Genomic DNA, 48,551 nt, shown 5'->3' with positions numbered 1-48,551 from the left:
ATATTCGTGATAGAAGTATCAACAGCATTAAAAGCAGAACCAACATCATTATGAGAATTACCCTGAATTGTGTAAGTAGGAGCCTTACCGTTAAATACATCTGCACCACCACCAAAATATTGTGATGTATTTTGAGAAATTGTTGAGAGATTATTCGTAACAGTGATAACATTCTGATTAGTAGCAAAGAGCTGAGAACCATTTACTGCATCGGTTGAATCTTCAGAAATGTCTCCATTGGCAAGAAATTTAATTTTGCTATTGGCTTTTCCCTCTCCATGCTGTGCCACAAATGCCTGCTCATCATTACTCCACAATAGAGAATCTTTAGAAACACCCTCTATTTTCTGAGTAAATTCATTGGCTACATGTGTTAAGCGACTATTCACATTGTTGATATTGTCATCAAGCCCTATCAAAGCGTCACCAACATTATTATGGTCTTTAGATACTGCTACGCCATCTTCAGAAATGCGCGATAAATGATAGAGCGGACCGAATAAAATACCGTCGCTAAATTCTGCATTCCCACCCAAAATGTTTGCTACATCTCGAGATATTTTTTCAATCTGCCTACCATTGATCGCATCATGCGAATCTTCAGCAATTTTTCCATCTTTAACATTATGGAGGGAAACTGGTGCTGTAGTCTTATCACCACCCAAAGTTATGCTATTATAATTAACGGTATCGTTTTCTTTATCATAAAGAACTGCAGCAGCACTTGTAAGATTAATATCATTAGAAATCTTCTCTATACTTTTATCAAGCTGAGCTTTGTTAACAGCTTCATTACCATTCACAGCTGTCTTTACGCCAGAAATTATCCTATCGTTGCCTGCATTATTTGCAACATTAATTTCTGTACCCCCCGTTGTCACACCAACGGTAATAGTACCTGCATCTCCTTCCTGCTTAACGAGGCTGTTTTTTGTCGCATTCGTAATCTGATTTTGGATATTCGTGATAGAAGTATCAACAGCATTAAAAGCAGAACCAACATCATTATGAGAATTACCCTGAATTGTGTAAGTTGGTGCTTTACCATTAGATACATCTGCACCACCACCAAAATATTGTGATATATTTTGACTTACACCTGCAACGTCGCGATTAACCTGCTCCAACTGAGCAAAATTCACTGCATCATCAGGTTCTTCCCCAGCTGCCACTCCTGTAATCTGCTTATTGCCAGCATCAATGCCATCCACAGTTATTTTAGCCCCATCAGCAAACAAAATGCCATCATCACTGATAGAGCTTCTCCCAGCGGTAACTCGTTCCACTGTAATATTATTAGCTAGATCAAATGTTACATTATTGTTTTCCTCACCTTTTGTAATCTTAAGATTGTCACTTGCAGCCGACAAATCTACAGTATCTTGTACACCAACAGCTTTAGCATTTTTACCCCCAACAGATAGTGTCCAACCTTGGTCTACGTATTTTTGCAATGATTTTAACTGTGCAACATTAACGGCATCAGTGTCGCCACTACCAGCTGCCACTCCTACAATCTGGCGCGTTTTTTCTGATTTAGCATCACCAACACTTACTGCACCTAGTGTACTCGCCCATATCATGTCGTCAGAATCTGAAGGGCCTTTAGTTAAAGAATTATAACCGATAGCGCCCGCAGCAACATCAGCCACAGACTCGCTCCCAAGAGCAACGCCTAAATTTATCGTCGTTTTTGAATAAGCACCAAAAGCTATAGATTCCTCACTGTCCGCCTTAGCACGATGTCCAATAGCAATTGATTCTTCGCCCGTCGCTATTGTACGGCCCTCAGTAGGAATCGGCTTACTACCACTTCTACCTTCACCACCTATTGCGATACTTTTTTTACCTACAGCGTACGCCAAATGACCTACAGCAACAGTAAAGCTATTATCCACCTGCGCGCCATAACCAACAGCAACCGAATCTGGAGCGTTTACTATTATCTTGGCACCAAGAGCAACAATATCACTCTTTCCATGGAGTTTTTCAGCCTTTGTTATATCATTACCAAATATGACATTAGTACCCTCTACGTCACGTTGCAGTCCGGTATCGCGCTGCATTCTAGTCATAGAGTCATTACGCAAAGGATTCAATGCATCAATAATCGCTGTATTCTCACCATTCTGTACACTGATAATCGATTTTTTATATTGCCAGCCTGCATCTAATGTCCTTTCAGATGAATTTTTACCATCTGCCCTCAAAACATTCACAATAGGATCATCATTACTTATAGCAGAAAGGGTTTTGGTTAAAAAATTTACATAGTTATCGGAAGCGTTAACTTTTGGCATCATTGCTACATTCAATGCTGTTAAATAATTTTCCTTATCACCATCATAGTAATCATACGCAGAGATAATGCTTTGCGGATAAACCACGGCAGCATTCTTCACATTTTCAAGAGATGCTTTTGTTAAATCGAAATTTGCTGAAAAAACAGGAGCAGCATTCGATAAAAACAAGGCAACCGCAGTTCCCAACGAAGCTACTTTAAACAATGATGATCGACGATGTGAGCGAGAAAAACTCAAATCACGCAGATTTTGTGTAGTATATAATTTTTTCATAATACCCCCCTTCATAATAATAGATTAAAAACACAAAAAAGGTATGATCTAGAGCTCTAAAGCTTTCCTATTTCCCTTGCGTGTTCCTACTTTTACAGCGTGTTTTAGGACATCAATAAAATTAAGACGTAAGCTTTTGTTTCTGCAGCGACTTTAAAGAGTAATTAGGGGTAGGTTCATGAAAGTCAATTTAAGGAAGGTAAAAAAATACTTAATATTAGAATAGCTTTCGTTTTTTCTATCAAAGGTTGTGTATCGTTTTTTAGCTTTGATCTCTTTGAAAGAGATATAATTTTTGTGCCTATTGATCATCCGCTTAGGCATCAGTTTATTTTTCGTGAATAAGATTTTTTTATTTCATTAGAGGATTTATGAAAGCTTTTTACTAAAATGCACCATTTATATTCTTACTAATGGTAATGTGTCTCGTTGCTGTATCCTATTTTACAAAAATACTCACTGCTACTTGTTCTTTTATTCCCTTCAGTTGTGAAAAATTCACTGCATCAGTATTGCTAGTTCCTTCTGCAACATTTGTTACTTTTTTACTTGCCGCATTAATATTACCGGTGGTTATTTGCAGGCCATCAGTAATTACTAAGCCTGTTGCATCGACTTTTGTTTTCTCTCCTAATGTTATGCTTTTCAATGATATATCATTAGCCAAACCAAATATGAGCTTATTTTCATCGTCCTCATCTCTTTTAACCGTGAAGTTACTTCCTCCAGATGAAAAATTTATTGTACTATCTAGCACCCATATCTTTAGCTTCCTCACCAGAAATAGACAGTTTCCAACCTTTTTTCTTACGACTTCTTCTAAATCCTGCAATTGTCTAAGGTTCATTGCATCGGCAGGTTTGCTACCAGCTGCTACACCTATAATTTGTCGCGTTATGTTCTTACTAGGAACACCAATACTTATTGCAACTTTCATACTTTTCCATTGAGATTCAGTGTTTTTAGCCGGTCCTTGCAGAAGAGACGTATACCCAAAAACGCCATCAGCCCTACCGGACACAGAGTTGTCTCCAATAGCCCCCATCAACCGTCACTTTAGAATAGGAATCTAAAGCGATACTTCCAACCCCATTTGCTTTTGAATAGAAACCCATAGAAATAGCTTCTTGAGCAAATGCATATACACGGGTGACCAAGTGAAATCGAACCATATTCTAAAGTTTTAGAAACAGTTCCCACTACTGTTGAATAATCACTCTTCGCAAGTTGTATAATCATTTTCCCCGTATTCGCTCTTCTTATTATATTCACCACCTATTGCGATCTGCTTTTCTCTAAAGCGTGAGCCATATTGCATACAGCAACGCTCCATTCTTTTTCCGTTTGCGCTCCACTATCTAAAGCAATACTTATGTTTGGAGTACGTTGCATATCTGTAGATCGTTTCATTATAAAGCATACGTTTAAAACTATACGAAAAAAAAGCTAAAACTGTCTCATTTTATAAAGGGTATATTCGTATTTACATTGCGTGAAGCATTTTAACAAATAAAAATAATAGCAATCAATTTTTTGAATCTTTACCACTAAGGTCTTTTATTCTCAACAAAAGTTGTCATAGGCTTTTTATATTCGGATTTTATATAATTACGGGTGTTTTATACATTTAGAATAGCTTTAGAGAGCTCTGGAAAAAAGTAAAAAATTGCCCTTTTCTTAAATAAGAAAAAGGCAAATCAATTTTATGGATTTAGTCGTTTATTAGTTGAGTATCACATTAACTCCTGCACTTATACCCCAGTGACCTCCAGAAGTGGTAATTGACAAGTTGGAACCAATATAACCGTTCTCTGAAGTATAACCTGTACCAAAAGCAAAAGCAGATTGACTACGCCATAAACCACTACCAAATGCGATAGTTAATTTTCCAGGGATATCACTATAGCGTAAACTAGATACCGCTAAACCAACAGCTGCTGCCTGTCTTGCCTCTTTTCGAACATCCTCAACAACATAACTTAATGTCGAAACCTTCATATCCGTATATGAATTAGCCCCACTAACGCCATCTTTTACAAGATGAGAAATTTGCTCATCCGTATACTTATTGGCACTTTCAAGCACAAAATCCATCTTATCTTTTAATTGACCGCCATTAACCGCTTCTTTCGAATCTTTTTTAATCTTTCCATCGGCTACATTGTCTATTAATACTGGAGAACTGTCATCTACACCAACTAATGTAACTTTATTGGTCTTTTTGCCCGTTTTTTTATCTTTATCATATTGTACAGATCCCTCCGTAACTTTATTTTCAATATCCTTTACCTGATCTGTAATCATCTGCTGAGTTTCCCAAAGCTGTCCTCCATTCACTGCTTCTTTTGAATCTCTGTCTACCTTACCATTCGCTACATTGATAATCTTACTTGGACTCTTAACACCCTGAGAATCAACATGAGATGCATCATAGCTTCCTTTTTCTTTATTCCAATTCAGACTATTCGAAGAGGTATCCTTTTCAACTTCTTTTATACGATCGTTGATATTGCTCATGCTGTCATTAACAACATCAAATGCTTCAGAGACACTATTACGCTCCTCTTTATCACCTTTCGTACCATCCTTATTAAAGACCTGAACGTAGAATTTTGGTCCTTGCCAGTTTCCTTCCTTATCATAACCAGATCCTCCACCAAAATATGAGGCAAATGTCTGTTGAAGAGTATAAATCTGACCACCATTAATCGCATCCGTAGAATCTTCTGATATCTTTCCTTTCGCAAGGAACGTGATCTTGCTGTTTTCCTTTTTACCTTCTTCTTCATGCTGTGCTACAAACGCACCTGCATCATCACTCCACAACAACGCATTTTGCTCAATGTTGTCTGAAATCTCATTATGAAGATTCTTGAAAACCTTATTTACACCGGAAAACGCGGCTGCAATGCTATCATAATCTTCCTCTACAAAGCTTCCATCTTCTTGAAAAGTCATTATCTTGAAACCTGGAAGAACCCAGCCATCACCATCATACTTAGCATCACCACCAAAATACTTTGCTAGCGACTGATTCAGATCATAAATCTGCCCGCCATTAACCGCATCACTCGAGCCTGATACTATAGAGCCAGCAGCAAGTGATGTGATCTTGCTTGCTTTTCTGTCATCACCTTCCCCATGCAGAGCGACAAAAGCTTTGTCACCATCGCTCCAAGATAAAGAATCTTGTGCAACTCCCTCTGAGACCTCCTTAATGCGAGCGTTCACATTCTTGATATTCTCATCAAGCCCTTTAAAGGCAGAACCAACATCGCTATGCGATTTATCTGTTACTTCACCACCTTTATCAATACTGGATAAATTATAAGTTGGCCCTTTAAAAGCACCATCCTTAAATTCAGCTTCTCCACCTAAAAACTTAGCTACATCCTCACCGATTTTATTAATCTGACCACCCGTGATGGCATCACGTGAACCCTTAGAAATCTGACCATCGGCAACATTATGAAGTGCTACAGCAGCAGAACCTTTACCTTTTCCTAAAGTCACACTTGCATAATTTATAGTGTTATTATCACCCTCTTTTTTATCATAGTGAATAACAGCCGAGTCATCTGATTGAAGACTGGTAGAAAGCTTCTCTAAACTTTCATCAAGCTGGCCTTTGTTAACAGCGTCATTATTGTTCTTTGCTTCCCCAACACCAGAAATTATCCGATCCCCACCGCTTTCATTTGCAATATTGATTTCTGCGCCACCTACTTTTGCACCAATAGTGAGACGACTCGTTGTCTTATCTTGCTGAACAAAGCTCTCGCTTTCCACTTTAGTAATCACATTATTAACCTGTTCAGTCAATTTATTCTGAACATTCGTGATAGAACTTCCAACACCGGCAAGTGCATCTGCTACATTCTGATAATTCTTGTCAAAAGAAGTACCATCCTCACCAAACTGCTTGATCTTGAAATCCGGTGCTTTCCATTTGCCCTCTTTATCATAACCTGCACCTCCACCAAAATATTTTGATGTATTCGCCATAGCCGTTTCCAGATTTCTCGCTGTGGACGAAAGACTCTCACTGATTTTGCTTAACTGTGAAAAATTAACTGCATCGTTCGCTCCAGTGCCATCAGACACTCCTGTAATCTTTTTACCCCCTGCATCTATCCCAGAAATGATTATTTTCGGTCCACCAGAAATCACTAAGCCTGTTGCATCTAGGGCACTGCTTCCTGCAGTTACTTTATTGACTGCAATATCCTTAGCTAGATCAAATTTTATATTATTATTATCTTTGCCTTTGCTAATTTGAAGATTTGTACTTCCAGCGGAAAAATCTACCGCGCTGTCCATGATAACGGTCGTATCATCCTTACCCCCAACAGAGAGTTTCCAACCACCATTTCTTACGACACTTTCTAAGTCTTTTAACTGTACAACATTTACTGCATCAGTAGGCTCACTACCAGCTGCTACACCTATAATCTGCCGCGTTATGCCCTTACTAGGATTACCAACACTAACAGCACCCTGCGTACTTTTCCATTGCGCTTTAGTGTTTATTGCCGGACCCTGCAGCATAGAAGTATACCCCAAAACACCTGCAGCCCTATCGGATATAGAACCGCTTCCTAGAGCAACACCTCCCGTAACCGTCACATTAGAGCTAGCGCCTATAGCAACTCCCTGCAGCGCCTGCTCCTTTGCGTATGCATTGTATCCCATAGCAATCGCTTCATTTGCATAACTATGTGCTTTACTACCGAAGGCTATTGAAAAATCACCAAATGAAACTGTTCTCTCTTTTTCATCATAACTATCGGTTAGAGAAGAGCCGATTGCAATGCTATTTTTAGTATTTCTACTACTACCAGCTAAAGCAGTTAAGCCGATAGCAATCCCTTGGTCAGCCTTCGTCTGCGCTACCTGCCCGAAAACAATAGCATCATGCGCTTCTCCCTGAGCTCGTTCACCATAAACAAGAGGATTACCCAAATCCTGCTTGCTAGTTATCTGATCTCCCTTTACAACTCTTGGAGTTAAATCTGCTCTTGTTATTTTTTTACTTCCAGCATTCATATCAATTGAACGTATCGAATCGCTGGCTTCTGGCAAAACATTCACTATAGGACTATAATCACTTACACCAGTAAGAGTTTTAGTTAAAAAATTTGCATAGTCTTCAGAATTATTCAAACCAGCAACAGAGAGAATGCTTTGTAGATAAGACACGCCGGCACTTTTTACACCTTCAAGAAACGTGTTTCTAAAATCAGGATTTGCTGAAAAAACAGGTGTAACATTCGATAAGAATGTAGCCGCTGTAGCCAACGAAAGAACTTTAACAAAAGAAAAACGAGAAAATTTTAAATCGCTCCCTGCTAATTTTGTATATAATTTTTTCATAGTGAACTCCCCAATGAAAGAAATAACTATAAACACAAAAAAGACACATTTAAACGCTATACAGTCTTTCAAAGTTGTTTTTTCTAAACGTATTCAAAAAATTTAGTACCTGACTGAAAAGATAAAGAAGTTGTTTTTTAAGATTAATACGTTTTGCTCTTTTACATTTTCTAAGAAAGTAAATTTTTGGTAACTGGTTTTTTAACCTTTAAACTTATTGGTTGTTTTTTGCAAGGGGTAGAGTTAATTTAGCGTATTGTTTTATAACTTCTTCCAGTAAAGTTGAAATACATTTGAATGATAATTTTATCTTAATAGAAAACTTTTTAATAGATTTGTAGAGAGCAAAAGTTTTTTATCTGTAGAGTGCTACAGATTTTTCAGATTTAAAAATTAAAGAAGAAAATAATGAACTTATAATTTATGAAAGAACTCATTATCTTATTTTGAAATAAGAAGTTCATTTTGTTGAAAGTGTATAGGTTTTTTCTGTTTTTTAAACCTGTATTTATTATTATAGCGCTTATCAATTTGTATACATGTATTTTTACATACGTAACAACAATTCACCCCTGCCTCATGAGACAGGGGTGAAAAGGAATTTTTATATATTTTGTTTATTATCAATTCAATGTCATATTGAATCCCGCACCTACACCCCAGTGACCTCCAGAAGTTGTTGCGGATATGTTAGAGCGGTATTTTCCATTTTCTGAGGTGTAACCTGCACCAAAGGCAAATGCAGATTGACTACGCCATAAACCAGTACCAAATCCAACGCTTAATTTTCCAGGTGTATCATTGTAGCGTAAGTTAGACACCGCAAGACCAATAGCCGCTGCTTGTCTAGCCTCTTTTTTCACACTCTCAATACTATAGTTTAAAACATCAAACTTCATATCTGTATATTGCTTAGCCCGATCAACAGCATCATCAATAGCATCAATCACAATATTATTAACCCGTTGATCTGTATACTGCTTGGATTGATCAAGAATAATCTTCATCTGTTCTTGAGTATAATCATGGAGTTGACCACCATTTACAGCCTCTTTCGAACCTTTTTCAATTTTACCATCAGAGACATTATCAATCAGAACAGGTTCACTGGCATCCCCCCCCGCTAATGTGATTTTATTGGTTTTTTTGCCGTTTTCATCTCTATCATAACGAACAGCATCCTCTTCAATGTTGTCAACTCTATTATTGATGTTATCAACTTTGGCATCAATATTGATAACTGTATCACCAATATCAGCAATCGTATTGGAAATGTTATCAACTCTGTTGGTAAGATGCTGAACATCTTTTTCAACACCAGTGATACGTTCATTGGTTTCCCAAAGTTGTCCACCATTAACCGCATCTTTCGAACCTTTTTCAACTTTACCATCGGCTACATTGATAATCTTACTTGGTTGACCATCATGGTTAGCGTCATAGGCTCCTTTCTCCTTATTCCAGTGTAGAACATCTGAATCAACCTTGTTGATGACATCATTAATACGGTTATTTATGTTTACCATACCGCCATTAACACCACCAATCGCCTCAGCAACATTATGGTGCTCTTTCTCAACAGTTGTACCATCAGCATTGACTTGAACAATCTTAAAAGTAGGATCTGTCCATTTGCCATTCTCATATTTGGCACCGCCACCGAAATAATTAGCAAGCTTGTTGCTCATGAGATAAAGTTGGTTCCCTGTAATGGCATCCGTTGAACCTTCGGCAATCTCACCATCCAAAAGATATTTCAATTTGCTCTTTGTTTTCTGCCCATCTTTTTCATGACGTGCAACAAATGCTTCTTCATCATCATCCCACAGTAAAGCATCATTAGAGAAATCTTCAATTTTCTGATTAAACTCATTGGATACATTCGTTAAGCGTTGATTCACATCTTGAACATTTTTATCAAGACCTGTTAAAGCATCACCAACATTGTAAAAATTAGCCTTCCCTACCTTACCGTCAACAATAGCCGATAAAGTATATTTCAGCCCTTCAAAAGCACCGTTAATAAACTTTGCACCACCGCCAAAAAACTTTGCAATATCTGCTGATATTTTATTAACCTGACTACCATTGATTGCATCGTTGGAATTTTCAGAAATGCTACCATCTTTCACGTTACGAAGAGCAACTTGTCCGTTGTTCTTATCGCCGCCCAAAGTTACACTACCGTAATTAACACTATTATCGTCATTCTTATCATAAAGAACCGCAGTAGCAGTTACTGTCTCAATATCTTTCGTAATATCCTTTATGCTTTTATCCAGTTGGTCTTTGTTAACAGCTTCATCGCCCTTCTCTGCTGCCTGCACACCAGAAATCTTACGTGCTACACCAGCATATCCTGCAATATTGATTTCAGTCCCAGCTGTATCCTTACCAATCGTGATAGGAGCAGAAACTCCGTTTTGCTTAACAAGACTATTTTTTACCACATCGGAAATCTTATTATCAATCTTATGGATAGAAACATTCACACCAGTAAATGCCTCTGTAACATTATCATATGTATTTCCATCAATAACGAAAGTAGGTTTTATACCTTCAAGTACATCTGTGCTGCCACCAAAATATTCCGATGTATTTTTAGCAACTTTCGATAATTTATTAGTAACAGTGGTAACTTTTTGGTTAGTAGCAAAAAGCTGAGAACCATTTACTGCTTCCGTTGATGTTTGAGAAAGTTCTCCATCTTTCACACCGGCAAGTGTACGGTCCATACCACTTTTATTTACAAGGCTGATTTCAGTACCACCTGTCGCCTTACCAACGGTAATAAGACCTTCAGAACCTCCTTCTTGTTTCACAAGACTATTTTCTGTTACATTGGTAATCTGATTATAAATATCTGTGATAGAATTATCGACACCCTCAAAAGCATCAGCGACATTATGGTGTTTTTTCTGAGTAATGGTACCATTCGCTTCACGCTGAGAAATTTTGAAAGTAGGCCCCGTCCACTCTCCATCTTCATAACTAGCGCCACCACCAAAATAATTCGCAATCTGATCACCCATCGCATAAAGTTGGGAACCATTTATTGCATCTGTTGAATCTTCTGAAATATCGCCATCTAAAAGATACGTTAGCTTGCTATTTGTTTTTTGTCCATCTGTTCCATGACGCGCAACAAATGCTTGATCCTTTTCACTCCACAGTAAAGCATCTTGAGACAATTTATCAAACTCATTGGTTACATGCTGTATATTTTTATTCACATTTTTAACATTTGCATCGAGCCCTGTCAAAGCTTCGCCAACGTTGTAAAAGGTCTTCTGTTCTACTTTACCATCTGTAGAAACTGTAGATAAGTTATATTGTGGACCTGAAAAAACTCCGTTATTAAATTCTGTACCACCACCGAAAAATTCTGCAATATCCTTAGATATTTTATTAATCTGGCTACCATTTATCGCATCTGTTGACTCTTCTGAAATATCACCATTTAAAAGGTGGGTAATCTTACTATCTGTTTTACGTCCATCTTTTTCATGACGTGCAGCAAATGCTTGTTTACCATCATCCCATAATAAGGCATCTTGAGAGAACTTATCAAATTTATTATCTACATATTTTATATGACTATTCACATTTTTGACATTCGCATCAAGCTTTGTTAAAGCATCACCAACATTTTTAGCTATATACTGAACTACTTCACCATCTGTAGAAACTTTAGATATGTTATATTGTGGACCTACAAAAGCACCATCCTGAAATGCTGCATCTCCACCAAAGAATTGTGCAATATCTCCAGAAATTGTATTAATCTGGCTACCATTTATAGCTTCTTTCGAGGACTTTCCAATGTTACCATCCGCAATACCAGAGATAACTCGATTTTCACTATTAGAATTGGCAACATTGATTTTGGTACCATCTTTTTGCGCACCAATTGTAATGAGCTTCTGCCCTTCATCCCATTTAACAAGACTATTTGCTGTTACATTGTTAATCTGTGTATAAATATCTGTTATAGAATTATCGACATCTTTAAAAGCATCCGTTACATTATGGTGTTCGTTACCCTGAACAGTAAAAGTTGGCTTGAAACCATCAATTACATCTGTCTCACCACCAAAATATTTTGATATATTATCAGCATAATTGAAAAGCTGATGACCATTTATTGCTTCTGTCGAATCGGAACTGACTTTTCCAACTGCAACGCCAGAAATAATTCGATCCTTGCCTTCAGAGTTGGCAACATTTATTCCAATACCTTCTTTTTGCGCACCAATAGTGATAAGCTTTTCGTCTTCTTTCCATTTAACAAGACTATTATCCGCTACTTCTTTTATTTTCTCTTCTACTATCTTTAACTGAGTAAGATTAACTGCATCCGTATCTAAAATGCCTTCTGCCACTCTTCTAATTACTTTATCGCCCGCATCAATACCGCCATATGTTATACTTGGACCATGTCTAATCGCTAAGCCACTATTATTTATAGTAACTTCACTCCCTACTTTTATTTTATTAACTGTGATAAATTCGTTTAAATCAAATGTTACCTCGTTATTATTGCCTCTTACAATTTTGAGATTTTTGTGGTCATCCTTATCTGCAGCAGCTACAAACTTTACTATGCTCTCTGCCCCAACATCTGTAGCATTATCACCATCAACAGAAAGCTTCCAGCCTGTTTTAATTCCTGCTGTAAAATCTTGTAACTGTTTATAATTTACTGCATCAGTATCTTGAGTCCCCTCTGCTACTTTCGTAATCTTTTTACTACCAGCATCAATACCATTCGCTGTTATGCTTGGTCCTCCATCAACAAACTTAAAGCCCTCACCATTCATAATGCTGTTGCCTGTCGTAACACTCGTGAGCTTAATCTGATCATTCAAAGAAAATGTGACTTTGTTATTATCTTTTACAATTTTGATATTTTTGCTTCCATCATCACTCTCACCCGCAACAAGATCTACTGTACTCCCAGCTTTAACATCTGTAGCATTGCTACCATCAACAGAAAGTTGCCAGCCATTTTCTGCAAGTATTTTTACATCTTTCAGCTGTTTATAATTCACCGCATCTGTATCGTCTTCTGCCTTAGCTACTCCTGTAACTTTTTTATCACCAGCATTAATACCATTCGCGGTAATGCTTGGTCCATTACCATCAATAAACTTAAAGCCCTCATTACTCATAGTACTGTTGCCTGTCGTGACAGTCGTTAGCTCAATCTGATCATTTAAAGAAAATGTAACTTTATTGTCGCTATCTTTTTTAATCGTGATATTTTTATTGTTTACCCCCCTAGTCTCACCAGCAATAAGATCTACTGTACTACCAGCTTTAACATCTGTAGCATTATCACCATCAACAGAAAGTTGCCAGCCCGTTTTCATTCCTTCTGTGAATTCTTTCAGTTGCGCAACATTCACTGCATCGGTATCATCTTCTCCTTTTGCCACTCCCGTGATCACTTGCTCTCCAGCATCAATACCATCAATAGTCATGCGTGGCCCCTCATTAATAATAAAGCCATCACCGCTCATAGAGCTTGCTCCTGTAGTGACACTTATCAATTTAAGATTATCACTTAAAGCAAAGTGCATTTTCTGCTTCTTGTTTTCATTGTTTTTTTCAATCGTTAAGTTATCTTGCCCTACTTCACTATTTTTCACTGAAAAATCTACGGTATTGCCTGAATTCACATCTGTAGGATCGGTATCGTTAGCAGAAAGTTTCCAAACTCCTGATGCCAAATCTCTCATAGCTTTCAACTGTGCAACATTCACTGCATCAGTGTCTTTACTCCCAGCTGCAACATTTGTAATCTGTCGCGTTAATTTCTGGTTAGTATTACCAACACTAAAATCACCTGCAGTGCTTTTCCATGCAAGATCACTTTTTGTTGTTGTAGTATTTGTTACAGGATCATACCCTAAAACTTTCCCATCAACACGAGAGACAGATCCCCCACCCACAGCAACGCCATCTATAACATGTACTTGTGCATTTATACCAATTGCAACTGAATGAGCAGTCTCAGCATAAGTATGGGAACCTATAGCAATCGAATTTTTACCTTTAGCTATTACTTTTCTTTCCTGCCCATTTTCTGCAGGTTCTCCGCCACCTATTGCAATAGAACCAAGAGCTTCCGCTTCAGCCTTCGAACCTATGGCAACCGTATAATCATTACTTGCTTTGGTCTTTAATCCTAACGCAACACTATTGTAACCAGACGCAGATGCAAACTTACCAATAGCAACACTATTTATACCGCTCCCTTCTGCATTTGAACCAACCGCAATCGCATCGTCCTGCGTAGCTTTGGAACTCTCACCTATAGAAACACTATTTTTACCAGAAGCGATTGCGAGACCACCAAAAGAAACAGCAGATTCACCGGAGGCTTCTGATCCAACGCCTATAGCAACAGCTGCTTTGCCACTTGCAAGTGCGGAAACACCAAAGGCTTGCGCTCCTCCAGCCTTTGCTGTCGCACCTGCCCCCAAAACGGTTGAATAATTACCCGTCGCTGCAGACCCACACCCCGTTGCAAAAGAATAAACACCATAAGCCTCAGGCATTGCATTAAAGATACCACCAGTGGGTGTTCCCATATAGCCACCCACCGGCTGACCACGACTGTTAATCGTCACACCATCACCAGCCCAAGTAACCTTTTCAGTCGTGGTACCATAAGGATGACGGCCAGAAAACTCCTGATCATTAATAAATCTATTATATTGTTCCTTTGCAGTTATTCGATTAACATCAGGAATTGCCTGCTGTTGTTTACCACCACGCCCAACAACGTTGTCTGCACCACAATAATCATCATCACCTGCAAAAACAATACTGCCATGACTACCATGTAGATACTCAACCTGCGGCATATTAGAGCTTTGAACCGTTTGTCCTGTTATCGCAAGGTTCGCTGCGAAAACAGGAGAAACACTCGATAAGAGTGTCGCCATTACCGTACTAAGAGAGACAACTTTAATTAAATTTGGTGTGGAATATTTTTTTTTCATAAGAACCTCCTCCAACAGAGTTCAACATCATTACAACGCGCGGAAACACTCATGGCAAAACCCTCAGTTTGCGCACTTCAAAAACCAATAAATCAAGACAAAACCCTCCCCCTACGATACCGCTATTTTTACGGCATCGCCCTAAAATCTTTGCAACAACATCGAATCTAGAAAAGTCCCCAACCCTTTTAGCTAGAGGGATTCAAGCTAAAAAATAAATAAAAACACAAAACTTTGAAAATATACCGTTCTCTCCATTCAAAAATACTGCGATTTATCTCTTAACAAAAATAGTTTCACTAAAGAGCAATTCTATTTTTCAAATAAAGCGCATTAAAAGAATGGCAAGAGTGTAAAAATAATTTTTTATAAATTTATAAAAATACTTCTCAATAAAATAGCTGTTCTTATAAGCACAAATTTATGATTTTTTAACTTATAGCATAATGTAATAATGACAATTATCATGATAACATCACTCTTTGCTGCGAAGTAATCTGTTTCAATATATGATGCACACCTTTGAAAGAGTTTTTTTATATCACTACTCGTCATTTTTTATCTGTATTAGAGCAATGTATTGATTTATAATGATAATTTATTATTATTCAGGTTGAATAAAAGACTCAAAAATTGTGAGATTTTTACATTCCAAACTTGGTTATATAGTAGAAAATCAAAAAAGCTCCATTTTTTAAAAGAGCTGTTCGTTCATATCTTATGAAATTTCTAGAGGTGTTTTTTCAGCTTCGATTTTACGTCTTAAATGTAATTTTAAAAGCGGCAAAGTGGCTTCGATTTCTTCTATATCATTGAGGTTTTGAATAAGCTCTTGCAATCTTCCATAAAGCTCTGCTGCTAATTCCGCAACATCTTCAGGAGAAAGTGTTATTTTTGCATCATGATAGGTCGTATAAACTAAATGTCCAAGCTTTTTCATCAGCCCAGCAGGAATCGCCTGCGGTTTAAAACCAGCTGCTTTCGCCTTTGCCACATCTGAAAACATCTCACCATCACCCGTTACAAGCCAGTTTAAATTGACTTTTAATTTCTGTGATAAAACAGCCAAAAATTCTACATTAGGAAAGGTCGTGCCTCTTTCAGCGTGATCATAAATGGCTTTATTAATACCTAAACGGCTTGCTATTTGGTGCCTACTAAATAGCAAACTTTCTCGTATCAAACGTAATCGCTTCGCTTGTTCTGTTTTGGGTTCAATCTCTTTTTTTGCCAAATTACATAATAATACAAATATTGCGTTGACTTAATTCAATATTTGCACTATACCTCTCGTTACTGCCCCTTAAGAAGAGCAGTTATCACATACATAACCCCACAAAAACGGATGTTACAGTATCCATTTAAGCAGGAGCGAAAATTATGACAATTACAAAAAATGCAATCGCCGTGGTATTTTTCTGAGCTGCGCCCCTGTAATATAACCTTGGAAAAACTCAAGCCTATCAGAGGCTATTTTCCAGAGTCAAAAACATTTGGACACAGGCCAATGAAAAAACTAAATGCGCCAATGCCAACTCTATCAGTTTGCATGCCAAGCCAATTCTTGCCAACTGCTTTCTCAAAAGTTGCAGTCATATTCTTTCAAAAGCAAAAAGCCTAATACGATTCTCTTCATTTCATGCTGTGCAATATACCACTGAAATTTTATTACAAAAATATGCTAATGCATTTCCCATAGGTTTTATAAGGTAAAAAGTTTATCAATGTCTAAAAATCAATATAAAATAGGCAAAATAATTGGTATTCTACAAAAAATGAGATTATCACTCGTTATTAAAAAGTTAGACGTTTACAAACCCTGTTTGCTTATTTTATATATTAATGGCACTGATTTAGCTGTAACTGGCAATAGAGATTTCAGGTTTTTTGGTTTATCGTCAGAATACTCTTCCTCTACGCATATTAAAAGCCTTTTGGCAATGTATTTTAAATGCTATAAATTCTATAGTAAACACATTGCCATCCATATTTACAATTGGGCGCTTCAAAATCTTGGAGTAATAAAATCTTTAATAGGCTTTGATTTAAAAGCGCGTATTTTGCAGAAAATTGACAAAACCATGAGGTTCGTATACATGGCAATTTTAAGTGATGATAGTGGAGTGATACTTAAAAAAGCTGCATGGAAACCCGCAACGTTGAGGAATTAAGCATGACCTCTTTATGCGATAAAGAATTATCTGATACACTGGTTGGTCTTTATGACGACTATCAACGCGGTTTCGACATTGGAGAAGAGCTTAAACTGTGCGTGGATTTAGCATTATCTCTTGAATTGGAACTCAGTATTCACCGTTTAAGTGAAACAGATGCTGTTTTAAAAAAAGAGATTGTGCAAACCTTGCATCGTCGTAGAAACACCCATTCCAATGAAGATGAAATTGATACAATTTTTCATATGGATTTTGAAAAACAAAAATAATGCAATACTCTCCTCGTATGATAAGATATTACCTCATCGCTTTACTTTCTGCTACGCTTAGACAAAAAACTTTCAAGAAGATTTAAAGTGTTACGTTTTCGTCTTCTTAACAGCAGTGAGGTGAATTAAAGAAACGCATCAATTCTTTTGGATCATTATCAAAAAGTGAAGGGTATTCTCTAGCATACATCAATTTATGCTTTATTTATTAAGCACCAACTTTCCATTTGCTCACCACCCCTTTAAAAACAAAATGTGAAATGTGCTGCAGCGTAAATATTTATAAAATAGCGTATTTTACCACACTTAAAGCCAATTTATTGTTTTTCATGTTTATAAAACAGTACAATGAGAATTCCAACAAACGCAACAATGCTTTGAAAAAAATATATCGATTGAGGTGATATGCTACTGTTATCGCTTGCCATAATGAGATAGAATCCGAGGATCAAGCATCCAGAGATACCATTAAAACTTGCCTGCAATCTTCCTTGGTATTCAGGATCACAAGAGAGTTGTGATAAAGAAATCGAAAGAGCCCAACTCGAAAGTCCAAATCCAATCATAAAGTAAACAGGAAAAACAACAAAATTGTGTGTATTAACAGATAAAATAGCGAGGCCAATAGCCATAAAAGCTAATAAAATGGCTAATGTTTTCCTTATCGATAAAACTTTACAAAGAAGTGGTGAAAAAAACGCACCTGTCAATACGCCCATAGAATAAAGCACCTCAAATATTGCAAAGGTCCTGTTATCAGCATGTAAAACCTCTTGTATATAAGGAACGAGAATAACAGGAATGGTCATCAAAAGAGTCATAATAATCATCTGGCTTATATAAGGTACAAAAAGAGCCGGATTCTGTTTAAAATAATGAAGGGATGCTGTATAATTTTCCCACCAATTTTGCTGGTTTTGTTTTTTAGATCTTCGGTTTTTAGGTACCTTCATTACAAAATTAAATAAACCAGCAATGATAAAGAATATACCACCTATTAGAAGAGTTCCTTTTGTTCCTGCATAGGATAGTATAAATCCACTTAAGCCCATACCTACGATAGTGCCAAGTTCATAAACCATATCGATGGTTGCATTTGCATTGATGAGCTGTTCCTTCAGCACAATACTTTGAATTAGAGAAATAGCTGATGGCATATAAAAAGGGATAAAAATACCCAAAAGAGCAGATAAGACCATCAATTCAATTTTTATACCAAAATGCCAAAGCATTACCCAGCTTACGATTACCAAACCTCTCACAAGATTTGAAATAATAATCTGCGTTTTACGGTTATATTTATCTGCCAATATGCCAAAAATAGGCGCAAAAATAATGCCAGGCGTCCAAAGAAAAAGCATCATCAACGCTACACCACGGATTGAGCCCGTCTGATTGTAAGCGAGCCACGACAATGTAATATAATTTAGTCCACTTCCAAATGTAGCAAATAAGCCACTCAAAGTAAAATAGAGAAAAGTTCTATTTTCAAATAAAGCAATGCGTTCCTTCAAATTTGAAGTGAACATAAATTATCCTCTAAAATGAATCCCAGTCGATATGCATGATACATCCTGTTTAAAAACAGGCATTCTTACAATTTTCATTTTAGATCATTAAATTTAAGAAAGCAAAATTTCTTTTTTGAGGCTTTTACAATCTTTGTGCTGTTGTATGATTAATTCTTCTATGAAAACAGAACATTTATGGACAAAAACAAATTTAATATTTTATGTGCGTTTTATTCAGAAGCTACACCTTTATACATATGTGAAACAATTTTACGGTATGGAAGCTGCACTCACATCATTGCCCTTATTATTCCGTGCATTAAAATATGCTCGAGTATACTCCTCCATGTCGTTCTTCTATCATCACACTTTGGCTCTAAAAGAATAAACACACTATTATTCTCACGATAAATATTGATAACTTTTCTATTCCTCTTCTCTAAATCTTTTAAAACAAGCCCATTACAGTTAGCTTTCCAAATAAATTTTTTCAATAAAAGAGAGTTTTTCTTCGTATTTTAAGTTTAAACCATCCCTTTTCTGCAACCGTTCCAGTATAGTAATGGGCGGTAAATGAAGATAAAATGTAATATGAGGTCTTAGAATAGATTGATTTAATTTAAAGGCACTTTCAACAGAAAGCTCTCGAGCATAAAAATAAGCAAGACTAGAATAAACATATCGATCGCTAATTAATAAATTTTACGATGACGTTAAGGAAGGTTCAATAATTTCAAGCGTATGTTTGCGTCTATCTGTCGCTGATAAGAGTGCTAAGAGCAACGGATCAATTGCTTTTCCATTATCTAAGTAATCTCTAATTTCTGGATTATTTCTATACCAATAACTGGGTTGAAAAGTTTGTATTATATGTTTTTCTGTTGAGTAATGGCGAGAAATTTCTTTGAAGACCACATGGAATTATAAACTTTTTTATCAAAATACATTTTGTCTATATACTTTCCATAAGTTAAATTGTTTTATGTCTGAAATCTCTTAATGTTTAATAAGGTGTTTTTTTACTCGTCTCTAAACAGAAAAACACAATACTCCCGCATTTTGTATAACTTATTAACTTTATGATAAATGGCGGTATATCGACTTAGTTTTAAGATAAGGTTATATTTTAGACAACTTAAAATGAGATTAAGTATTTGTAAAAAATATATTTTTTGATCACACTCCATAACCTGCCATTTTTTAACGAATTCTAGTAGAGTTTCCGAGGATTACTCCTATAGCGTCGTGTAAGTGTAGAGAAATGAGTTCGATCTCAGTATTTATTGTCCCTAAGAGCTGGTAGTAGATTCCGCTACATAGGAATCTAATGAAATCAACTCTATCTTTTCTCAAACCACTGCCCTCGCTATAAGAATTTGATATCCGATTCCGTCAAAAAGCAGCAGAGCAATTCTTGGAAAACATCGCTGAGATATTGAAATATGCCTAGCAAAAGCTTTTGAATCAAATGTTTCGCTATATTCATAAACTGAAACTAAGAATATTATAATAAGCCCTCAAACAACGACGACGCCAAAATCAGCCGTAATAAAGCCTCCTAAAACTGAACCAATAATACCTTCTCTCTATAAAAAGACTACTATGTAAAGGTTTTAATACAATACCTTAGCGCTAATGCCATAAATGTTTCTGATAGATAACGAAGTTTATTGTCACAACAACATCTAACAACGGTCAATAGAAAAACCTCAACCTTGAGTATAAACAAAATCAACTTGAAAGTGCAAAATATATCTCTAGGACATAGTCCCTTATTGGCAAGCCCCCTGCCAAGAAACACAGTAAAAATACCAGCCTCCATCCTACTCATTCTCCTGAAAATAAGCTATCTCTACCATAAACATCAGCGTTCAATTTTTCCTACCGAAAAAACTTGACATGCACAGCAATACATGTACACGTTTATAGTTTTTGAACATGTATGCTGATTTATAATACTGTGTGTTTTGAAGAGATTCTGAAATGGGGGGGATAATGTGCACAAACAACTGATGTTTCGGTTTTATGGGCTTGTTGTCCTGCTGTATCTTTCTGATATGGTTTTATTTTTAAGTAATCTTTGGAATGCTTATCGCATAACATCCTCATCGGTTTTCCTAGGCGTAACCATGGCTTTAGGCACCCTTATGCCCTATCTTTTGAAAAAAAGCGGACTTGTGCACATTAAAGCCTCACTGCGGTTGATCGATTTATACAAAAGGCGGATCATTATCTATAGCCTTCTTTTATTGATTGCTCTTTTCCATTACGCTGATTCCCCCTTTGGTTTTATCGCTGTCTCTATCTCTATCGGCTATCTCTCTTTGATTACCTTAAGCACACTCGAGACTTATAATACTAAACTAGCACTTAGTGGTTATATTAGCGCCCAAAAGGCTTCCCGAATTATGCAAACAGTGGTGCAAATTGGCGCTTTTTTGGGAGCAGCACTAAGTGGTTATCTCTTAGAAGCGACCAGCCCTCGAGGGGCAGCGGCTGAAATCGGTTATAATGGTTTGATTGTGACACTTTGTGTGTTTGACATCATTATAAGCCTTATAGCCGGATATATTATATTTTGCGATGAATACAACGCTACAGATACCACAGCACTTGCAACAGGTAAGAAGCCAGCACCTACACCGCAAGCGGATGGACTCTCCCGTGAGCTTAAACTTTTATGCGTCTGCATAGGACTTATTGGCTTTCATATTTGCGCTTATAATACGCTAGCAACCATTCTTTTTCAGAGTGTGAAAAATTTTGGCTCTGAATACTATGGGCTTTGCAGTGCGGTTGCGGGCATGGGCGCTTTTTTGGCTGCTTTTATCAAAATCCCTCGTTTTGAATTTATTCTCCCAGCCCTTATGTTGAGCGTAGCTGATCTTATTTTTAGCACCACACAATCGCCCTATTTAGCTGTGGCCTTTTGCTTTTTTATTGGTTTTTCAATGAATACCATGCGAATTAATGCCCGCAAACATACGATTGAAGCCACCAAAACAGAAGCTCAAGCAGAGCTGGTGGGAAGCTATAGCGGCATGCTTTATACTCTCTCCCAATCGGCAGGTTATGTTATCCTTGGTCTTCTTACAAGCTCTGCCCTTATGGGTCCTCAAGCAGCTGTTTATCTTCTGCCCCTTATAGGATTGATAATCTTTATTTATGTTCTTTTCCTTTTATCACAGCGGAACAAAGTATGAGAAAACCTATTCTTATTGTCGACCCTTTCTCCACGGGTGCCCTCTATGGCCCTGCTTTGCAAAAATTAGGCTATGCTTGTTATGGTGTTGTCTCTCAAGCAGCTTCTTTTTCACACTTTATGCTTTCTTATCAGGGAAAGGGCATGGCAGAAACGAAGCTTCATAGTGTAGATGAGATAAAGAAACGCTTTCCTATCGGCACGATAGAGGCTGTAATAGCGGGTGCCGAAAGAGGTATCTATTGTGCAGAGCAATTGGCGGCTTATTATGGTTGTCTTGGGAATAACCCCTTGACTACCGATTGGCGACGGAAAAAAGCAGCGATGCAAAAACGCCTTTGTGAAAATGGTTTATCTTACATCCGATCAAAGATTCTTACAAAAAACGATTGTACTTTCGATGGTTTTGAAAGCCTCTGTGGCTATGTAGTAAAGCCTAACGATTCTGCGGGAAGCGATGGTGTTTTATTTTTCTCTAATCTTGAGGAAGTAGTAATGTGGACCTCTGAAATAGACTGGAAGAAAAAAAATATTTTTGGCGCACCTAACGAGGCCTATTTGCTCCAAGAAAGATTGGAGGGAGAAGAATACATCGTCGATGCCGTTGTAAAGGGAGATGCTATAAAGATATGCGCTTTATCACGATATAAAAAAGGTATTCATAATGGAAGTACTTTTGTTTATGAAACACTTGATGTGCTTGATTCTCAAGATCCCTCTTATGCCCCTCTTATCTCTTATGCAAAACAATGCATTCGCGCGCTGGGGATTGAATATGGACCTGCGCATATGGAAATCATGCAAACAGCTCGTGGTCCAGTGATGATCGAAGTAGGAGCCCGCCTCCACGGAGGAATTGCACCCACCTTGTTCGCGCATTGCTATGAAGATGGTTTACTTGAAAGCTCCGTTAACCTTATTGCAGGCGTGTTTTCGCAAACACCAAGTCGCTTTAAGAAAAAAGGGCGTATTATCTTCCTTATCAACGAGATCGACGGTCATATTATAAAAGATGTTAACGTATGGCGGCAAAAGCTTTATTCCTGGGAAAATGTGGTTCATTTTATGCTCTTTTTTAAAGAAAACGAGCCCCTCCCCCTAACCATCGATTTAAATACCTGCCCAGCTATTATAGCAATTTGGGGACACAGTGATGATGAATTATCAGCTTTGGAGAGGATCATTCGTAGCAATTTCTTATAAAATACAGCAATGGGGAGGAAAACATGGATTCAGAAGCGCAAATAATTGAAAATATAGACAAATATTAAAAATGGAAGCAAGTCATTTTTAAAGAATTCAATGCAACCATGAATAACACAATTAGGCCTTTTCTGCCTATTTGGTGTAAATGGATACTCAAAAAATATGCTTAGATTTGGGTTCTACAACAAGCTAACCTCAAAAAATATGATGGAAGACCTGATAACTTATTGCGATAATTATAAAAGTTTTGGAAAGAACACATCTTTTATTGCATTCGAGGAGCCAGCCCCATACAAAGTATCGAAGTTTATAGAGAAAAATTCTGATCTATGCTTAAAAATTTGCGAGATTTTGACAACCGAGAATGACCTAAGTATATACAAAAAATATGTACAATCGTCTATGGGAGTTCTGCTTTCATAGCGAACCTATATTCATAGTTTGCAATACCCCGTCTTATATAAACAGAATTAAGTAAGTTCTATATTTATGTTAACTTTCCAGCTTAAGTGTTTTTTCTGATCTTCTCTCTACAGAACAAAATGCATTCTCGTTATAGGAAAAAAGCTTGAACCTTTTGATATTATCACAAAATCTCCTTTTTTAGGAAAATATGGCGAACCCCAAAATAGAGAATGGACGCAATATTTTCTGCAAAACAACACTATTGAATCCCTACCTTACTCATATCATTTAATGAAACACGATAATGACTAAGTTTTCTAAAATTAAATTAAATAAAAATATTTATGATATATTAAAAATTATGCTGCCAAAACAAGGCTCTATAAAGATACAAAGGGATTTTCCAAAAAAATACGCGATTGACATATTCACAAGGTCGATGAAATTCTCTTGAATTATAGAGGGAGATATATGATTGTTTTTCTAATTGTGACAGCACACAAATTTCGTGATTTATTTTGCCCATTAGAAAATATTGGTTAGTTGAGTAAGTTTTAAAATACATAGCATTCCGTATAATGTAGTGTGTATGTATAAAACTTCTCAGGATGATCGTGTTAATAGCAATGTTTAAGGGGGCTTTTTTTGGAAAGATTTTACAGCAATTACGAGTATCTCTAGAATGAAAAGCGCTGATTTTTAGAACAGAGAGAAACATTGATTATAACAGTTTATTAGGCTAAACGCAGAATATTTATCCTAATGATTGATGGTTAATTGTAACGGAATAGTTTTTTGATAATCATAAAGAAAAAGGTATAGAGCGTGTTTCTTTTAGTTAAGGAAGAGTATTGCTCATTTTTCTTTCTAAAAGTAAGCAAATTCAAAGATAATTTTTTGTTCTTGTAGTGGTGAGAAAATAATTGTTGAATTCAGTGAAGGGAAGATTCCTATAGATTGTTACAAAGTTTAATAAAAGTTGGAATACTTAAAAATTCTCAGTTCCTATAATGATTTAAGAATACCAGATTAGGATACGGAGAATTCAAGAGCTCAAAACTTTGTGATAATATTGGTTTAGAATTACATCTTGTTCATTCAGACGAGATGAGCTCGTTATTATATGTCACAGAAACATAGAGGTGGAGAATTTTAAAAAAGCTTATTCAGAATCTGACTTAAAGGTTATTGGAACTTTAACAGTAAGATTGGTTTTGTCTCATGTTGCTCAAAAATTAGCAACCAATCTTGTTGTGACTAGACTAAATTTGGAAGATCTGCTCACTGAACATTTTTATAATATTATGAAATGATAAAATATTAATATTTCTTCTTGTACCGTACATGAAGCCGGTGCTATTTGTATTTATTATCCGTTGCACCATTGTCCGAAATATATTTTAAGTGGTTGTCACTTGAAATATGCCTTGGAAAATTATTTGGCAAGAGAGCGTACCTATATGTATTGGAAAGTAATTTCCTATTATTTGTCTCAATCTATGCGTACAACGTTACCAAGTATAGAATTCATGCTGACAGATGACTTGCGAAAAATAAGTGTCTATAACGCATTTAGACTAAAATTTTACGAAAAACTGGAATTTAGTCCCGAACCATATTCGATAATGGAGAAAATCGTAAAATGGCTTGAGTCTCTATTTAAGAGGGAAGAGGCTATTGCGTAATTCTGTTTTTCTTATGATTGTGATTGGTTGTTTGACGAGTTTTTGTGCTAGTGGTGTATTATCTATTGGCCTTTCTTTGTTACAATTCCAAGATACAACGGGAAAAGCGTCTGCTACTTTAAATGTCGTTAATTTAATCGCAATTGGAATTGCTGGTTTATGTTTGGGAAATGTGTTGGCGCACTATCAAGGCTTTATAATTGGGTTTTATAGTCAAATTATTTGCGCTTGTTTATTGTCTTTCTTATTATTTATGAACAATCCGGTGCTTATTTTATTTGTATTTTTTTTACTTTCTCTCTTGATGGGGGCTGATAATCCAAATAACAATAGTGCCTTGAATCTGCTGGTTCCAGCTCCCAAACAAAAAGCTGGAATTTTTGCATTTTATACTAGTTGCTGTCAGTTTTTTGTTATTATATCCCCGTTGCTTATATATTTTATAATTGCGCATTTGGGGCACAAAATAGCCATAGCCTTTATTGTATTTATCTATCTTTTGAATGCCAGCTTATGGTTTCGTATAAAGTCTATACAACACCTAAACAGAGTAAAAGAGCTATTAAAAAAGCCATCTCAAAAGGCTTATGGAGTTGGTTTTAGATGCCTTTGGCGGATTTCTGCGTTGCGGTTTTTAACGATTAATCGTATTTTGAATAATTCTCTCTATACGGGGCCTATTGTTTTATTGCCACTTGCTCTTGCTTCTATAACATCAGATAACATAAAATTTACAGCTATTCAAAATTCTATTTTTGCTTTGTCAGCACTGGGTTTTGTGATCAATGGTCTTATCTCATCTTATTATTTACGGAAATTTCCATCTTTAATTCGTTTTTTTGTATGGGGGGCACCGGCTTTTGCCGTGATCGCAATCTCTTTTGTTTTATATTTAAATTTTACTCAATATTCCCTTTATATTATGGGGTTTTTATTAGGTATTGGGCAATTTTATTTTAGGGTATCGGGAATAACAATTGGACAAGCTATCACACCTAGTGAAAATTTAGCCGAGGTTATTTTAGCAGGCGATGCCAGTGTGCGCATTATAACAGCTTTATTCTCTATTGTGCTTTTATATGCAGGAAAATTTTTTTCATTTTCTATATTATACGTCCTGTGTGTATTTATAGGCTTTTGCGCCCCTTTATTTATTTTGCACGGACTATCTATTTACATACAAAGCTTAGAGATAAAAGAAAGTGCCGCATGAATGATGTTCAATTATTATATTACGTCAGCCTTTTTTTGATTATCGTATAGATAAAAATTTTGTACAAATATTCATGACATTAATTTTAAATGAGCACATTGCGTGAAAAAAGCTGAGGTATTCGTTATCTCTCATGTGGATAAAACGCATTTAGCCCGTTAATCAACAAAATTGCAAATAGCACTATGATCACCATTAATTCTAAAAGCTCTACCAGAAGTTAGTGATAATGGCAAAAATCCTTTAATGATATTTGAAGAGATCGTTTATGCTAGATCAGGTTATCTAAAGATCGAGAGAAGAGGAGCTTAGAAATTATAAAATTGATGAAAATTCAATAGTAATTTCTAAGTGTACATAATGACAGGCATAGATCGGCGCGAACTAGTCAATTTCAAACAATAAAAAATCCTGCAAATGCTGAGCTTTTTAAACTATGTCATATCAAGCATATGAAAGTTCGTTTTAAATTAATGGCGGAGAGAGAGGGATTCGAACCCTCGATATGGTTTCCCATATACACGCGTTCCAGGCGTGCGCCTTCAACCACTCGGCCACCTCTCCAGAAGTTTGCACTATACCCAGAAAGAAATAACGTGCAAGTCTAAACTATACATTCAAAACCCAAAAAACAAATTCATTTATTAAAATAAGAGCTTTTATCTGTTGAATAACAAGCACATCTCTTCTTTTTAAGAAAAAACTTTTTTCGTGGATAGGTTTGTAGAATACAATAATGGGAATAAAAAGATTGTCACCAGTTATAAACTTTCATGCTCATTTACGCACTTTCTGCTTCACAAAAAAATACTTCTCTTAAAATTGGCATACAGTCCATGGTTTTACGCAACCAAATAATTAAATATTTCTCGCTTCACAGCATTGATTACCCTAATAATAAATAGAATAATAACGATATGAACTTCTTATATCCCTAATATTAAAATTGTTTATTCAGATAATAAATTTCATTTCAATAAAATCATTCTCGACCTCCTTCTTGCCTCCAAGGATGAAAATCCTTAATCACTATAACTTTGATTACAAACAACTCTCTCTTGAAATGAGATCTACCAGCTAATCACTTTTATGTTTCAGACAATATATAACATATTGATTTATAATGATGAACCATCGTTTACACATCATAAAAACCTCGAATATCGTAATTTTTTCTCACCATAACCCCTTTCATATTGAATTAATTAAAATCACTTGCTTAATAGGAAGGGATGGTATGTGGGGGGAGAACATTTTAAGAGAGGATAAGTGGCTCTTATGCATTTTCTTAAATAGCACGAATTTTTGCAACATTGAGAGCTGTAAAATAGTGTGACGGTGTCAGTTTTCTCTTTCATAGGATCCATAATAAGCCCTACTCTAAATCCTCTACTCAATTTCACACTTCTATATTTAGCTGATACTAAAGAAAATAAAATTCAGACAAAAAACTTTGCATTTTTAATTTAATATGTATGAATATATCTTATTTTCTGAAATGAAAAAATAGTCTCGTTTTGATCAAATACAAAATCATAAAAATGCAAACCTGTTTTCATTTTTACCATATACTTTTAAATTCAGCTTTACAGTTTTCAAAATATCTAAAGTAATCTCAATTATTTAAAAGAGATTACGTATTACTTCATACTTTTGATTATCGCATTCTTTAAGCGTGATATGGTCTCATCACAAAACAGAATACTCTAAAAATACTATTTTCTTTCTCATCCACACGTTTGTTAAAAAACATCTCTTAAAGCTTGTCACATCTACCTCATACGGTGTCTATGAATGGTATAAAATCTATTGGATAGCATCATCTTTCCTTAAATAAAAAGGAAAAGCCAAGTACCATCACGCTATTTATCGCCTAATGTTACAATATCTATTGCTATTTGAGAGAATGCATAAAAGGAATTTATTCTTTCTTAGAGTGTTTTTATCCATACATTATTCCTCTTTGTAATGTATAAAAGAATAATTTTTATTAATTTAATATAGAGAAATTTAAAACGAGAAAACCCTACAATATTCAGGGTTCTCATTATGTAAAACGATAAATTACCATTACAAATTAATATGCTGCCTATAATCGTCCTAAAGGATAATGTTTTACAGCACTAAAGATCTGATTAGTCTGCAAAATGAGCTCGTTCTTTCCCCTTAATGTTCTTTATCACCTTATATCCTTGCTTAGAGCACGTACAGCTCGTGCAGTTTCACATTGTAATGCTTTTTGTGCTAAAATTTTCATATCTTCAAAACTATGAGTCTGTAAATACGCCTTTACTGGAGAAATATCGCAAGATATCATAGAAAGCTCATTAATTCCCAATCCAGTCAAAATCATTGCACCAAAAGGATCTCCAGCCATACCACCACATACACTAACCCAACACTTATTTTGTGCAGCTCCCTGAATAGTCTGATAAATCATACGCAAAACTGCTGGATCAAGGCTATCAGCTTCAGACACAAGGTACGGATTTTGCCGATCAACAGCCATTGTATACTGTGTTAGGTCATTGGTTCCAATTGAAAAAAAATCAACATGGGCGCTCAATACATCTGCCATAATGGCCGCTGCTGGAACTTCGATCATAATACCAAGTTTTAATTTTGGTGCATCAATATCGTTGCGGATTTCCTCTGCAATCTTTTTTAGAGCAACAATCTCTGAAACAGACATGACCATCGGAAACACAATCCATAGATCTCCACCCTCTTTTGCTGCTCGATATAAAGCACGTAATTGAGGCACCAAAAGATCACGTCGACGTAACAAAAGCCGCGTTCCTCGAACACCTAAAAAAGGATTGTCCTCTTTAGATAAATGTAAATGCGTAACCTGTTTATCTCCACCAATATCAAGTGCACGAATAATTAATGGCTTATCTCCTACAGCTGTAATCATCGCCCGATATATATTAAATTGTAGCTCTTCATCCGGAATATATGGATTCTCTAAAAACAAAAATTCCGTGCGCATAAGTCCAACACCTTCAGCCCCCAAATCAAGCGCAACAGGAACCTGATTTGCGTAGTTGACATTAGCCATGATACGAATTCTTTGACCATCTGTCGTTTGCGCTGGTAATCTACACGCACTTATTTCACTGACACGTTTTTGCGCAACAGTATCAATATGCCTTTGAGCATCTTCAACGTCTTCAAGCGTAGGATCAAGGTAAATAAACCCGTTATCGCCATCAATAATAGCCTGAATATCAGACTGAATTGCTAAAATATCATCACCTGCAGCAACAACCATTGGAATACCAAGAGTACGCGCCAAAATAGCTGTATGAGATAACGGACCTCCCCATGCTGTTGCTAATCCTTTTACCCTTGTACAATCAAGTTGTGCTACATCAGAAGGAGAAAGGTCATTTGTAACCAGAATTACACCATGTGGAATATCATTTAAAAAGAACGATCTATAGGATGGATTGATTTCACCTAAAACACGTCGACCAACATCAACTAAATTAACAGCACGTGCTGCTAACAAAGGATTATCCACCTTAAAAAACATATCTGAAAATTGATGAACCGCTCTATCCCAAGACCAAGCGACACCATGACCTTCCGCTATAAAACGACAAGCTTGAGCTATTAAATTTTCATCTTCAAGCAAAACCATTTGCGCAGAAAAAATCGCAGCAGAATCTGCTCCCATACGCACTGTAATATCAGAAATCACAGATGCCATTTTATGTTTTGTTTTTGTAAGAGCATTTTCAAGACATGCTGCACCAGCTGCAAAATCAATTGGCTGATCTATTATGGAAATATCATTTTGCTTTAAAACAAAAATCTTACCAAATGCTAATCCTGAACTCGCTCCAACACCAGAAATGCCTTTTTGCATAGAGCGTGGATACCAACCATGAAAAGCCTTTGTTTGAGATTCCATTGCTCTCATCAGACATTTTTCGCTAATACTCACTTTTTTTGCAATAGCAATGGCATCATTGAGAAGTTGTGCTCCTTCTGCAGCATCTGTAGAAAAAATCAGAACATCACCGTTTTTTGCTCCTAATTGCAATAAACCAACTAAATTTTTCATTTCAACGGTATATTGACCATGGCGAACTCTGATAGAGCTTTGAGCCTTTTTCGCAAAATCAACCCAAAGAGAAGCTGGTCGTGCATGAAGACCACTTGGATAATCTAAAATCCATTCCTGACACACCGAAAGGTCACCAATAAAAGTTTTTTCTATCTTCATATTTTTGTCAAACAAAGTTGTAACAATTTGCTGTTTGTCCATAGTTGTTGCAAGTACTTCAAGCTGTTTTTTATCAAATAAAAGAGACGTCAATTTTTTACAAATTTCTCTATAGCGATCTGGACACGCTGCAATGGCAATAACCAAATATGCTTTCTTGCCATCCTGCCACTCAACACCAGCAGGAACCTGTATAACAGCAACAGCATCCTTGATAATTAAATCACGATTTTCAGCCATACCATGAGGAATGGCTATACCATTTCCAAGCCAAGTATTGGTTGTTTCTTCACGTGCCAGCATACTTGCCAGATAACATTTATCAACGGCACCAACCTGCACAAGCAATTCAGCAGCAGCATAAATTGCATCATTTTTATGATCAAAAGCAGCTGCAAGTTTTACAGATCTTATAGACAAGATTTCACCATCAGTAAAATCTACATTCATTGCTTCTGCTTTCTCATATCTCATCATGAATTCAAATTGCCTCACATTTGAACACCAATATCTCTGATAAATTCCTTTTCAAAGCTGCATTTCCCAAAATACAAGCTATAAATACCACCACAGCTTTATTTATATTTTACGGAATATAGCTAAGTGAGGTGCTTAAATACCTCAATGTAACCGATAAAACAATTGGATATTATTATCTAGCCAAGTGCTTAAAATCATCATAAGCAAGTCTGCCTCTTACTCTTTTACTTTACAAAGACAAAAAAACCGTTTTTTACAGCACCAATCACCTGAAAAACTATGCTTTCAAAACGTTCTCATTATCCTAAGTTATTCAACATAACTTTCCATTATTCTCCCTACAAGAAAGCATCCTTCCCAATCATCCGTAACTTCAGCTAATATTTTAATTGATTCCTCAAAGTTTATTTAACCTATTATCCCTCTTTATAAATTCATTACATAATTACAAATTGCTCCATGCAATTTATCATCTTTAAAATTCCGTACTGCCCATCTTATGATATCAAACTCTCGATATATAATATTTATATATTTTAAGCTACACCTTTACTTCAATCAATATCGCAAATACACAATGCCCTCTGTCGCACATTTGCAAAGTACGACACCCTCAAGCACCATCACCAACTACTAAAATCAAGAAAAACTCTACAAATAAGATAAATAAAGTAAAAAATGAAAAGCAGTTATTGCCTTAACCCTAGCTTTTATGCTTGTTTATTTTCAACAATACACAATAATAGTGAAATCAGAAAAAATATTCTTGAAGGGCGCTGATTGCACGTTAGTTATTTTTATATCTTTAAACACCGTCCTCCTTAAAAATATAATTTCACTCTCGATTTACCGAAAATTCCTTAATACACGTCACTTTCAAAGTAGTTTTGACTGCCTTCTTATGGATTTTTTTATCCTTATGTCTTTTTAAATGAATAGCCCCACCTATCCACACTACCACCTAAAAACAGTATGACAACTCATCAATACCACAATGCCGATAAAAAGACCCATCTTTATCAAAATGATTACATAAAGAATGCTCTCATTAAATTTCTCATAATTTTCTGAAAACAAACTGCTTCTCTTATAAGAAATTACTCGACACTTCTTTATACATAAAAAGAAAATCTCTCCTCACTATTATTATACAGAAACTTATCAACAAATTCTATCATAATATCAATATGTTCAGAACTAAATACTAACATAACAACGCACAAACTTTTTCCCTCATTGAGAAAAGTAATTTCCCCAATTCTACCTTTTATCTTCTACATTTATTATAGTACCAACGCAAAAAGGGAAAGATGAGATTCATCTTTCCCTTTTAATACTTATAAAACCACAACTACAATTCAATGAAATCCTGTTTATGGCTAGAGAGTGTTACAGATTACTCTGCTGCCTCCACCATAGGAATGACTGAAACATAGGAACGATTACCCGCTTTGCGTTGAAAAGAAACCTTTCCATTTGATAATGCAAAAAGCGTATGGTCTTTTCCAATGCCGACATTGTTTCCAGGATGCCAACGTGTACCACGCTGGCGAATAATAATATTTCCGGCAATAACGGTTTCACCACCAAATTTTTTAACGCCTAGACGTTTCGATTCTGAATCACGACCATTACGCGAGGAACCACCAGCTTTTTTATGTGCCATAGACGCTCTCCTTTAATCTTTCTTACTCTTTGATGCTACAGATACTTTCTTCTGCGACGCAGTCTTTTTTTCAACCGTTTTTTTAGCCGTCTTCTCAACAGAAGCAGAAGCTTTTGTTTCTTTTGGTGTAGTTTCTTCTTTTATAGGTTTCTCAGCAACTTTTTTAGGTTTTGAACCACCCATTAAAATTTCTAAAACACGAAGCCTCGTAAACTCTTGACGATGGCCACGCGTGCGTTTAGAATTTTGACGACGGCGCTTCTTAAATGCGATAACCTTGCGCCCACGTGCCTGTTCTAAAATCTCAGCTGTCACCAATGCATCAGCAACGACAGGGGTACCAATAACCGCATTACCTTCTTGCCCAACCATTAATATGTCATTGAATTCAACTACATCACCCGCATTTCCACTAACTTTTTCAACTTTTACCACTTGATTAGCAACAATGCGGTATTGCTTACCACCAGTTTTAATGACTGCGAACATTTTTTATCCTTCCGTTCACTCCAGCTCTTATTTAATTTCTGCCTTGAAATAAGGGAAAATAGGCTGCTTTTTATCAGTCGTAATAGATCTCAAAGAAGGATAAAACCTTCTTCAACACAAATATGCGCAGATTTCCCCACGCTTATATTTTGTATATATGAAGGAATTTCTATTCTCTGTCAATAAAGTCCCATAAAAAAGAAAAAAAGGTTGTACCAAAAACAATTGAAGGTTATCTACCTCTTATACACTCAAATAATACCGATTTTTGTTTCACTTTATTATGGAGAGATGGCTGAGTGGTTGAAAGCACCGCACTCGAAATGCGGCATAGAGGCAACTCTATCGGGGGTTCAAATCCCTCTCTCTCCGCCACAGTTTATAAAGCGATTGTAGCTTGCCAGCGGGTTTTGTATATTTTGCCACTAGGTTTTGTACCAATTCATTTTTTTTCAAAGAGTTTTAAAGGTGTTCTCAAAGGGTCTTCAAAGACCTCTCAAAGGTCTTTATCGTTTTTGCGAATAAATTCTCATTTTTACAATTTTTGCACTTTTTTGATTTTCTGTTACATAAATCTAATCCAGATAATAAGAGAACGCATAGTAAAATTAAAGAATTATCTCATATTTCTTTCTCATTCTACTTTTGCTTAGTTAGTACAAAAACTACTGTAAAATTATATTTATTTTGCACGTCTTACTTGAATATGTGCTAGCAACCCTAATGTTGAACTATCACGATTATCCGCTTTACTTTCTCCACGAAGAATTGGTAGTAACTCATTTGCTAATTCTTTACCAAGTTCAACACCCCATTGATCAAATGAATTAATATTCATTAAAATCCCTTCAACAAAAGTACGATGTTCATAAAGCGCAATAAGACGACCGAGTGCAAAAGGTGTTAATAAATCCTGAACCAGCGTAATGCTGGGACGGTTTCCTTTAAAACTTCTATGAAGAGCTAAATAACCTGCTTCACGTTCATCAACTCCATTTTTTATCAAGATATGCTGAGCATCTTCAATACTACGCCCCTTCATCAAGGCTTTTGACTGTGCTAAACAGTTTGCTAGCAACATCTCATACATAGAATGTAAATTTTTCTCATGCCCTTTTATAAATAAAATAAATTCTACAGGAATAACATCTGTTCCTTGATGCAGAAGCTGAAAAAAAGCATGTTGACTATTTGTGCCTGAATCACCCCAAACAATTGGACCACTTGAAAAACTTAATGGTTTTCCATCCAGCGAGACTTGCTTACCATTTGATTCCATATCAAGCTGTTGTAAATAAGCTGGAAAATGTATTAAACGCTGCGCATAGGGAATAATAGAGCGTGATGAATAACCACAAATAACACGATGCCAAAACCCTAAAAGAGCAAAACGAATAGGAATATTTTTATGCAAAGGCATGGTTTTAAAATGTTGGTCCATTTGCAAAGCACCATTGAGAAATTGGCGAAAATTTCGACCACCTATTGCAAACATCACAACAAGCCCAATGGCTGACCAAATTGAATAACGCCCTCCAACCCAATTCCAAAATTTAAAAACTCTTGTCGAATCTATGCCAAATTCTGCCACTTTATCAAGCGCACTCGAAACAGCAACAAAATGCGTGCAAATGGCTTCTTCTCCTAAATGTGAACAAATCCACTGACGTGCAACTTGAGCATTTACCATTGTTTCAGCCGTTGTAAAAGTTTTAGAAGCAATGACAAACAGCGTTGTTGCTGGATTCAAAATAGAGAGAGTATCAGAAATATGAGCACTGTCAGCGTTAGAAACAAAATGACAACGTGGACCATCATGATAAGGTTTTAAAGCATATGTAACCATTGCAGGACCAAGATCAGATCCACCAATACCAATGTTTACAATATCACTTATTCTCTCTCCATTGCTTCCCTGATAGCTTCCATCACGTACCTTTTCAGAAAATCTTTCCATGTCTTCAAGAACATCTTGAATATCGCGAATAAGATCATGGCCATCCAACATGAAAATTTCGTCAGCAGGTAAACGTAATGCAATATGAAGAACCGAGCGTTTTTCAGTTGTATTAATCGCTTGACCAGAAAACATTGCATCACGCCGTCCTAACACATCTGCTGCAACAGCTAAATCATCTAAAAGTTGCAATGTTTTAAATGTTACCCCACATTTTGAAAAATCGAAAAGAAGATCATCAAGTCTGAGAGAAAAATGGGAAAAACGCTGTTCATCTGCTAAAAAATGTCGACGAATATCATAGACCCCATCCTTTGCGGCATGGCTCCTTAAAGCATTTAATGCGGCTTCAAAAGCCTTTTCATTTCGAATCGAAAAGCTATCTCCCATAAGCTTATCCTATACAGTTATTGACAATGAAATCTATGCCCAAACAATAACAAAGCAGAAAGCATCTCCTTTATTGCTCCCTATCTTTACTGTTCACATAAAAACTAAGGAATATAAAAGTAAAAAATAAGATTTGAAGATGATATTTTTACAAGAATAAACTTTTAAATCTTTTCCACTCGATACATCATTTAACTTTATTGAGTTCTTTTGTTAATAATATAGCTTCTTCTGCTTTTGGTCTTATAAAACGCCCTAAAAAAAGATAAACAACCGGTGTAACATAAAGCGTAAAAATAGTTGCTAAACCTAAACCACCAACGATAACCCAACCTAAAGCTATACGCGCTTCTGCGCCAGCACCTTTGGCTAAAACCAAAGGAATACCTCCTAAAATGGCACAAATCATTGTCATACAAACCGGACGAAGGCGAATGTTTGCTGCTTCTTCTACAGCTTCACGCACGCTTCTTCCCTGATCACGTAATTGATCTGCAAATTCAACAATAAGAATACCATTTTTTGCCATAACGCCAATTAACAAAATTAATCCAATTTGGCTGTAAATATTCAGACTCACACCACTCAATAGCATAGCAATTACAGCACAACCAATCCCTAATGGGACAGTGGCCATGATAATAAATCCTGAAATAAAGCTTTCAAACTGAGCTGCCAAAATCAATAAAATAATCAAAAAGGCAATGCCAAAAACAATCATAAAACTGGAGGATGTTTCATTAAGCGTTTCAGCTTCCCCTAAGGGAACTATATAGGTCCCTTTCGATAACAAAGGAGAAGCAATTTTCTGTACCGTTTGGTAAGCTTCCCCTAAAGCAATACCTGGAGCAAGATTTGCGCTTAAAATAACAGCACTCATGCGTTTTTCCCGTTTTAATTGGGGAGAGATAGCTTTTTCATGTAAACGTGCAATAACCGATAAAGGAACATATCGATTGTCTTTGGTCTTTAAAAAAATGTTTTCTAAATCACTAGGACTCTTCATAGAATTTTTACGCGACATCAATTTAACATCGTAAGAATGATCATCCACGTTAATGGAACCAATCTTTTTACCATCCAACATTGCTTGTAATGTATCGCCCAAATTGGTGATATCAATCCCTAAATCGGAGGCTTTTTTTCGATTGATTTCAATGAAAAATTGCGGTTGTGTTGCATCAACAGTAAGACGTGGACGAATAAAACGCGGATCATCTTGTAAAGTACTCACCAGCTTATCAGCAATGGGTTGTAATGTTGCATAATCATTGCCAAGAATTGCAAATTGTAATCCTTGCCCAGTTCCTCTCACACCCAGAGAATTTCCCTGCGCAGCAAACACAAAAACTGCGGGAAACTGTTTAACCTTTTCATTAATATCTTTCACGATTTCTTGCTGACTCCGTAAACGTTTATCCCAAGACGAAAGCAATAAAATCAAAAAAGCAGTATTGGGTGAACCACCAGCACCCGCAATAGAGTAACTGTTAGCAATCTCCCCTGCATCACGTAATGGCTGTAGACTTGCTTCAATTTGCTCTACTTGCTCGTTCAAATATTGTGTTGAAATACCTTGTGGTCCATTAATAACCAAAAAGATCACAGCTCTGTCTTCTGCTGGCGTTAATTCCTGTTGTAGCTTCGTATAGCCTCCAACACAAAGACCCGCAAAAATAAGTGAAGCAAAAACAACAGCCCAAGGCTTTTCTAAACACTTATGCAAACTGTAAGTGTATGCCTTATGAAAAAAAGTACCTAATTTATATAAAAAAGCAAAATGATGGGACTCTTCCTCTTTCTCCTCAATATGTTCTTTGAGAAAACGCGAAGCCAACATGGGACAAAGCGTTAAGGCAACAACTGAAGAAAGCAAAATAGAAATTGCCAAAACAAAACCAAATTCTCTAAAAAGACCTCCAACTTGCCCAGGAAGAAAGGAAATAGGAACAAACACAGCCACTAAAGTCAATGTTGTTGCTAAAACAGCAAAAAATACTTCACGTGTTCCTATCACCGCCGCAGCCCTAGACCCTAAACCCATGTTGCGCCACCGAACAATATTCTCAAGAACAACAATAGCATCATCCACAACAAGCCCTGTTGCTAAAACAAGTCCTAAAAATGTGAGAATATTTAATGAAAATCCTACAAGATAAATAGCTGCAATGGTACCAATCAAAGCGACAGGAAGAGATACAGCAGGTATCAGCGTTACACGAATGTCTCTGAGAAAAAGAAAAATGACCAAGATAACACTCAAAATAGCAATAACCAACGCAACTTCAACCTCATGAAGAGCGCTTTTAATAAAAACTGCATCGTCATTAATAACGTCTATATGTACAGAAGAAGGAACAATACTTTTGAGATTATCAACAACGGTTCTCACTCCTTCAGAAATATTAAGAGTGTTGGATTGTGCTTTACGCACAATTCCTAATCCAATACCTGTCTTTCCATTGATACGGAGAATAACCTTTTCTATATCCGGCGATAAAGTGACATGCGCAACATCACCAAGATGTACATGAGGTTTTAAAACAACTTGTTCAAAAGATTCTGGTGTTGTTAAACGTGCAGTAGCACGCACAACTAAATTTTGCGTAGAATTGCGTAATGATCCTACTGGCACATCCGTTGTCATATCAGCAAGAACACGAGAAACATCTGCTACGGTTAATCCATAACTTGCAAGTTTTGCTTGATCTATATCAATCTGAAAAATCTTTGTGCGAGCGCTATCAACCTGTACATCACCAACACCATCAACAGCGGAAATTGCATCAACAATCTGATCGTCTACAATCGTGGTTAAATCATCAACACTCATTGTTGGTGACGTCACAACCAAATACATCATGGCAGCAGCATTGGAATCTGCTTTAATAATCAAAGGCGAATCCGCATCTTTCGGTAAAGTATACGTAATGCGAGACAGGGCATCACGAATATCAGATGCTGCAACATTCAAATCAACACCAACATTAAAATTAATCTGCACACGGGAGCGCCCAAAAGAAGACGTTGAAGAAATCGTCTTAACACCTGAAACACGAGAAACAGCATCTTCTATAATTTTTGTAACTTCACGATCAATTGTTTCTGCCGACGCACCAGAAAACACCGTCACAATCGTTGTTACGGGAGTATCAACATCAGGTAATTCTCTTACATCAACATTTAACCATGCTGCAAATCCTGCAATGATGATCATAGCATTTAAAACAAAAGTAAAAACCGGTCTGCGAATAAATAAGGTAATGAGACCACCTTGCTCGACCTGTGACATCGGCTGTTTTGTGCTCAATTCTTGGCTCATTGTATATCCGTTCCGTAAACTGCTGGTAATTGCTGTTGATGAGACTTTGGATCATCAATCGTTACTTTACTTCCTGGATAAAGCATTTGTACTCCTTGAATGACAACTTGATCACCATTTTCTAGGGGTGCTTTTACGAAAACTTGATCTGCTTTATGCTGAATAATTGATACGGGTATAGCCTCTACTTTCCCTTCTCTCACACGCCAAACGAATGACCCTTTACTGTTCCATTGAACCGCAAGAGGATTAACGACAGGGAAAGAACCACTATGAAATTGCAAGGCAACAGAAAAAGACATACCAGACATAAGCGTATCTTTTTCATTATTAATTTCAACCTGAGCATGAAGTGTGCGACTTTCTGGATCAACGATATTATCAATCGCATAAATATGACCAACAAAAGATTTGTCTGGCTGCGCAGTTAATGTTGCCGTTACCTCATCTCCTTTATGGATGCGCGACACATATCGTTCAGGAGCCCATATGTCGACCAAAATACGTTCTCTATTCTCAATACGGCCTATTACAGTATTAAGGGTCACGTTATTCCCCGCATCAACAGGCAAAATACCAACAACTCCAGGAATCGGTGCACGAATTGTTCGCCGATCGAGATCTAATTCAGCATTACGCAAAACTAAATTTGCATTATCCAACTCTAAGCGTGCTGTAATTTCTTGAACTTCTGTTGCTGTATTGCTAGCACGTAATTTAAGAATGCGCGAAAGCGTTAACGCATTATTATCACGTTGTACTTTTGCTTTTGCAGCCGCTATTTCCTCTTTTTTAGAATCAAGCTTTGCAATCACATCACCTACTTGTACTTTTGTACCAGCTGACACAAAAAGCTTATCAATAACACCTGGAGATAAAGGGGTGAGCTCGACTTCTGCAAGTGCTTGTCCACTCCCTAGAACGTTAAGTTGTTCATAAAAATCTTGATTTTTTACAAGATCAACGACAACCTTTACCGGTGGTTTTCTCATTTTTCCATTTGAATCTTTATACGATACTCTTGTTTTATCCACCATAGAAATGGGTTGGTCTGCACTCTTTTTTCCAACCCAATAAGTAACCGTTAAAACAACGATTAAAAACACTAATGGAAAGATCTTTTTTAATAACGCCATACATCCGCCCTTGCTGTGTCATGTTCATCTGAAATAGTTTTCAACAGTAATATCGGCGTTTTACACAAAAACCCAACAGCGGGTGTATATATCTTACCCCACCGCAAAAAACACATCTCATCTCTGCTTGACTATCTTTCATAGATTAAAACGTCAAGTTAACTATCGTTCATATTGCTTTGTATGCTCATGACAAAAAAATGTTCATATCAAAACCAACTGAAGCCATAATATATTATATCCTTTTTTAAAATATATCATAAAAAAAAGAGATTTTTTTTATGACGACTCAAGTTTCACTTGCATTTCTTTAATGAAACGATTAGGAACCCTTTGTCTTAGACAATGTAAAAAATTGAAATGTATGCACCCGTAGCTCAGCTGGATAGAGCACCAGACTACGAATCTGGGGGTCAGGAGTTCGAATCTCTTCGGGTGCGCCATCTATCAATATCTTACTTATAAAGTCAGACTTTTTAAATTCTTTATTTTGTGATCTATTATTTTGTATTTTGTTATTTCATTCTGTTGTGGGGCGTTTCTTTAGCCATTTTGCTAGAATAAAATGTTATGAGTCCTTCAATTCAGCTCTAAGGTGCTTTTATTAGCTTATAATCGTAGCGATTACATGAGTAGCGTATGTTGTTGTTTTCTTTTTTCAATCTATGCGCTTGTTTTTGGTCTCTTCCGGATTATACTCTCTACTCAGTTAGGTAATTTTTACGTGCTTATTTCTAATTGTTCCATAACTGAATGTTTCTAGATATTTTATTCCTAGCAGTCCCATCTTAAGAGGGATTTCAGATGTGCCGCCATAAATTCCGGTTTACCACCATGTGAAGCTTTTTCAGTGTGTTGTTGGAAAGAATAAATAAACTACTTCTCGAACATACTACTATGAAACACTTATGGTATCCATTAATATCATCAGCATTTGTTGCAAACCAAAGCTTCTTTTCGCAATATTTTTAATTGAATTAAACGTATTTTTACTGCTTAAAAGCAAAAAGATTCTTTTTCCTAAAAAACAATAAAACTCTTCTTGTGCTTCTTTAGCATTATCTCTTGCATGGCATATCATCGATTTCTATGATATCTTAATATTTTTCCGTTCTCTATGAATTTTTCTAATTAATCCATGGGTACAGATTTCAAACATTAATAAAAGCTGAATTTAAAGAATTTTTCCATGCCTAAAACTGATATTGAAATTGCTCGCACTGCTAAAAAGCAACATATTATTGAAATTGCACAAAAAATTGGTATCTCACATGAAAATCTCATTCCCTATGGCCATGATAAAGCTAAAATTTCTTCTGAATACATAAAATCGCTTAATAAAAATCCAGATGGTAAACTTATCCTTGTCACAGCTATCAATCCCACACCTGCCGGAGAAGGCAAAACAACAACAACAGTTGGACTAAGTGATGCTCTTAATCTTATTGGTAAAAAAACAATAGCTACCTTGAGAGAACCATCTTTAGGTCCCTGTTTTGGTGTAAAAGGCGGTGCTGCTGGTGGTGGTTATGCGCAAGTCATTCCAATGGATGACCTTAATTTACATTTTACCGGTGATTTTCATGCTATTACAGCTGCTCATAATCTTCTTGCCGCAATGATAGATAATCATCTTTATTGGGGAAATACTCTAAACATTGATCCACGTCGCATTGTTTGGAAACGCGTTCTTGATATGAATGATCGTGCATTGCGCGATATTGTCATTTCATTAGGGGGCATAACAAATGGTTTTCCACGCCAAACAGGTTTTGATATTACTGTTGCATCAGAAATTATGGCGCTTCTTTGTCTCTCTGAAAATTTAGAAAACCTTACACAAAGACTCAAGAAAATTATTGTTGCTTATCGTTATGATAAAACGCCCATCACCGTTGCTGATCTTAATGCAGAAGGTGCAATGGCAGTTCTTCTAAAAGATGCTATACAACCCAATCTCGTACAGACAATTGAAAATAACCCTGTTCTCGTTCATGGAGGACCTTTTGCTAATATTGCTCATGGCTGCAACTCAGTTATAGCAACAAAAACTGCTTTAAAACTCGCTGATTATGTTGTCACAGAAGCAGGATTTGGAGCCGATCTTGGAGCAGAAAAGTTTTTCGACATCAAATGTCGGCAAGCAGGTATTGTACCAAATGCTACCGTGATCGTCGCAACTATTCGTGCATTAAAAATGAATGGTGGTGTGGATAAAAATAACCTGACAGAAGAAAATATCACCGCTTTAGAAAAAGGAGCAGCTAATCTTTTACGACATATAAAAAATATGAAGCACTACGGTATTCCTTGTGTTGTGGCTATCAATCATTTTGACAGCGATCGCGATGCCGAAATAAAAACATTACAGAAAATAGTTGCAACAACTGGACACAAAGCTATTATCTGTAAGCATTGGGAACAAGGTGGGAAAGGCGCTATAGAACTTGCACAAGAACTCGTTACCTTGATTGAAGAAAAAAAATCTCATTTTAAGATTCTCTATCAAGATGATATTCCCCTCGTTCAAAAAATTAATTGTATTATAACAAAGCTATACGGTGGGCGTGGCGCCATTATCTCAGCCCCTATTCTCAAACAACTTGAATCTTGGGAAAAAGAAGGTTTTGGCGCCTACCCTATTTGTATGGCAAAAACACCTTATTCTTTTTCTGCTGATCCCAAGCAATATGGTGCGCCTGTTGATTTTGAAATTCCCGTACGAGAAGTTCGTCTCTGTGCGGGAGCCGGCTTTATCGTTGTCATTTGCGGAGATGTTATGACCATGCCTGGACTACCCCATTATCCCACGGCTGAAAAAATTCATCTTGATGAAAATGATCAAATACAAGGACTTTCATGAGTTTATAATCATGAACTCTATCATTCATTATAAAAAGCATTTTATTACAAAAAAAATAGAATTTTTAAAAGCGATATAGACAAATGTCTTATTTATATGATATAAGCGCTTGTTCTTTTGGATATGCCTTTAAAAGGACGTAGATTTTTCTATTATTTGTGACACTGAAAAAAGCAGGATAAATAGTGCAAGTACTCGTTCGTGATAATAATGTTGATCAAGCGCTCCGCGCGTTGAAGAAAAAGATGCAGCGTGAAGGTATCTTCCGTGAAATGAAAATGCGTAGTTATTATGAGAAGCCATCTGAGAGGCGTGCTCGTGAAAAAGCTGAGGCTATTCGTCGTACACGTAAGCTTGCTCGTAAGCGTGCACAAAGAGAAGGTTTTGTTAGTAACGGACGAACTGTTGCAGTGAAGTAATATGCTTTTGTGTATGCGTTATCAAAATGGCATGAATTGTAGTGTAAATAGGCTATCAGAAATTTTGTACTTATAGAATATTGTAAATGAGTTTTTCTCATAAGGCGTGTGTTATAGTATTTAGAATTATCTGAGCATAATGGGTGTTTTGGGTCTATAAATGCAGTGATTTTTACTCCACTCTTCGGCATTTCAAGCACTGCATAACAAGCTGCAGTTCGGTTCTTTAAATCGACTTATTGCTGTACAAAATTAAGGAGAGAGTACTGGATATTTTGTAATGGCATTTTGCTATAGTTTTTCATCTCTCAAATAGCTCTTTCTTATGTACCGCTCACGTGCTGGTTTTCTTTTTTTCTATTAAAATATTCTGCATCTTTCGAAAATTCTAGATTATATTGCAAAGCACAAATCACTATTGCAATATGCGATTATGTATGTGTAGAGATATGATATCAAATACATAATCCTCGTTCCCTTCACTTATATAACGAAATGATTCCATAATTTTCGATATCTTTTGATTTTATCCCTTTACAAAGGGAAGAATTTTAACCACTGCATTACAGCTTGGTTTTTCTTGATAAATTTCTTCCCCTCATCAATTATGTTATTCACCTCATAGCGTATCGAGCAAACCTTCCCCTGAATATTTCATTTAATTTTCTTTTTCTCTAACTCAGTATAAAAGAAAATTGACAATAAACAAAGAAACCACTGTGATTTTAATATGTGTGAATATGTGCCTTATCTTATCATTTTTTATGAAAATATTTTTACAATTTAAATAACGATTAAAATGTATAACATATTGATTTATTATTATAAATAAGCGTTTTTCATATTAAATAATAACTATGAATACCGTAAAGCTCTCATCATACACCCTCTCATATTGAATCAATCAAGATTATCTTCTTGTACATCATAAGCGGGATTCGTATGCAAATAGAATAAAAGCTATTTAAGAAAAAACAAAAAGGCTTCTTATGAACACCATAAATAATAGGAACTGCATAACATTGAAAGCTGGTAAATAGAACGATGGAGCCAGCTTATCTACCATACGAATAAGGATTATCATGGCATAAAATTATAATGTAGCAAATTTTATAAAGTGGATTATCACGAAAAAGTATCCTGTTAGCCCTTCATATATCAATCTACTCTACAATGCTGCTCATATTTTTACGCTTAACTGTTTTTATTTACCGTATTATTTTGTTCATTCAAAACTCTTTTCAAGCCACACAATAATCCCTTTACTGAACAGCTCTTTGTTCATAATATGCATACATGCACTTTTACTTCGAGAAACAAACTTAGAAAAGAGATGCAATACTTTAGCCCTAATTTCCTGTACACTTTACTGTTTTATCACGCGCACAGCTACATAAAAATCCAATGTTTATTTATATCTACCCCCTCATAAACAAGATAAGCACTAAGAAATACAAACCTTTTGTTTTCCTTATTTTGATATTTTTGTAGCAATTTTTTCATCGTTTAGATCTCTTTAACGAGCAGTGTGTCATACTTTTTATCAGTTTCCAGTCTTATCTTTCAGATTTTAAATTTCCAATATATGATGAAATAAAGGAGTTCGGTGTGCAAAGTTCTCGTTGGTTTCGCGTTTCAATACTCGCATCATGTATCTTAATAGCAACAGTCATTGTATTAGTTTCACCTCATTTGTTGCATGCACAAACATTTAATCAAAATTTAGGGCCCAGTGGTTTACCACTTCCGCGATTTGCTTCGATTAAACCTACCCGTGTTAATGTACGCGTCGGACCAGGAAGCAACTATTCTATCATTTTTACCTACCAAAAGAAGGGGTTACCTATTGAAATCATCCAAGAATATGATCAATGGCGCAAAATTCGTGATGCAGAAGGCGATGAGGGGTGGGTGTATCAATCGCTTTTATCGGGAAAGCGAACTGCTATAACTATTCCATGGCAAAAAGATAAAACAAAAAGGCTGATGCTACGAAAAAAACCCACCGACAACGCAGAACTTGTGGCGGAAGTAGAACCTAACGTCATTGGTAATATCCGCCAATGTGATGGACAATGGTGCGAACTAAACATTAATAATACACGCGGATGGCTTCAACAACCCCAGTTATGGGGAATCTATCCTGATGAAAAAGTAAAAGGCTGGTGAATGCTCAAACTCAACAAGTTTAATTTTTATTCCTCATTGAATATCCTCACTGCCTATCACAAGATTGATTTTTTGGTTTCAATCGCACGATTAAATCAATATGTGAAATTTCCATACCTTCTGGTGGCTTAGGCAAATTTCTAATAATGGGAGCTTCTTCCAAATTATAAGGAATATCAAGAATACGATTTTCGCCTTCTATATAAAAATGGTAGTGATCAGAGGTATTGGTATCAAACCAAGTTTTTGAGCCTTCTACGGCAATAATCCGTAATAATCCCGCTTCCGTAAATTGATGAAGTGTATTATAAACCGTTGCTAAAGACACAGGTACACCTGCCCTCACCGCTTCCTCATAGAGCTCTTCAGCAGTAATATGACGATTTCCTTGAGAAAAAATCATATGTGCAAGTTCCAACCGCTGACGTGTTGGACGCAGACCATTTTGACGCAAACGTTTTTCTAACATAGAAATGGAATAATATTGCACAACTTTTCTACACTCTTTTGTGGACTGTTGCTCTTCATTCATATCTAAATTGTCTGCACTCACTGACATATTACAAACTCAAATATATTCCTGCTAAATAAGATCAAAATACAAAAAAATGGGAATAGTATGGTGTAATCTTGTATTCCATTTTTAAATAATTACCTATGTAGAATACATAAAAAAAGGCTTTTGTCATTAAAAATGATATAAAACCATTTCCCTCTCTTTAAAATTTGCTCTAAAAGTAGGTTGGGAAAAGCGCAGAAATTAAAGATATATGCAAATAAATGGAGTAACAATGGCTGAACAAAAGTCTCGCTACACGTATGAAGAGCTTCTAAGCTGCGCTCGCGGCGAAATGTTTGGTAGAGGTAATGCGCAATTGCCAGCACCGCCAATGTTGATGATTCATCGAATCACTCAAATTAGTGAAACTGGAGGTAAATACGATAAAGGAATGGTTCGCGCCGAATTTGACATTACACCAGACATGTGGTTCTTTAATTGTCACTTTATAGGCGATCCCGTTATGCCAGGATGTCTCGGACTGGATGGTATGTGGCAATTAACAGGTTTTTTTCTTGGTTGGCTAAACGAACCAGGAAAAGGGAGAGCGATATCAACAGGTGAAGTAAAGTTATCAGGGATGGTAACTCCACAAACCAAAATTCTTGAATATGAAATAGATTTTAAGCGTATTCGACGTGGAAATTTAGTCTTAGGAATAGCTGATGGGTGGCTAAAAGCAGATGGAGAGACTATTTATAAGGCAAACGATTTACGCGTTGCTTTATTCAAAGAAGATTGAACATTGTTTCCATCAGAAAAAACTTTTCACTATTCTGTATGGAACGAGGAGGTATGAATGCGTCGAGTTGTTGTAACCGGAATGGGAATTGTCTCCGCAATTGGAAATAATCCTGGAGCTGTTTTAACTAGTTTACGTGAAGCAAAATCCGGAATTTCTTACGCACCTCAATATGCTGAATTAGGCTTTCGTAGCAGAGTTTATGGCAAACCTGATATTAATATAGAAGAACTCGTAGATCGACGTGCTCTCCGTTTTCATGGGCGTGGAACAGCATGGAATCACATCGCTATGGATCAAGCAATTGCTGATGCAGGTCTAGAACCGCATGAAGTATCGAACGAACACACGGGTATTATTATGGGTTCTGGAGGTGCTTCAACACATTCAATCGTAGAAGCTGCTGACATTACACGCCAAAAAGGTCCAAAACGTATTGGACCTTTTGTTGTCCCTAAAGCGATGAGTTCTACAGCATCTGCAACATTAGCAACTTTCTTTAAAATAAAAGGGATCAATTATTCAATCTCTTCAGCTTGTGCTACCTCCAATCATTGTATTGGTAATGCTTACGAAATAATTCAATATGGTAAACAGAAGCGCATCTTTGCTGGTGGCTGCGAAGATTTGGATTGGACACTCTCTGTTTTATTCGATGCCATGGGCGCTATGTCCAGCAGATATAATGACACCCCTCACAAAGCTTCACGCGCTTATGATGTTAATCGTGATGGTTTTGTCATTGCTGGAGGGGCTGGCGTTTTAGTTCTTGAAGATTTAGAACTTGCTAAAGCACGTGGTGCAAAAATCTACGGAGAAATCGTTGGATACGGTGCAACATCCGATGGACATGATATGGTTGCCCCATCAGGAGAGGGAGCAGAACGATGCATGCGCATGGCCCTTGCAACAGTCAATAATAAAATTGATTATATCAATCCCCATGCGACAGCAACTCCTGTTGGTGACCCTCCTGAGATAAAAGCTATCCGTCGTGTCTTTGGAGCTGGTGATCAATGCCCCCCTATTTCCGCTACCAAATCTCTAACAGGACATTCCCTGGGAGCAGCAGGTGTTCACGAAGCAATCTATACATTGTTAATGATGAATCATAATTTTATTTGTGAAAGTGCCCATATTGAAGAACTTGATCCAGCTTTTGCTGATATGCCTATCGTTCGTGAACGACGTGATCATCAACAACTGAATACCGTATTGTCAAATACTTTTGGCTTTGGCGGTACCAATGCAACGCTTGTTTTCCAACGTTATGTATAAACAAAAGTTCTTAGTAATTGAAAAAAGTACGGTCTTACGGAGAATAATATGAAAGGTTTGATGGAGGGCAAACGCGGCCTTATTATGGGAATTGCGAATGACCATTCAATTGCTTGGGGCATTGCCTGTCAGCTCGCACAAGCAGGAGCTGAATTAGCGTTGACTTATCAAGGAAATGCTTTTGGAAAACGTGTTCATCCCCTAGCAGATAAACTTGGTTGCA

Annotated in this window: 28 protein-coding genes, 3 tRNA genes and 2 pseudogenes (1 of these 33 only partly in view); 16 read left to right on the top strand and 17 right to left on the bottom strand. The window is 36.5% G+C overall.

What is annotated here, in order from left to right; genetic code table 11:
* The 6 genes and pseudogenes from ACFIMU_RS03450 to ACFIMU_RS03430 all read right to left on the bottom strand — a co-directional run.
* Positions 1 to 2,576, bottom strand: a pseudogene (locus tag ACFIMU_RS03450) (hypothetical protein); the annotation flags it as partial.
* Between the two features lie 439 nt (positions 2,577 to 3,015).
* Entirely contained in the window at positions 3,016 to 3,621 is a 606-nt protein-coding gene (locus tag ACFIMU_RS03445; protein WP_375696818.1) for a hypothetical protein, read from the bottom strand.
* 677 nt (positions 3,622 to 4,298) lie between these two features.
* Entirely contained in the window at positions 4,299 to 5,534 is a 1,236-nt protein-coding gene (locus ACFIMU_RS08810; protein ID WP_375686444.1) for a YadA-like family protein, read from the bottom strand.
* A gap of 45 nt (positions 5,535 to 5,579) precedes the next feature.
* A pseudogene (locus ACFIMU_RS08805) lies at positions 5,580 to 7,622 on the bottom strand (hypothetical protein); the annotation flags it as partial.
* A 950-nt stretch (positions 7,623 to 8,572) separates the two neighbouring features.
* Entirely contained in the window at positions 8,573 to 14,959 is a 6,387-nt protein-coding gene (locus ACFIMU_RS03435; protein ID WP_375696816.1) for a Vomp family autotransporter, read from the bottom strand.
* A gap of 718 nt (positions 14,960 to 15,677) precedes the next feature.
* Positions 15,678 to 16,193: a helix-turn-helix transcriptional regulator gene (locus ACFIMU_RS03430; protein ID WP_375606213.1), complete on the bottom strand. Its 516-nt coding sequence runs from the start codon at positions 16,191 to 16,193 to the stop codon at positions 15,678 to 15,680.
* Positions 16,194 to 16,683: 490 nt separating this feature from the next.
* On the opposite strand from ACFIMU_RS03430, the gene ACFIMU_RS03425 reads away from it, so the two are divergent.
* Positions 16,684 to 17,130: a hypothetical protein gene (locus ACFIMU_RS03425; protein ID WP_375606212.1), complete on the top strand. Its 447-nt coding sequence runs from the start codon at positions 16,684 to 16,686 to the stop codon at positions 17,128 to 17,130.
* A 2-nt stretch (positions 17,131 to 17,132) separates the two neighbouring features.
* Positions 17,133 to 17,402 carry a hypothetical protein gene (locus ACFIMU_RS03420; protein WP_012754562.1) on the top strand — a complete coding sequence of 90 codons (270 nt, stop codon included), beginning with the start codon at positions 17,133 to 17,135 and terminating at the stop codon, positions 17,400 to 17,402.
* A 317-nt stretch (positions 17,403 to 17,719) separates the two neighbouring features.
* Here ACFIMU_RS03420 and ACFIMU_RS03415 read toward each other — a convergent pair whose 3' ends face one another.
* From ACFIMU_RS03415 to ACFIMU_RS03405, 3 genes are all read right to left on the bottom strand, one after another.
* On the bottom strand, positions 17,720 to 18,931 hold the full coding sequence (locus ACFIMU_RS03415) for an MFS transporter (protein WP_375606211.1): 1,212 nt from the start codon (positions 18,929 to 18,931) through the stop codon (positions 17,720 to 17,722).
* Positions 18,932 to 19,381: 450 nt separating this feature from the next.
* Positions 19,382 to 19,606: a hypothetical protein gene (locus tag ACFIMU_RS03410; RefSeq protein WP_375696823.1), complete on the bottom strand. Its 225-nt coding sequence runs from the start codon at positions 19,604 to 19,606 to the stop codon at positions 19,382 to 19,384.
* 9 nt (positions 19,607 to 19,615) lie between these two features.
* On the bottom strand, positions 19,616 to 19,828 hold the full coding sequence (locus ACFIMU_RS03405) for a hypothetical protein (protein WP_375606210.1): 213 nt from the start codon (positions 19,826 to 19,828) through the stop codon (positions 19,616 to 19,618).
* Positions 19,829 to 20,925: 1,097 nt separating this feature from the next.
* Here ACFIMU_RS03405 and ACFIMU_RS03400 point away from each other — a divergent pair.
* From ACFIMU_RS03400 to ACFIMU_RS03375, 6 genes are all read left to right on the top strand, one after another.
* Positions 20,926 to 22,116: a hypothetical protein gene (locus tag ACFIMU_RS03400; protein ID WP_375606231.1), complete on the top strand. Its 1,191-nt coding sequence runs from the start codon at positions 20,926 to 20,928 to the stop codon at positions 22,114 to 22,116.
* The gene (locus ACFIMU_RS03395) at positions 22,113 to 23,318 is read left to right on the top strand and encodes an ATP-grasp domain-containing protein (RefSeq protein WP_375696815.1); all 1,206 of its coding nucleotides are present in this window, start codon (positions 22,113 to 22,115) and stop codon (positions 23,316 to 23,318) included. The genes ACFIMU_RS03400 and ACFIMU_RS03395 overlap by 4 nt, the downstream gene beginning before the upstream one ends.
* A gap of 165 nt (positions 23,319 to 23,483) precedes the next feature.
* Positions 23,484 to 23,744: a hypothetical protein gene (locus ACFIMU_RS03390; protein WP_375606208.1), complete on the top strand. Its 261-nt coding sequence runs from the start codon at positions 23,484 to 23,486 to the stop codon at positions 23,742 to 23,744.
* The gene (locus tag ACFIMU_RS03385) at positions 23,710 to 23,799 is read left to right on the top strand and encodes a YqcI/YcgG family protein (protein ID WP_375606207.1); all 90 of its coding nucleotides are present in this window, start codon (positions 23,710 to 23,712) and stop codon (positions 23,797 to 23,799) included. Before ACFIMU_RS03390 ends, ACFIMU_RS03385 begins: the two co-directional genes overlap by 35 nt.
* A 68-nt stretch (positions 23,800 to 23,867) precedes the next feature.
* A complete protein-coding gene (locus ACFIMU_RS03380) occupies positions 23,868 to 24,038 on the top strand; it encodes a YqcI/YcgG family protein (RefSeq protein ID WP_375606230.1) in 171 nt (56 codons plus the stop codon).
* Between the two features lie 1,365 nt (positions 24,039 to 25,403).
* Positions 25,404 to 26,624 (top strand): MFS transporter, encoded by a 1,221-nt coding sequence (locus ACFIMU_RS03375; RefSeq protein WP_375608754.1) that lies wholly within the window; start codon positions 25,404 to 25,406, stop codon positions 26,622 to 26,624.
* A 474-nt stretch (positions 26,625 to 27,098) separates the two neighbouring features.
* Here the strand turns inward: ACFIMU_RS03375 and ACFIMU_RS03370 are convergent.
* The 4 genes from ACFIMU_RS03370 to rplU all read right to left on the bottom strand — a co-directional run bounded on the left by ACFIMU_RS03370 (position 27,099) and on the right by rplU (position 33,493).
* Positions 27,099 to 27,188 (bottom strand) — tRNA-Ser (locus ACFIMU_RS03370).
* Positions 27,189 to 28,803: 1,615 nt separating this feature from the next.
* Complete coding sequence (gene ptsP, locus ACFIMU_RS03365) at positions 28,804 to 31,335, bottom strand: phosphoenolpyruvate--protein phosphotransferase (protein ID WP_375606204.1); 2,532 nt, start codon at positions 31,333 to 31,335, stop codon at positions 28,804 to 28,806.
* A gap of 1,399 nt (positions 31,336 to 32,734) precedes the next feature.
* Positions 32,735 to 33,004 (bottom strand): 50S ribosomal protein L27, encoded by a 270-nt coding sequence (gene rpmA, locus ACFIMU_RS03360; RefSeq protein ID WP_273723965.1) that lies wholly within the window; start codon positions 33,002 to 33,004, stop codon positions 32,735 to 32,737.
* Positions 33,005 to 33,016: 12 nt separating this feature from the next.
* Positions 33,017 to 33,493: a 50S ribosomal protein L21 gene (gene rplU, locus ACFIMU_RS03355; protein ID WP_375606203.1), complete on the bottom strand. Its 477-nt coding sequence runs from the start codon at positions 33,491 to 33,493 to the stop codon at positions 33,017 to 33,019.
* Between the two features lie 285 nt (positions 33,494 to 33,778).
* Here rplU and ACFIMU_RS03350 point away from each other — a divergent pair.
* A tRNA-Ser gene (locus ACFIMU_RS03350) sits at positions 33,779 to 33,868 on the top strand.
* 307 nt (positions 33,869 to 34,175) lie between these two features.
* Here ACFIMU_RS03350 and pgi read toward each other — a convergent pair.
* The 3 genes from pgi to ACFIMU_RS03335 all read right to left on the bottom strand — a co-directional run bounded on the left by pgi (position 34,176) and on the right by ACFIMU_RS03335 (position 40,298).
* Complete coding sequence (gene pgi / locus ACFIMU_RS03345) at positions 34,176 to 35,840, bottom strand: glucose-6-phosphate isomerase (protein ID WP_375606202.1); 1,665 nt, start codon at positions 35,838 to 35,840, stop codon at positions 34,176 to 34,178.
* 187 nt (positions 35,841 to 36,027) lie between these two features.
* Complete coding sequence (locus ACFIMU_RS03340; RefSeq protein WP_375696814.1) at positions 36,028 to 39,162, bottom strand: efflux RND transporter permease subunit; 3,135 nt, start codon at positions 39,160 to 39,162, stop codon at positions 36,028 to 36,030.
* Positions 39,159 to 40,298, bottom strand: coding sequence for an efflux RND transporter periplasmic adaptor subunit (locus tag ACFIMU_RS03335; protein WP_375606200.1), 1,140 nt, complete (start codon positions 40,296 to 40,298; stop codon positions 39,159 to 39,161). The genes ACFIMU_RS03340 and ACFIMU_RS03335 overlap by 4 nt, the downstream gene beginning before the upstream one ends.
* A 366-nt stretch (positions 40,299 to 40,664) precedes the next feature.
* Here ACFIMU_RS03335 and ACFIMU_RS03330 point away from each other — a divergent pair.
* From ACFIMU_RS03330 to ACFIMU_RS03315, 4 genes are all read left to right on the top strand, one after another.
* Positions 40,665 to 40,741, top strand: a tRNA-Arg gene (locus ACFIMU_RS03330).
* A gap of 746 nt (positions 40,742 to 41,487) precedes the next feature.
* Complete coding sequence (locus ACFIMU_RS03325; protein ID WP_375606199.1) at positions 41,488 to 43,161, top strand: formate--tetrahydrofolate ligase; 1,674 nt, start codon at positions 41,488 to 41,490, stop codon at positions 43,159 to 43,161.
* A 185-nt stretch (positions 43,162 to 43,346) separates the two neighbouring features.
* On the top strand, positions 43,347 to 43,580 hold the full coding sequence (gene rpsU, locus ACFIMU_RS03320) for a 30S ribosomal protein S21 (protein WP_273717519.1): 234 nt from the start codon (positions 43,347 to 43,349) through the stop codon (positions 43,578 to 43,580).
* A gap of 1,608 nt (positions 43,581 to 45,188) precedes the next feature.
* Complete coding sequence (locus tag ACFIMU_RS03315) at positions 45,189 to 45,749, top strand: SH3 domain-containing protein (protein WP_375606198.1); 561 nt, start codon at positions 45,189 to 45,191, stop codon at positions 45,747 to 45,749.
* A gap of 46 nt (positions 45,750 to 45,795) precedes the next feature.
* Here ACFIMU_RS03315 and irrA read toward each other — a convergent pair whose 3' ends face one another.
* Positions 45,796 to 46,308, bottom strand: a complete 513-nt coding sequence (gene irrA, locus ACFIMU_RS03310) for an iron response transcriptional regulator IrrA (protein ID WP_375696813.1) — start codon at positions 46,306 to 46,308, stop codon at positions 45,796 to 45,798.
* A gap of 232 nt (positions 46,309 to 46,540) precedes the next feature.
* Between irrA and fabA the strand changes: the two genes are divergently transcribed.
* The 3 genes in view from fabA to fabI are tightly spaced (at most 57 nt apart) and all read left to right on the top strand, a layout consistent with a single transcriptional unit that may run on beyond the window.
* A complete protein-coding gene (gene fabA / locus ACFIMU_RS03305) occupies positions 46,541 to 47,050 on the top strand; it encodes a 3-hydroxyacyl-[acyl-carrier-protein] dehydratase FabA (protein WP_375606196.1) in 510 nt (169 codons plus the stop codon).
* Positions 47,051 to 47,107: 57 nt separating this feature from the next.
* Complete coding sequence (gene fabB / locus ACFIMU_RS03300) at positions 47,108 to 48,328, top strand: beta-ketoacyl-ACP synthase I (RefSeq protein ID WP_375606195.1); 1,221 nt, start codon at positions 47,108 to 47,110, stop codon at positions 48,326 to 48,328.
* Positions 48,329 to 48,376: 48 nt separating this feature from the next.
* A protein-coding gene (gene fabI / locus ACFIMU_RS03295; RefSeq protein WP_375606194.1) for an enoyl-ACP reductase FabI crosses the window boundary here: on the top strand, positions 48,377 to 48,551 show its 5' end (the start). The gene runs 644 nt beyond the window's last position; the window shows 175 of its 819 coding nt (coding positions 1-175); its start codon is at positions 48,377 to 48,379; its stop codon lies off the right edge, out of view.

Origin of the sequence: Bartonella sp. AC70YNML (assembly GCF_042196545.1) — a bacterium.
In the GTDB taxonomy this organism is placed as follows: Bacteria; Pseudomonadota; Alphaproteobacteria; order Rhizobiales; family Rhizobiaceae; genus Bartonella.
Note: the sequence above shows the minus strand (reverse complement) of the source record. Positions and strands in the feature narration are given on the sequence as shown.

Bases quoted from the DNA above. Each gene is read 5' to 3' on its own strand.
- fabA (WP_375606196.1), top strand. From the start codon at position 46,541: ATGGCTGAACAAAAGTCTCGCTACACGTATGAAGAGCTTCTAAGCTGC.
- rpmA (WP_273723965.1), bottom strand. From the start codon at position 33,004: ATGGCACATAAAAAAGCTGGTGGTTCCTCGCGTAATGGTCGTGATTCA.
- ACFIMU_RS03395 (WP_375696815.1), top strand. From the start codon at position 22,113: ATGAGAAAACCTATTCTTATTGTCGACCCTTTCTCCACGGGTGCCCTC.
- ACFIMU_RS03385 (WP_375606207.1), top strand. From the start codon at position 23,710: ATGTACAATCGTCTATGGGAGTTCTGCTTTCATAGCGAACCTATATTC.
- rplU (WP_375606203.1), bottom strand. From the start codon at position 33,493: ATGTTCGCAGTCATTAAAACTGGTGGTAAGCAATACCGCATTGTTGCT.
- ACFIMU_RS03325 (WP_375606199.1), top strand. From the start codon at position 41,488: ATGCCTAAAACTGATATTGAAATTGCTCGCACTGCTAAAAAGCAACAT.
- ACFIMU_RS03390 (WP_375606208.1), top strand. From the start codon at position 23,484: ATGCTTAGATTTGGGTTCTACAACAAGCTAACCTCAAAAAATATGATG.
- ACFIMU_RS08810 (WP_375686444.1), bottom strand. From the start codon at position 5,534: ATGACTTTTCAAGAAGATGGAAGCTTTGTAGAGGAAGATTATGATAGC.
- ACFIMU_RS03425 (WP_375606212.1), top strand. From the start codon at position 16,684: ATGTCTAAAAATCAATATAAAATAGGCAAAATAATTGGTATTCTACAA.
- ACFIMU_RS03400 (WP_375606231.1), top strand. From the start codon at position 20,926: ATGTTTCGGTTTTATGGGCTTGTTGTCCTGCTGTATCTTTCTGATATG.
- irrA (WP_375696813.1), bottom strand. From the start codon at position 46,308: ATGTCAGTGAGTGCAGACAATTTAGATATGAATGAAGAGCAACAGTCC.
- ACFIMU_RS03420 (WP_012754562.1), top strand. From the start codon at position 17,133: ATGACCTCTTTATGCGATAAAGAATTATCTGATACACTGGTTGGTCTT.
- ACFIMU_RS03435 (WP_375696816.1), bottom strand. From the start codon at position 14,959: ATGAAAAAAAAATATTCCACACCAAATTTAATTAAAGTTGTCTCTCTT.
- pgi (WP_375606202.1), bottom strand. From the start codon at position 35,840: ATGGGAGATAGCTTTTCGATTCGAAATGAAAAGGCTTTTGAAGCCGCA.
- ACFIMU_RS03415 (WP_375606211.1), bottom strand. From the start codon at position 18,931: ATGTTCACTTCAAATTTGAAGGAACGCATTGCTTTATTTGAAAATAGA.
- ACFIMU_RS03340 (WP_375696814.1), bottom strand. From the start codon at position 39,162: ATGAGCCAAGAATTGAGCACAAAACAGCCGATGTCACAGGTCGAGCAA.
- ptsP (WP_375606204.1), bottom strand. From the start codon at position 31,335: ATGATGAGATATGAGAAAGCAGAAGCAATGAATGTAGATTTTACTGAT.
- ACFIMU_RS03445 (WP_375696818.1), bottom strand. From the start codon at position 3,621: ATGGGGGCTATTGGAGACAACTCTGTGTCCGGTAGGGCTGATGGCGTT.
- fabB (WP_375606195.1), top strand. From the start codon at position 47,108: ATGCGTCGAGTTGTTGTAACCGGAATGGGAATTGTCTCCGCAATTGGA.
- ACFIMU_RS03335 (WP_375606200.1), bottom strand. From the start codon at position 40,298: ATGGCGTTATTAAAAAAGATCTTTCCATTAGTGTTTTTAATCGTTGTT.